The 57,671-nt window shown below is 33.7% G+C and carries 59 protein-coding genes (2 of these 59 only partly in view); 7 read left to right on the forward strand and 52 right to left on the reverse strand.

The genetic code is table 11. The features are described from left to right. The 6 genes from J0383_RS17725 to J0383_RS17750 form a co-directional block, all read right to left on the reverse strand. Nucleotides 1-528 carry the 5' portion of a hypothetical protein gene (locus tag J0383_RS17725; protein WP_207295303.1) on the reverse strand. The gene continues 267 nt to the left of window position 1, outside the view, so the window shows 528 of its 795 coding nt (coding positions 1-528); its start codon is at nt 526-528; the stop codon falls past the left edge of the window. Nucleotides 529-651: 123 nt separating this feature from the next. Further along, the gene (locus tag J0383_RS17730; protein WP_207295304.1) at nt 652-1,980 is read right to left on the reverse strand and encodes an aldehyde dehydrogenase; all 1,329 of its coding nucleotides are present in this window, start codon (nt 1,978-1,980) and stop codon (nt 652-654) included. A 77-nt stretch (nt 1,981-2,057) separates the two neighbouring features. After that, complete coding sequence (locus tag J0383_RS17735) at nt 2,058-2,747, reverse strand: RluA family pseudouridine synthase (protein WP_207295305.1); 690 nt, start codon at nt 2,745-2,747, stop codon at nt 2,058-2,060. A 181-nt stretch (nt 2,748-2,928) separates the two neighbouring features. Next, entirely contained in the window at nt 2,929-3,747 is an 819-nt protein-coding gene (panB, locus tag J0383_RS17740; RefSeq protein ID WP_207295306.1) for a 3-methyl-2-oxobutanoate hydroxymethyltransferase, read from the reverse strand. A gap of 50 nt (nt 3,748-3,797) precedes the next feature. Beyond that, on the reverse strand, nt 3,798-4,991 hold the full coding sequence (locus J0383_RS17745; protein ID WP_207295307.1) for an SH3 domain-containing protein: 1,194 nt from the start codon (nt 4,989-4,991) through the stop codon (nt 3,798-3,800). A gap of 107 nt (nt 4,992-5,098) precedes the next feature. Next, nucleotides 5,099-6,526 (reverse strand): L-serine ammonia-lyase, encoded by a 1,428-nt coding sequence (locus J0383_RS17750; protein ID WP_207295308.1) that lies wholly within the window; start codon nt 6,524-6,526, stop codon nt 5,099-5,101. A 282-nt stretch (nt 6,527-6,808) separates the two neighbouring features. Here J0383_RS17750 and J0383_RS17755 point away from each other — a divergent pair, with 282 nt between their 5' ends. The 3 genes from J0383_RS17755 (at nt 6,809) to J0383_RS17765 (ending at nt 10,105) form a co-directional block, all read left to right on the forward strand. Further along, a complete protein-coding gene (locus J0383_RS17755) occupies nt 6,809-8,956 on the forward strand; it encodes a cation:proton antiporter (RefSeq protein ID WP_207295309.1) in 2,148 nt (715 codons plus the stop codon). An 84-nt stretch (nt 8,957-9,040) separates the two neighbouring features. Continuing rightward, nucleotides 9,041-9,718 (forward strand): DUF2625 domain-containing protein, encoded by a 678-nt coding sequence (locus tag J0383_RS17760; RefSeq protein ID WP_239023093.1) that lies wholly within the window; start codon nt 9,041-9,043, stop codon nt 9,716-9,718. 21 nt (nt 9,719-9,739) lie between these two features. Then, complete coding sequence (locus tag J0383_RS17765; protein WP_207295311.1) at nt 9,740-10,105, forward strand: VOC family protein; 366 nt, start codon at nt 9,740-9,742, stop codon at nt 10,103-10,105. Between the two features lie 60 nt (nt 10,106-10,165). Here J0383_RS17765 and J0383_RS17770 read toward each other — a convergent pair whose 3' ends face one another. From J0383_RS17770 to J0383_RS17855, 18 genes are all read right to left on the reverse strand, one after another. Beyond that, nucleotides 10,166-10,849: a 2'-5' RNA ligase family protein gene (locus tag J0383_RS17770; protein WP_207295312.1), complete on the reverse strand. Its 684-nt coding sequence runs from the start codon at nt 10,847-10,849 to the stop codon at nt 10,166-10,168. A gap of 5 nt (nt 10,850-10,854) precedes the next feature. Further along, on the reverse strand, nt 10,855-11,223 hold the full coding sequence (locus J0383_RS17775) for an iron chaperone (RefSeq protein ID WP_207295313.1): 369 nt from the start codon (nt 11,221-11,223) through the stop codon (nt 10,855-10,857). 389 nt (nt 11,224-11,612) lie between these two features. Beyond that, nucleotides 11,613-12,080 (reverse strand): SRPBCC family protein, encoded by a 468-nt coding sequence (locus J0383_RS17780; RefSeq protein WP_207295314.1) that lies wholly within the window; start codon nt 12,078-12,080, stop codon nt 11,613-11,615. 125 nt (nt 12,081-12,205) lie between these two features. Next, the gene (locus J0383_RS17785; RefSeq protein WP_207295315.1) at nt 12,206-12,787 is read right to left on the reverse strand and encodes an LOG family protein; all 582 of its coding nucleotides are present in this window, start codon (nt 12,785-12,787) and stop codon (nt 12,206-12,208) included. A gap of 51 nt (nt 12,788-12,838) precedes the next feature. Continuing rightward, nucleotides 12,839-13,969, reverse strand: coding sequence for a lactonase family protein (locus tag J0383_RS17790; protein WP_207295316.1), 1,131 nt, complete (start codon nt 13,967-13,969; stop codon nt 12,839-12,841). Nucleotides 13,970-14,049: 80 nt separating this feature from the next. Continuing rightward, the gene (locus J0383_RS17795) at nt 14,050-14,547 is read right to left on the reverse strand and encodes a hypothetical protein (RefSeq protein WP_207295317.1); all 498 of its coding nucleotides are present in this window, start codon (nt 14,545-14,547) and stop codon (nt 14,050-14,052) included. Nucleotides 14,548-14,627: 80 nt separating this feature from the next. Further along, on the reverse strand, nt 14,628-15,731 hold the full coding sequence (locus tag J0383_RS17800) for an MBL fold metallo-hydrolase (protein ID WP_207295318.1): 1,104 nt from the start codon (nt 15,729-15,731) through the stop codon (nt 14,628-14,630). 1 nt (nt 15,732) lies between these two features. Beyond that, nucleotides 15,733-16,155, reverse strand: a complete 423-nt coding sequence (locus tag J0383_RS17805) for a DUF1801 domain-containing protein (RefSeq protein WP_207295319.1) — start codon at nt 16,153-16,155, stop codon at nt 15,733-15,735. 6 nt (nt 16,156-16,161) lie between these two features. After that, on the reverse strand, nt 16,162-17,208 hold the full coding sequence (locus tag J0383_RS17810; protein ID WP_207295320.1) for a serine hydrolase domain-containing protein: 1,047 nt from the start codon (nt 17,206-17,208) through the stop codon (nt 16,162-16,164). A 56-nt stretch (nt 17,209-17,264) separates the two neighbouring features. Continuing rightward, nucleotides 17,265-17,633 carry a nuclear transport factor 2 family protein gene (locus tag J0383_RS17815; RefSeq protein WP_207295321.1) on the reverse strand — a complete coding sequence of 123 codons (369 nt, stop codon included), beginning with the start codon at nt 17,631-17,633 and terminating at the stop codon, nt 17,265-17,267. Between the two features lie 50 nt (nt 17,634-17,683). Next, on the reverse strand, nt 17,684-18,367 hold the full coding sequence (locus J0383_RS17820; protein WP_207295322.1) for a hypothetical protein: 684 nt from the start codon (nt 18,365-18,367) through the stop codon (nt 17,684-17,686). 61 nt (nt 18,368-18,428) lie between these two features. Further along, nucleotides 18,429-19,343 carry a helix-turn-helix domain-containing protein gene (locus J0383_RS17825; protein ID WP_207295323.1) on the reverse strand — a complete coding sequence of 305 codons (915 nt, stop codon included), beginning with the start codon at nt 19,341-19,343 and terminating at the stop codon, nt 18,429-18,431. A gap of 12 nt (nt 19,344-19,355) precedes the next feature. Continuing rightward, nucleotides 19,356-20,252, reverse strand: a complete 897-nt coding sequence (locus J0383_RS17830) for an SDR family oxidoreductase (RefSeq protein WP_207295324.1) — start codon at nt 20,250-20,252, stop codon at nt 19,356-19,358. 124 nt (nt 20,253-20,376) lie between these two features. Next, entirely contained in the window at nt 20,377-20,862 is a 486-nt protein-coding gene (locus J0383_RS17835; RefSeq protein ID WP_207295325.1) for an SRPBCC family protein, read from the reverse strand. A gap of 155 nt (nt 20,863-21,017) precedes the next feature. Then, complete coding sequence (locus J0383_RS17840; protein WP_207295326.1) at nt 21,018-21,431, reverse strand: 3-hydroxyacyl-ACP dehydratase FabZ family protein; 414 nt, start codon at nt 21,429-21,431, stop codon at nt 21,018-21,020. Between the two features lie 164 nt (nt 21,432-21,595). Next, nucleotides 21,596-22,045 carry an L-lactate permease gene (locus J0383_RS17845; protein WP_207295327.1) on the reverse strand — a complete coding sequence of 150 codons (450 nt, stop codon included), beginning with the start codon at nt 22,043-22,045 and terminating at the stop codon, nt 21,596-21,598. Nucleotides 22,046-22,210: 165 nt separating this feature from the next. Next, a complete protein-coding gene (locus J0383_RS17850) occupies nt 22,211-22,417 on the reverse strand; it encodes a helix-turn-helix domain-containing protein (RefSeq protein WP_053471727.1) in 207 nt (68 codons plus the stop codon). A 2-nt stretch (nt 22,418-22,419) separates the two neighbouring features. Then, the gene (locus J0383_RS17855; protein ID WP_207295328.1) at nt 22,420-22,959 is read right to left on the reverse strand and encodes a DUF2975 domain-containing protein; all 540 of its coding nucleotides are present in this window, start codon (nt 22,957-22,959) and stop codon (nt 22,420-22,422) included. Nucleotides 22,960-23,142: 183 nt separating this feature from the next. Between J0383_RS17855 and J0383_RS17860 the strand changes: the two genes are divergently transcribed. Further along, complete coding sequence (locus J0383_RS17860; protein WP_239023094.1) at nt 23,143-25,650, forward strand: M14 family zinc carboxypeptidase; 2,508 nt, start codon at nt 23,143-23,145, stop codon at nt 25,648-25,650. Between the two features lie 35 nt (nt 25,651-25,685). Here J0383_RS17860 and J0383_RS17865 read toward each other — a convergent pair whose 3' ends face one another. The 25 genes from J0383_RS17865 to truA all read right to left on the reverse strand — a co-directional run bounded on the left by J0383_RS17865 (nt 25,686) and on the right by truA (nt 52,033). Further along, a complete protein-coding gene (locus J0383_RS17865) occupies nt 25,686-26,075 on the reverse strand; it encodes a DUF1801 domain-containing protein (RefSeq protein WP_207295329.1) in 390 nt (129 codons plus the stop codon). 16 nt (nt 26,076-26,091) lie between these two features. Then, nucleotides 26,092-26,331, reverse strand: coding sequence for a GNAT family N-acetyltransferase (locus tag J0383_RS23710; protein WP_239023095.1), 240 nt, complete (start codon nt 26,329-26,331; stop codon nt 26,092-26,094). Further along, complete coding sequence (locus tag J0383_RS23715; protein WP_239023096.1) at nt 26,332-26,523, reverse strand: hypothetical protein; 192 nt, start codon at nt 26,521-26,523, stop codon at nt 26,332-26,334. A 106-nt stretch (nt 26,524-26,629) separates the two neighbouring features. Continuing rightward, nucleotides 26,630-27,532 (reverse strand): arginase family protein, encoded by a 903-nt coding sequence (locus J0383_RS17875; RefSeq protein WP_207295330.1) that lies wholly within the window; start codon nt 27,530-27,532, stop codon nt 26,630-26,632. A gap of 87 nt (nt 27,533-27,619) precedes the next feature. Further along, entirely contained in the window at nt 27,620-28,018 is a 399-nt protein-coding gene (locus tag J0383_RS17880; RefSeq protein WP_207295331.1) for a hypothetical protein, read from the reverse strand. Nucleotides 28,019-28,038: 20 nt separating this feature from the next. After that, nucleotides 28,039-28,683, reverse strand: coding sequence for a suppressor of fused domain protein (locus J0383_RS17885; protein ID WP_207295332.1), 645 nt, complete (start codon nt 28,681-28,683; stop codon nt 28,039-28,041). 25 nt (nt 28,684-28,708) lie between these two features. Further along, nucleotides 28,709-29,797 carry a hypothetical protein gene (locus tag J0383_RS17890; protein WP_207295333.1) on the reverse strand — a complete coding sequence of 363 codons (1,089 nt, stop codon included), beginning with the start codon at nt 29,795-29,797 and terminating at the stop codon, nt 28,709-28,711. A 167-nt stretch (nt 29,798-29,964) separates the two neighbouring features. Further along, nucleotides 29,965-30,474, reverse strand: a complete 510-nt coding sequence (locus J0383_RS17895; protein WP_207295334.1) for a TPM domain-containing protein — start codon at nt 30,472-30,474, stop codon at nt 29,965-29,967. A gap of 132 nt (nt 30,475-30,606) precedes the next feature. After that, on the reverse strand, nt 30,607-31,356 hold the full coding sequence (locus tag J0383_RS17900; RefSeq protein WP_207295335.1) for a DUF2314 domain-containing protein: 750 nt from the start codon (nt 31,354-31,356) through the stop codon (nt 30,607-30,609). A gap of 19 nt (nt 31,357-31,375) precedes the next feature. Next, the gene (locus J0383_RS17905) at nt 31,376-32,050 is read right to left on the reverse strand and encodes a DUF2625 domain-containing protein (protein WP_207295336.1); all 675 of its coding nucleotides are present in this window, start codon (nt 32,048-32,050) and stop codon (nt 31,376-31,378) included. A gap of 174 nt (nt 32,051-32,224) precedes the next feature. Beyond that, complete coding sequence (locus tag J0383_RS17910; protein WP_207295337.1) at nt 32,225-33,193, reverse strand: DUF6620 family protein; 969 nt, start codon at nt 33,191-33,193, stop codon at nt 32,225-32,227. A 27-nt stretch (nt 33,194-33,220) separates the two neighbouring features. Further along, entirely contained in the window at nt 33,221-34,180 is a 960-nt protein-coding gene (locus J0383_RS17915; protein WP_207295338.1) for a hypothetical protein, read from the reverse strand. Nucleotides 34,181-34,191: 11 nt separating this feature from the next. Next, a complete protein-coding gene (locus J0383_RS17920; protein ID WP_207295339.1) occupies nt 34,192-34,434 on the reverse strand; it encodes a hypothetical protein in 243 nt (80 codons plus the stop codon). Beyond that, nucleotides 34,434-35,387, reverse strand: a complete 954-nt coding sequence (locus J0383_RS17925; RefSeq protein WP_207295340.1) for an SPFH domain-containing protein — start codon at nt 35,385-35,387, stop codon at nt 34,434-34,436. The genes J0383_RS17920 and J0383_RS17925 overlap by 1 nt, the downstream gene beginning before the upstream one ends. A 328-nt stretch (nt 35,388-35,715) precedes the next feature. Next, the gene (locus J0383_RS17930; RefSeq protein WP_207295341.1) at nt 35,716-36,348 is read right to left on the reverse strand and encodes a hypothetical protein; all 633 of its coding nucleotides are present in this window, start codon (nt 36,346-36,348) and stop codon (nt 35,716-35,718) included. A 98-nt stretch (nt 36,349-36,446) separates the two neighbouring features. Further along, a complete protein-coding gene (locus J0383_RS17935) occupies nt 36,447-36,695 on the reverse strand; it encodes a hypothetical protein (protein WP_207295342.1) in 249 nt (82 codons plus the stop codon). Nucleotides 36,696-36,873: 178 nt separating this feature from the next. Beyond that, nucleotides 36,874-38,262 (reverse strand): dihydrolipoyl dehydrogenase, encoded by a 1,389-nt coding sequence (gene lpdA / locus J0383_RS17940; RefSeq protein WP_207295343.1) that lies wholly within the window; start codon nt 38,260-38,262, stop codon nt 36,874-36,876. Between the two features lie 472 nt (nt 38,263-38,734). Further along, nucleotides 38,735-39,319 carry an NUMOD4 domain-containing protein gene (locus J0383_RS17945; protein ID WP_207295344.1) on the reverse strand — a complete coding sequence of 195 codons (585 nt, stop codon included), beginning with the start codon at nt 39,317-39,319 and terminating at the stop codon, nt 38,735-38,737. Between the two features lie 224 nt (nt 39,320-39,543). Next, a complete protein-coding gene (locus J0383_RS17950; RefSeq protein WP_207295345.1) occupies nt 39,544-40,308 on the reverse strand; it encodes a LytR/AlgR family response regulator transcription factor in 765 nt (254 codons plus the stop codon). 196 nt (nt 40,309-40,504) lie between these two features. Further along, nucleotides 40,505-41,824, reverse strand: coding sequence for a RagB/SusD family nutrient uptake outer membrane protein (locus tag J0383_RS17955; protein WP_207295346.1), 1,320 nt, complete (start codon nt 41,822-41,824; stop codon nt 40,505-40,507). Nucleotides 41,825-41,835: 11 nt separating this feature from the next. Beyond that, nucleotides 41,836-45,174: a SusC/RagA family TonB-linked outer membrane protein gene (locus tag J0383_RS17960; protein WP_207295347.1), complete on the reverse strand. Its 3,339-nt coding sequence runs from the start codon at nt 45,172-45,174 to the stop codon at nt 41,836-41,838. A 15-nt stretch (nt 45,175-45,189) separates the two neighbouring features. Beyond that, the gene (locus J0383_RS17965) at nt 45,190-47,784 is read right to left on the reverse strand and encodes a zinc-dependent metalloprotease (protein WP_207295348.1); all 2,595 of its coding nucleotides are present in this window, start codon (nt 47,782-47,784) and stop codon (nt 45,190-45,192) included. Nucleotides 47,785-47,869: 85 nt separating this feature from the next. Then, a complete protein-coding gene (locus J0383_RS17970; RefSeq protein WP_207295349.1) occupies nt 47,870-49,441 on the reverse strand; it encodes a histidine kinase in 1,572 nt (523 codons plus the stop codon). 17 nt (nt 49,442-49,458) lie between these two features. Continuing rightward, nucleotides 49,459-51,213 carry an ABC transporter ATP-binding protein gene (locus J0383_RS17975; protein ID WP_207295350.1) on the reverse strand — a complete coding sequence of 585 codons (1,755 nt, stop codon included), beginning with the start codon at nt 51,211-51,213 and terminating at the stop codon, nt 49,459-49,461. Between the two features lie 85 nt (nt 51,214-51,298). Continuing rightward, entirely contained in the window at nt 51,299-52,033 is a 735-nt protein-coding gene (gene truA / locus J0383_RS17980; RefSeq protein WP_207295351.1) for a tRNA pseudouridine(38-40) synthase TruA, read from the reverse strand. A gap of 419 nt (nt 52,034-52,452) precedes the next feature. On the opposite strand from truA, the gene J0383_RS17985 reads away from it, so the two are divergent. Together J0383_RS17985 and J0383_RS17990 are read left to right on the forward strand one after the other, a co-directional pair. Further along, complete coding sequence (locus J0383_RS17985) at nt 52,453-54,369, forward strand: SPFH domain-containing protein (protein WP_207295352.1); 1,917 nt, start codon at nt 52,453-52,455, stop codon at nt 54,367-54,369. 202 nt (nt 54,370-54,571) lie between these two features. Then, entirely contained in the window at nt 54,572-55,066 is a 495-nt protein-coding gene (locus J0383_RS17990; RefSeq protein WP_207295353.1) for a metallophosphoesterase family protein, read from the forward strand. Nucleotides 55,067-55,068: 2 nt separating this feature from the next. Here J0383_RS17990 and J0383_RS17995 read toward each other — a convergent pair whose 3' ends face one another. From J0383_RS17995 to J0383_RS18005, 3 genes are all read right to left on the reverse strand, one after another. After that, entirely contained in the window at nt 55,069-55,977 is a 909-nt protein-coding gene (locus J0383_RS17995; RefSeq protein WP_207295354.1) for a sensor histidine kinase, read from the reverse strand. Nucleotides 55,978-55,998: 21 nt separating this feature from the next. Continuing rightward, nucleotides 55,999-56,661, reverse strand: a complete 663-nt coding sequence (locus J0383_RS18000; protein WP_207295355.1) for a response regulator — start codon at nt 56,659-56,661, stop codon at nt 55,999-56,001. 159 nt (nt 56,662-56,820) lie between these two features. Next, on the reverse strand, nt 56,821-57,237 hold the full coding sequence (locus tag J0383_RS18005) for a DUF4293 domain-containing protein (RefSeq protein ID WP_207295356.1): 417 nt from the start codon (nt 57,235-57,237) through the stop codon (nt 56,821-56,823). A 185-nt stretch (nt 57,238-57,422) separates the two neighbouring features. Between J0383_RS18005 and rho the strand changes: the two genes are divergently transcribed. Then, a protein-coding gene (gene rho, locus J0383_RS18010) for a transcription termination factor Rho (protein ID WP_207295357.1) crosses the window boundary here: on the forward strand, nt 57,423-57,671 show its 5' portion. Its footprint extends 1,581 nt past the window's final position; only the first 249 of its 1,830 coding nucleotides appear in the window; it begins with the start codon at nt 57,423-57,425; the stop codon falls past the right edge of the window.

Below are 57,671 nucleotides of genomic sequence, written 5' to 3' on the forward strand. Positions count from 1 at the left end.
TGTAAAAAATGTAAAATAGGAGATCATTATCGATACTCCAATTCCCACATAAGCTATTCCCAAATTATCGATAATAGTAGAAATACCATTACTTACGAGTGCCAAAATAAGCGCCGCTGAAAACAGTTGTAAAAAGTAAGGTTGTTTGTAATAGGCAAAAACACTCCCGAAATCAAATTTTTCGCCTTTGTCAGCACGATCTGCTATTTCAAGAAATCCTGCTCCTAACGGAGAAAATAAAGCTGCAAATACTGATACGAAAATAGTAGATAGTATCTGCTGGCCATAATTTAATTTTTGAAAATCTAAAACATTAGTGAAATCACTTAGTATGGCTTGTAATCCATAAAACGCGGTTGCCAATCCCATTACGGCACAAAATACGATAAAGGTAAATACGGCAATTACTAATGCTGAATAAAGTGCAATTTTCTTGTAATTTTCAAAAGCATAACCGAAAATAACAGCAAAGTCTATTGAATAACCATCTCTTTTGATGTCTTCAATCTGATCACGAGTAGATTTCATTTAAGTGTAAAGTTGTTTTATAGTATCAGGTGTTTTAATATAGTGATATCAGTCGTAAATATAATATTTTAAATTAATTCCGAGTGAAAATCTATAAAACATTACGAAATTGTTTTTCTGCTGTTACAGCCAGTCCAAAATTCGTTTTATGGAAGCTAATTTGTCTTTGTAAGGTGCGTAACGCATAGGTAAATCAAGCCAGTTTCCTTTTTTTACAATCGATTTATGATGTGAAAAAGTATCAAAACTCATTTGTCCATGATAAGCCCCGATTCCGCTTTGTCCAACACCTCCAAAAGGCAGTCTTTTATTAGAAAAATGGATTACTGTATCGTTTACGGCACCGCCTCCAAAGGAGTATTTTTGAATTAATTTCTTAGCAAACGAATTATTTTCACTGAAAATGTAAAACGCGAGAGGTTTTTCGTACTTCGTAATTATGTTATGAATATCGTTTTCAGTTTCATAGGTAAGAATTGGTAAAATAGGCCCAAAGATTTCTTCTCTCATAACAGCACTTTCCAAAGATGGTTCTTCAATTAAAGTTGGAGAAATATATAACTTATCATGATTGGTTTCTCCACCAAAAATTATTTTATCGCGTTCAATCATTTGGTCAAGCCGAACCCAGTTTTTGGTATTGATGATGCGGGCAAAATCTGGCGATTTATCGATTTTTTTGCCATATGCTTTTATGATTTCTTCGATTAAGAAAGTAATAAAATTAACCTTCATATTCTTCTGGATCAAAATATAATCGGGTGCAATGCAGGTTTGGCCTGCATTTATAAATTTTCCCCAGACAATTCGTTTGGCAGCAAGTTTTAAATCAGCAGATTCATCAACAACACAAGGGTTTTTTCCGCCTAATTCTAATGTAACCGGAGTAAGGTTTTCGGCAGCGGCTTTGGCTACAATTTTTCCAACTGAAACACTTCCGGTAAAGAAAATATAATCCCAGCGTTCTGCCAGTAATTTGTTTGAAACTTCCACTCCGCCTTCTACCACTTCAACATGGTTGATATGAAATGTTTTTTCGACAATTTTGGCAATAATGGCTGAGGTATGCGGAGTTAATTCTGATGGTTTTACAGTAACCTTATTTCCAGCGGCTACAGCAGCAATAAGCGGACATAGAGCAAGCTGAAAGGGATAATTCCACGGCGAAATAATTAAAACTCTGCCGTAAGGTTCTTTGTAAATATAATCAGTTGAAGGAAAATTTAAGAGAGAAGGGAAAACACGTTTTGGTTTTGCCCATTTGCTGATGTTTTTGATGGTATCTTTTAAATCTGAAATGACATAATTCGTTTCAGTTAAAACAGCTTCAAATTCTGGTTTTTTAAAATCATCATATAAAGCTTTAACGATTAAATCTTCGTTTTTTTGAATGTTATATAATAACTTCTTCAGCGTTTGTTTTCTGTATCCGATGTCGTTTTTATAGTCCATTTTTAAAATCAGCTTGTTTTTAGGATATGCAAGTTAATCCATAAAAACTAAAAAACGTTACATTTTAACCATAAAAGTCATATAGCATTCCAAACAGGATCATCGGGAACGGGAGCGATAATGGTAATATTTTCTTTAGAAACGGGATGCACAAAAACTAATTTTCGAGCATGCAGATGAATGCCTCCATCAGGATTGCTTCGGTCGGCGCCGTATTTTAAATCGCCTTTTATGGGTGACCCAATGGCTGATAATTGTGCACGAATTTGATGATGACGCCCTGTGTGAAGATTGATTTCTAGAGCGGTATAATTCTGAAGTTCTTTAATTATTGTGTAATCTAAACTGGCCAATTTACTATCAGGAACTTCTTTTAAATGCGCTTTTGAAGTATTGTTTTTTTCGTTTCTTTTCAGGTAATGAACCAATTTGGCAGATGCTTCTTTTGGTTTGTTTTTAACGACAGCCCAATAGGTTTTTTTAGTTTCACGATTGCTGAATAATTCATTCATTCGCGATAAAGCTTTACTGGTTCTGGCAAAAGCCACAATTCCTGTTGTGGGTCTGTCCAAACGATGAATGACGCCCAGAAAAACATCTCCAGGTTTATTGTATTTTTCTTTTATATATTCCTTTACCACATCAGATAAAGGTTTATCTCCCGTTTTATCGCCTTGTACAATATCGCCTACACGTTTGTTCACCACAATAATGTGATTGTCTTCGTGCAGGATTTGTAAATTATTTTTGTTTGAAACTATTTTCATATGAGCATTTCAATTATATGGAGAAGTTTGGCTAAAGACTTGCGAAGCCTTAAAAATAAACCTCCAGCTAAAGCTGGAGGCAATTTATTTTTTAAAACCTTGGAACCTTTGTTGCTTTGCATCTTTGAGCCTAAGAAAAAAACTTAGTATCTCAGAACCTTAGCAGCTCAGTACCTAAAAATTAATATTGTTCTCTCTCATTAGGGAAATCCTGAGATTTTACATCAGCAGCATATTGTCCGATTGCTTTTGTCATTTCTTCGTATAAATTCAAGTAACGGCGTAAGAAACGCGGACTAAATTCATTATTCATTCCTAACATATCGTGAATAACCAAAACCTGACCATCAACACCGCCTCCAGCACCAATTCCGATAACTGGTATAGAAATACTTTCGGCTACTTTTCTAGCTAATTCAGCAGGGATTTTTTCAAGAACAACAGCAAAACAGCCAATTTTTTCAAGCATTTTGGCATCTTCCATTAATTTTTCTGCTTCTTCTTCTTCTTTTGCACGAACGCTGTAAGTTCCGAATTTATAAATAGACTGAGGTGTTAAACCCAAATGGCCCATAACCGGAATTCCGGCATTTAATATTTTTCTAATTGAATCTTTAATTTCTTTTCCACCTTCTAATTTCACAGCGTGAGCACCGCTTTCTTTCATAATTCTGATAGAAGAACGAAGCGCTTCTTTTGAATCAGATTGATAACTTCCGAAAGGCAAATCAACCACAACCAAACCTCTTTCTACGGCACGCACAACCGATGATGCATGGTAAATCATTTGGTCTAAAGTAATTGGAAGAGTCGTTTCATGACCCGCCATAACATTGGAAGCAGAATCACCAACCAAAATCACATCGACTCCGGCAGTATCAACAATTTTAGCCATTGTGAAATCATACGCGGTAAGCATAGAAATTTTTTCTCCATTGCTTTTCATTTCAATTAATGACTTTGTTGTGATTCTTTTATAATCTTTTTTTGCTACTGACATTTTAATTTTTTTTGATGATGTAAAAGTATTGAATAATTGCAAATTGGGAATCAGCAATAAAAGAATATTTCGATTGCATATAGTTTACCATCTTTAAATTCGATTCTGAATTGGCTGTCTTCCAAAATGATAGAGTAGTTGTGCGGTGATTTGATCGAAGCTTCAATATAGGTTCCGTATTTTTCAATGAAAGCTTTTTCAGACAATGTGTGATCTAAAACTGCATTTGGATTGAATATAAGTTTATTGTTCTCGTTGATAAAAACCTTTACAATTTCGGCCTGATTTTTCTTTTCATCTACAGATGCTTGTAAATCTGGATAATAGTAAAATAAATCACTTAGGTAAACGCCGCATTCATCGCCAATGCTTTCTTTTTTAGTAGGTTGTCCAAATATTTTTACCAGATCTTTTTGAGTAAAATATAATGATTTGGTTTTTACACCTTTTAATGAATATTCAGCTTTTTGGGCAAATGCTGCAATTTGTTCTGGTAGTTTATGTTTGGATAAACCCTTGGCAATAGCCATATAAAGTTCAGTGTCGGCAATTAATTTAGGATCATTTATTTGCTTGACCACTTCAGAATATCTTTGATACGCCGGAATTAATTTTGAATAATCACTGTTCCAGGCTAATTCTACAATTCTTTCGCTTAGTGTTTTGCGATCTGCAAGTGCATTGACATCAAGTTTGTCAAAATCTTTGATTAAACTATCAAAATTAGGACGAAGCCCAATAAACTTTCTTAAGGTATATTTTGAATATTCCTCACTAAAATTGCCGCCAATGTTTACCCAGTCATTTTCGTTTACCGGTACATAATCAACAGGAACGGGATCACCTGTAAATAAAATTTCTTTGATTTTTGAATTTTTATCGGGTAAAGCTCTTGCTTTTAAACCTGCTGCCAGAACAAAAAAATGATTCCCGCCATAATAATTATCGCCGCCTTCTAAAATTGGATTTTCGAGATCTTTTATTTTAACGTCTTTTGCATTTAATCTTGTGGCAACAAACTTTTCCTGAACATATCCTTCATTAAAATTATCTGCTTGCACTTTGTACCAGCCATTCTGACTTTCAGATAATAAACGCACTTCGGCACCATATTTAAAATATCCTAAAAAAGAAGTGGAATTTGGGGAAGTATACAGTCGAGTATCTGAATTTAGAAAATAACGTTCCTGTGAATGCAATACAAGAGAAAGAAATAATGCAATTAGAAAGTAAAGTTTTTTCATGAAATATTTTGATTTTTTTTGCCGCGAATTTCACTAATTCCACAAATTTATGCATTTGTGTAAAAAATAAATTGTGTGAATCTGAAATTCGCGACAAAGTTTAAATGTTAGCAATCCGCCATATTAACTGCAATTGCCAGTCCGCCTTCAGAGGTTTCTTTGTATTTTGAGTTCATATCTTTTGCTGTTTCCCACATTGTGTTGATTACTTTATCAAGCGGTACTTTAGCATTTTTCGAATCGGTTTCAAGAGCAAGTTCGGCTGCGTTTATGGCTTTTATAGCTCCCATTGTATTTCTTTCGATACACGGAATCTGCACCAAACCGCCAATAGGATCGCAGGTTAAACCCAAATGATGTTCCATTGCAATCTCGGCAGCCATTAAAACCTGAGCAGGAGTTCCGCCCATTAATTCGCATAAAGCCGCAGCGGCCATAGAGGACGAAACGCCAATTTCGGCCTGACAGCCTCCCATTGCAGCAGAAATAGTAGAACCTTTCTTGAAAATACTTCCAATTTCTCCGGCAACCATCAAAAATTGTTTGATTTCTTTTTCGCCAGCATTGTGGTTTTCAATCACCATATAATACATTAAAACGGCAGGAATTACGCCGGCACTTCCGTTGGTTGGCGCTGTTACAACACGCCCTAAAGAAGCATTTACTTCATTCACGGCCAAAGCAAAACAGCTTACCCATTTTAAAATCTGGCGGAATTTAACTTCCGTTTTTCTGATTTCTTCCAGCCAGGACTGAGGATCAGTATAATTAGAAAGTCCGATAAGATTTTGGTGCATGTCAAAAGCTCTTCTTCGCACGTGTAATCCGCCTGGAAGAATGCCTTCCGAATGACAGCCAATGTACATACATTCCAACATTGTATTCCAGATACGCATCAATTCGGAATGAATTTCTGCTTCAGAACGCATTGATTTTTCATTTTCATATACAATTTCAGAAATCGATTTGTTTTCAGAAATGGTATAATTTAATAACTCCACCGCGTTTTGAACTGGAAACGGGAAAGCACATTTTATGACTTCTTTTTTCTTTGCATTTTCGCGTTCTTCTTTTACCACGAAACCACCGCCAATAGAATAAAAAGTAGATTCGTATTCCGAACCGTCATTTTTATATGCGGTAAATTTTAATCCGTTAGCATGAAAAGGAAGAAACTCTTTATTGAAAACAATGTCCTGAAGAAAATAAAACGGAATTTTATATTCATCAGCCAGATTGATTTCGTTTGTATCTTCAATTGTTTTAATAATTCCAGCGATATTTTCTACCGGAATATATTCAGGATCTTGTCCGCTTAAACCCAGCATTACTGATAAATCAGTGGCATGGCCTTTTCCGGTTAAAGAAAGTGATCCATACAAATCGACTTTTACTCTCGAAATCTGATCTAAAATAGCTTCGTTTTTCAGCTCTCCCAAAAAACGTTCTGCGGCTCTCCAAGGACCCAAAGTGTGTGAGGATGAAGGTCCAACACCAATTTTAAGCATATCAAAAACAGAGATACATTCTTCCATTGTTACAATTTTGTTATTACAAAGATAATTGAATAATGCAATGATGAATCGTTTTTGATTGTTAATGTTGCGGTTTTGTTAAAAAAGATATTAAATTTTAATAATTCGGCAACGAAATAAATTTAATTCCTTAATATGCAGATTGCGTAGAAAGTTCCCGTTTTTTCGGTATTTTTGTGAGGAAGTTGAATCTAAAAAATAACCCTTTCTGATGATGCTTTTCTTTCGTTTTAATTCTGAAAAAAGTCTTTCTACGATTATTAATACCACAAGAAGTTACCTATGATAGAATTTTTCAGACATCTATTACACGAATTCGAATTACCACTTAGCAATCCAGTATTAATTTTTTCATTGATACTTTTCATAATTCTGCTGAGTCCAATTTTACTAAAAAAGATTAATATTCCCGGAATCATAGGTTTGATACTTTCAGGAGTTGTTATTGGTCCGCATGGTTTAAATATTCTGGCAAAAAACTCAGCCGTTGATTTATTCTCTACAATCGGACTTTTGTATATCATGTTTATTGCCGGACTTGAACTCGATATGAATGAGTTTAAAGCCAATAGAAATAAATCTCTTCTATTCGGTTTTTTTACCTTTATACTGCCGCTTTCCATAGGATTTCCGGTTTGTTTTTATTTACTCAAATACGATTTTAATGCTAGTTTTTTAACCGCTAGTATGTTTGCCACGCATACTTTGGTGGCGTATCCTATTGTAAGTAAAATGGGAATTGCCAAAAATCAAGCAGTTGCCATAACGGTGGGAGGGACTATTTTGACTGATACCGCGGTTTTGATTATTCTGGCAGTTATCATGGGAAGCAGTCAGGGGAATTTAAATCAGGCATTTTGGATCAAATTAGGCATTTCGCTGGCTATTTTCTCAGCCATTATGTTTTTGGTGATTCCAAGAATTGCCAAATGGTTCTTTAAGAAGCTGGAAAGTGAAAAACATGCCCATTATATTTTTGTGCTTTCGGTAGTTTTCTTTGCGGCATTTTTGGCCGAAGTAGCAGGAGTAGAGCCTATCATTGGTGGCTTCGTGGCCGGATTGGCATTGAATCCGTTAATTCCGCATTCTTCTGCTTTAATGAACCGAATTGAATTTATAGGGAACTCATTGTTTATTCCGTTTTTCCTGATTTCTGTGGGAATGCTGGTTGATGTAAGTGTAATTTTAAGCGGACCAACTGCTTTAATTGTCGCTGGAACATTAAGTGTCGTGGCTATTTTCGGGAAATGGATTGCAGCCTTTTTTACACAAGTTGTTTTTAAATATTCGAAAACCGAAAGACAGTTGATTTTCGGATTGAGCAGTGCGCACGCTGCCGCAACTCTGGCCGTAATTCTGGTAGGTTTTAAAGCTAAAATCCTTGATGAAAACATCTTGAACGGAACCATTATTTTAATTTTAATTACTTGTATCGTAGCTTCTTTTGCCACCGAAAAAGCAGCGAAAAAAATTGCCATCTGCGAAGAAGAATTTTCACATGAAGATGCCGAAAAAGATCAAATTTTAGACGAACATATTTTAATTCCGCTGGCAAAAACGTCGGCAGCAGCCAGTTTATTAGATTTTGCGCTTTTAATTAAAGATAAAAAATCATCAAATCCTGTGACATTATTAACGATTGTTCCGAATAATAGTAAAGCCGAAGAAAACATCATGAAATACCGAAAAGCAGCGGATAAATTTGTGATTCAAGGTTCTGCTTCGGAAGTAAAAATAAATACAATTGCCCGAATCGATCATAATCCGGCAAGTGGAATTGCAAGGACTTCAAAAGAAATCATGTCGGATATTGTGATTATAGGCTGGCCGAAAAAGACTGGTTTCTTAGATAAAATTTTTGGAGAAAATGTCGATTCTATTATTAATAATGTCGATAAGAATTTGTTCATCTGCCGATTCCCTAAAAATTTTATTGAAGAAAAAAGACTCGTTTTCATATGTCCGCCTTTTTCAGAAAGAGGTGCTGGATTTCATTTATTATTGCAGAAGATTTCCAGATTATCGCAGGAATTAAGCATTCCGATTGTACTTTATGCCGATGAGAAAACAAATCAGGCCATTCAGAATATTGCAAATCATCTGCGTTTAAATGCTAAAATTGGTTTCAAAAATGTTTCGGACTGGGATAGTTTTGATTCCATTTCAAATGATATAAAACCAACAGATTTAATTGTTTTCAATTTGTCGAGAAAAGGTTCTGTATCGTATCTTTCTATTTTTGATCGATTGCCCCAAAAATTTGATAAGCTCTTCAGCGATAATAACATTCTTTTGGTTTACCCTCAAGATGAGCGAAAAGAAAGTGCCATGGATGCTTATGAAGATTTCACAGCAACACCTCTAACGAAAGGTTTGGAAGCTATCGAACAGATTAGCCGAGGCTTGGGGAATATCCTAAAAAAGAATTAAAGAATAATCCTGTAATTAATGACAAGAAAGTTTTCGTTTATCGCATTGCTATTGATAAATTTTGTTACCACAGCACAAAATAAAATGAAGAAAGTAGAAGAACTAATAGATAAAAATGATCCAGGCTGGGTACTTGTAGAAGACTGGATTAAAACAGCACAAAACAAGGTTGAAATCTTACCCGTTGATCCTGCTAAAGCAAAAGACGCTTTGTACAAAACGCAGGTTACAACCCGTTCATCAATGGGAGCAGTTGTGTACATGACTGGCGGACTTTTGGTTGATGACGGATGGATTAGAATTTTGGGTTCTGGAAATGCCAAGTTTAACCGCTCGCTTCCGGATTGGAATAAAGGAAAAGCTTTTAACGAATTTGGAGAAGCTGCGCCTTATCTGTTAATTGCCGATGATGCTATTGGCGGTTTTTATCTTTTAAATGGAGGCGGATTAGGTGCCGATACGGGAAAAATTTACTATTTCTCTCCTGACAATCTTGAATACGAACCGCTTGATATTACGTATTCGGAATTTTTAGGGTTTTGTTTTAATAATGATCTGGATAAATTTTATGAAGGAAATAGATGGAACGGCTGGAGAGATGAGGTTTCTAAAATAAAAGGCGACGAAGTTTTTAATTTTTATCCGTTTTTGTGGACAGCGGAAGGAAGTGATATCAATAAAAATTCACGAAAAGTAATTTCTATTCAAGAACAATATAGTTTGAATTTAGATTTGAGAAAACAACTTGGATTTGCTAAATAATAATTTCAAAAGACATACAAAATGAATCAGAATATAAAATCAATCAGGCCTTTTATTGGAGCGAAAAATTTTGAATTATCAAGAAGTTTTTATCGTGATTTAGGATATGAAGAAGTTGTTCTAGAATCTAATTTTTCGGTTTTTAAAAGCGGTGAAACTGCTTTTTATCTTCAAGATTATTATGCCAAAGAATGGATTGAAAACACAATGATTTTTGTAGAAGTTGATGATGTTGAACGTTATTACAGCGAACTTTTAGCTTTACATCTTCCTGAAAAATACGAAGGAGTAAAACTGACACCCATTCGATATTTAGATTGGGGAAGCGAATGTTTTCTGCACGATCCCTCTGGCGTTTTATGGCATTTTGGCGTATTTAAAAAGTAAATTTTTGTTAGCCACGAATTCACGAATTTTTCATTTTATTTCATGAAAACGAAATTCAAATTATCGTAAACAAAATTCGCCTAGAACTTTTGTATTGCTTTTGCGCTGGTACCAATCATTGTAAACCAATTCTAAACTTTTCACGTTAAATTCTCCAAAATCATAATCACGGAATTTATCTGCAATTTGAATTAATTTTGCTGGATTATGAAGTTTTTCCTGAAAACGCATTATCGTAGAATGCGCCGTTGAAATCGTGTAGCGGCTGTCGATACTTTGCTGTAAATCTGAATTTTTAAAATCTTCGCGGAGTTTATTTCGTAAATTATTCAAAGTTTCATCAGTTGGAAATCCTTGAATCATTAAAGCAGAAGGTGAGGCTGTAACTCCTTTCAATTGAATCGTGATTTTATCAACATCCACCATACTTTTACAAATCAGCTGAATGTAATCGTTTGGCGAAATCTGATTTAAGGTAAATTGTTCCGAACAAGAAATAATCGACATTACAGTAATATGAATATCAGAATCTGGATAAAAATATTGTTCCGGTTCAGCTTCTTTCAATTCCTGCATGAAAGATTGAATATTGGTTTTTATTTCCTCGTTTGGACGAATAAGCAATGTAATTCCAAATCGTGAATCGGATTCGTTTTTAATTTCAGAATCTATAGAATACTTCCCTTTTGAAATAGTTTCAGAAGATGTTTTGTAAAGCTCGTTGTAATGTTCGGTTAAATTCATTGAAGTTATTTCTTTTTCGCTTTTTCTAGATTTTCTTTCACTCTAAATTTTACGATTTTGGTAATCAAATCATAAGGCATCGGATCTTTTAAAGGAAACTGAACAGAACCTTTACCGGATTTGTATTTCGAAAGTTGCTCCTTAAATTCTTCATGTCCGCTTGGAAGTGCATAAAGTCCGATATGATTTTTAAAAGCAGCAAAATACACCACGATTCCGTTTTGTTCAAAAGCCGGCATTGAATAGCTGATTTTTTCTTTGGCATCAGGAGCCGCTTTCTGAATGGTGTTTCTGATTTTTTCTAAAATCTCCTGAACATCATTTGGAAAACTACCAATGTATTCGTCTATGTTCCCTGGTTTTTTAACTTCCATAACATTTTTTTGTTTTAAGTTTCAGGTTTCAAGTTACTTTCCTTTGCGGTTAAATTTTTTACGCAGAGTTCGCAAAGGAGTTTTGTGTAAAAAAAGCTTTGCGATCTTTTCATTTAATGATCCTCAAAAAAAGAACTTCGCGTACTTTGCGTAAACCTTTGCGTTCTTTGCGGTTAAATTTTTTACGCAGAGTTCGCTAAGATATTTTAATTGCCAACTTAAACTGTATCTATATATTGAGTTCGCAAAGGAGTTTTGTGTAAAAAAAGCTTTGCGATCTTTTCATTTAATGATTCTCAAAAAAGAACTTCGCGTACTTTGCGTAAACCTTGCGTTCTTTGCGGTTAAATTTTTATACAGAATTGACAAATCTTTTCGATTAAATAGAATTAAGCAAGTCCTTTCGGAAAACGATCTAAAACTAAATTCAATAGTAAATTGTGTTCCAAATAGGCTTTTGCACCAGCTAAAACTAATGTAAAACCTTCCGTTGAATTTCGGACTTGATCGATTATTTTATCAGTATCGCCTTGAAAACCAGAGTTCGTGATACTGACAAAAGTTTCGTTTTCATCCAGCGGACTAAAAACCCATTCTACTAAAGTTATTTCATCAGGATTTCCCCATTCAATGACGATTTTTTTATTTTCTTGTACAACCAACGTGGTAACGGAAAGCGAGAAACCGTACATTTCCCAAGTCCATTCTGTTTTTTGATTTTCCTCTAATTTCCCAGAACCTTTTGTAAACCAGAATTTACGGGTGATTTCGGGATCAATAAAAGCTTGAAAAACTTCAGAAACAGGTTTTCTAATCAGCATTTCGGCCTTTGCATATTTATTGTTTTCTGTTTTCATTGTTTTATAGGTTTGAAGTTAAGTGTTAGAAGTGAAACGTAAATATAATTCTAAATTTTTTATTTTCACATCTACTCTTTTAACACATAACACATAACACAACACATAACGCATAACTTCATAACTTATGACTTTTGCGGGTCAATCCATTTACCAACGGTTGGTGGTGTATAATTTCTCATTTTCTCCAGCAGATCGTCGATATTATCACTTACCAAAAGCATTTTTTGGTTGGCTTCTTTTAGTAAACCTTTTTCAGTCATGGTTTGCAGTAATTCGATAAGCGAATCGTAGAATCCGTTTATGTTCAATACGGCAATTGGCTTTTTATGAAGTCCTAATTGTGCCCAAGTAAGCATTTCGAAAAGTTCTTCCAAAGTACCAAAACCACCCGGAAGCGCAATTACACCATCGCATAACTCATTCATTTTAGTTTTTCGTTCGTGCATGCTCTCTACTAAAATCAACTCGGTTAAACCAAGATGTGCGATTTCTTTTGATCTTAAAAAATTTGGGAGAACACCAATTACGGTTCCTTTTTCGCTTAAAGCGCCATCGGCCACAGCACCCATTAAACCTACGTTTGCACCTCCGTAAACCAAACCTAAATTTTGTTTTGCCAGTGTTTTTCCTAGTAATGCTGCTTGTTCTCTAAAAATTTCATCGGTACCAAAACTGGAACCGCAGAAAACGGTTATATTTTTCATGTTTTTTATTTTTTGTGAATTTGTGAAAATGTCCAGATGTGAAAAAATATTTTATTTCTCAATCTTCTTAATCTGCACGCAGGAAACGTTTTCCATTTTAATTTGTTTTCCTGTTTTTTTCAGAAGCCCGGTTTTCAAATCTCTTTTAAAAACGATTACATTTCCAGTCGTAACATTTGTAGCCACTAAAAATTTCCCGCTTTCATCAATTGCAAAAATTCGAGGATGTTTTCCTAAAGTCGATTGATAACCAATATTTTTTAGCAGACCATTTTCATCAATTGAAAAAATGGCAATATTGTTTTCTTTTCCGCGGTTTGTGGCGTATAGAAATTTTCCATCCGGTGAAATATGAATATCAGAACTTTCAAAACCTTCTTCTATGTTGTCAGCATGTGTCGCAATGCGCTGAATTTTGTTTAAAATACCATTTTCGTATTTGTAAACACTTATTTGACCTGCCATTTCTTCAATACAATATCCAAATTTCTGATTGGGATGAAATGTAAAATGTCTTGGTCCAGCTTCAAGATCAGTTTTGGTGAATGGATTTTGCGTTTCCACTAAAGGTTTTTTCAGATTAGAATCGAATGCGTAACAACGAATTTTATCGGCACCTAAATCGGGTAAAAACAAAAAATCGCATTGAGGTGAAAATACAGCCGAATGCACGTGAGATCTGGTTTGTCTCTCTTTATGAGTGCTTCCATCCATGTATTGAAAATTCTGTGCAATAGAATCGATTTTGCCGTTTTCTAAAAGCGGATAAACGGAAACACTTCCTTCTGTATAATTGGCATTGGCGAGCCATTTTCCGTTTTTATGAACGCTGACATACACTGGATTTTCGCCCCCGCTTCTCTGACTGTTTAAAAAAGTCAATGTTTTATTTTCGGGATTAAATTCAAAACTGCTTACGCTTCCGGCGTTTGGTGTTTTGGTATCGGTACACGCATAAACGTATTTTCCATTTGGAGAAACGGTTAAATAAGAAGGATTAATAATGTTTTTTGCCGAAGTTACTTTCGTCAGCTTTCCATTTAAGGTATCCAACTGATAGATTTGAATGGCTTCCGCCGATTTATCACGATTATACGATCCTAAAAAGACATAAGTATTTTGAGAGAAAGCGCAAAACGAAAATAAAAGATTAAGTGTAAGAAGCAGCGTTTTTAAGTTCAATTTTTAAAGGATTAAAAAGATTATGAATTGTAATTTTTTATTTGTGTAAAGTACTACTTTTTAATCCTCAATTTTAAAATTTACTTACAAGTTTTGTCAAATTCTAAAAGAAGTTCTTTGTTAAATTTAATGGGTTTTAAAGTATCCTCAGCAACATTGTATTCGTATAGCTCTTTTTTAGAAGGGTCGAAAGTATATCTTGCAATTGTTGCAATTCGATCAGGATAAGATTCATGCAGGTTAAAATCATATGTTTTGGAAAAAGCATCTGCGTCATCTTCTTTTGGATTAGGACTTCCCTCTACAACAATTCCATAAGAGGTTCCTCCATTTTTTCTAATTGCTTCATTTAGTCCTTTCGTTTTATTTACAAAAGTTGGAGAAGTAGTTAGAATATCAAAGACAACATCAAGACACGTTTTAGATTTTTTAATTTCTTTTATTACTGCAGGTTGAGTAACTTGTTTTTTAACTTCTTTCTTACTTTTTAATTCAGGAATTTTTACAACGTCTTTTTTTTGGCAGGAAACTTCAAAAATTAAAGCAAATACAAGTAAAGCAAATATTCTATTTTTCATTTTTCTTTTTCTTGTAAAAGTAATATTTTTCTTTCTTTGCTATAAATGGTGCATACTTAAATAAATATTAAAATATATTGTTATTTAATTCCCTTCCACCATTGTTGAAATACTTGTTTATCATTTTTTAATTCAACAGCTTCACCTATCATTGGCGTGATTAATAAAATAGGGTTTTCAGATAAACTATTCAATTCAGTTACAGTTTTTAAAGGTTCGTCCCAAGCGTGAAGCGATAGGGCAAACTTAGACGAATGAACAGGAAAAGCTCTTTTGGCTTTTAAATCTTTCATGGCTTTTATCACATCTTCTGGCATATTATGAATGTATTTCCAGTTTTTGTTGTATTGCCCGTTATCGAGTAAAACAATATCAAACGGACCATATTTTTCGCCTATTTCAGCAAAATGGGTATCGTAACCGCTGTCGCCGCCCAGATACATTTTGAAATCGTTACTTTCTAAAACAAAAGATGTCCAGAGCGTGTTGCAGCGTTTAAAACTTCTGCCCGAAAAATGTCTTGAAGGCGTAGTATGCAGTGTTAGATTTTCATCTAATTCGATTGTACTGTACCAGTCTTTTTCGATGATATTTTCAGAAGGAAATCCCCAGAACTCAAAATGCGAACCTACACCCAGTGCGGTGATTATTTTTTTTGTTTTTGGTTTAAGTTTTAAAATGGTTTTATAATCCAAATGATCGTAATGATCGTGAGTGATCAATAAATAATCGATTTCCGGCAAATCATCAACCGTATAAATATCTGATCCTTTAAAAGATTTTGTGGTGCCGGGAATAGGAGAGGCGTTACCGCTGAAAACGGGATCGATTAAAAATCGTTTTCCTTCCAGCTGCATAAAATAAGACGAATGTCCAAACCAAACTAAAACATCTTGATGAAGAGGAAGTTCTTTTAAATTGGTTTTTACAGAAGGAATCAAATCGGTTGGGATTTTGCGGTCTACTTTTTTGAAAAAGAATTCAAATAAAACTTTTGAAAAACTGGCCCCTTCAGCTAAATCGGGAGTAAAAGAAAGATTTTCAAATTTTCCGTTTTTGTATTGCGGCGATTTCTGGATTAAAGTTAAACGTTCGCCATTGGGTGCTTTTCCGAATTTTGGATGTTGTAAAAAACCGTAAGTGGCAACGGCTAGTAAAAATAACAGAATTAAAAATGTGATCATTTTATTTTGAAGGATATAATTTTTGTAAATAAGAAACCGAAACTGAAATCATTTCTTTTAAGATTTCAGGATCAATATCGGCTAGTTTTTTAATGTAAATACAGCTTTTTGCAGCTTTGTATTTTCCAAATTTAGAAAGTAATTCGTCTTTGTTTTCAAAAGAAGAAGAAAGATAAAGCGAAATGGCATCTTTTCTGGGAGAAAAGCCCACTAAAGGCGCATCACCTTCATGTCCGCTGTCGTATATGTAATGATAACTTCCAAAACCAATAATGCTGGGTCCCCACATTTTGGGTTCAAAACCAGTTGTTTTTTGGATAATTTTCAGCAGTTCAAAAGCATCATTTCTTTTGGTTTCATCTGCTACAGCGTTTATAAAATCAGTAACACTGTTTTCGGTTTCGGTGGTTTTATTTTTAGCCATTTCAGATTATTTTTTTAATACTTCGCTTCCTAATAGAATGTCTTTGATTTTAGCTTCGGAAGCATAATACAAATTCGAATCTTCATTCATTTGATTTTCCAAAACAATCAAACTGATATCACTTTCAGGGAAGTATAAATTTACAGAAGAAAATCCATCTCCCAATCCCGTATGTCCAAGATATTTAACGGGTGCTTTTTCGATAATCCTGATGCCGTAACCATAACCTTCTTTTTCTTTTCCGAAGAAATTATGCTGCGATAGAATCGTGTATTTCGTCATTAGTTTGTACGATTCTGGCTTTAGGATTTTGCCTTTATGCAGATTATTATTCCAAATTGCTAAATCAGAAGCGGTTGAAATAATGCCGTCTGCTCCCAAACTTTCAGGAGTAATCTGACTTGTGGTAACGGGTTTTAATACATTTTTATCATTGAAATACCCAGTTGCGAGATTCTGGGTTTTATCTTTTGAATAACAAAAAGTATGGTTCATTTTTAGTTTCTTAAAAAGCACTGCTGTCACTTCAGAATACTTCTTTTTGGTGCTGAATTCTACAATTTTTGCGACCAGATTAAAACTTAGATTTCCATATTTATAATCCGTTCCGGGTTTAAAAGCCAATGGTTTTTGCAAATCGACAATTCCGTGCGAATGATTTAAAAGCTGGTGAACTGTAACCGAATCTGCCCAGTTTTGTGTCAATTCTGGAAGGTATTTTTTGATAGGAGAATTTAAATCGACATTGCCTTTTTCTACTTCGAGCAAAAGCATGGTGGCAGCAATCAATTTGCTGTTCGACATGATTTCAAATTGAGAATCTGTTGTTAAAGGTTTTTTAGTCTCGAAATTGGCAAATCCTTTCGCTTTAGAATATAATGTTTTTCCGTTTTTAGAAATAAGAATCACGCCATTAAAAACGGGAGAAGTACTATTTTGAATAATGCTGTCAATTTTTGAAGTATACGTATCTTTTTTTTGTGCCGAAGAATGACAACCAGAAAGAATAGATAATAGCAATAAAAGATAGGAAAATTTAAAAATTGAATTCATTTGATTATGATCGATCTAAATAATTTATAATTAACAATTCACCATTCGCAATTAAACTAAAACATTCCGTTTTCGTTAATGGTTTCAGCGGGAATTGGCTGTCCTAAATCCCAGAGTTCGACTATTTTGTTGTTTTCGAATCTGGCAATATGAACTACAGCAAAACCAAGATCATCAGAGTTTTGTTTGAGATGGGAATGAACAGAAACTAAATCTCCATCTTCTAAGATATTATGAATGGAGAAAATCTTATTTGGATTTTTTCTGGCAGATTCTTCCATTGCCAGCATTAAAGTATTGGCATCACCTTTAAAATAGGCATTATGGTGTTTGAAATTTTCTCCCGTATGCAGTCGGAAAGCCTCGTGTGAATGTCCACTGGCACAAAGATGCAGGAAGTTTTGGGTAATTTCTTTCTTAGTCATACTTTAAAAGTTTTAGAGCAAACTAAGTTATGAAATAAGTAAGTAGAAAATTAAATAATATTTAAATCATTAGATTTTAAGTATTGATTCTGGTTAATGATTTTTTTTGCTTCTGGGCTTATCCAAAAATTTGGACGGAACAACTTGGTGCTACTTTGCAATTTGGCTTTATTAGATATTGCTTTTATGTTTTTTACAAGATTGTTGAATAGATTATAAGTTGAAAAAGTATGGGCATCAATAATTTCGAAATTATCTTTTCTAAAACTAACAAATTTTGGATAAGTAAATTCTAACCCAATTGTACCTTCTTCATTCATGTAAGCAACACTTACGCTTTCTTTAATCTTAAAATAAGTGAGGTAAAGAGGTCTTATATTGATAACAGGTTCAGTTGGACTAACTAATTTGAAATCACTCGAAACAATGCCTCTCTTACTAACAATATCTTCAAACTGTATTTTACTTATATCATCAATTATAGATATTCTGATTTTACTCGCAAATGTCCATCGATCTTTATTGTTTCCTGTCAAAATATTATTAAAAAAGTCTCCGTAACTATTAAAAATAAATTTGTCATCTGATTTTTTATAATCGATTTCAACTCTTGTATTTGTTATAACAAAAGAATATTCCTGTTTTTCAAAAATAGATTCGAATTCTTCAGGTGTTATTACAAAATTAAATGTGTTCCAGCCCTTTCCAGCACCTAATCCTCCAAAATATGACATAATCTAAAAACTTAAAATAGATTACAAATCTATAGTATTTTTACTACGTTTTAAAATCTTTTTAATTAAAAGACTGCCTAAATTCTAAAGGTGAAATATTGGTTTTTGTTTTAAACAATTTGCTAAAAGACTGCTGATGTTCAAAACCCAGTTCGAAAGCAATTTCACTGATGGATAATTGAGTTGTCGAAAGTTTTTCTTTGGCTTTTTCAATTAATTTATTGTGAATGTGCTGTTGTGTACTTTGACCTGTATGGAGTTTTAATAATCCGCTTAAATAATTAGGCGAGACATTTAAATTCTCGGCAATATAGGGTACTGTAGGAAGTCCTTTTGTAATTAAAACAGTATCGTTAAAATATTCTTCCAGTAGTTTTTCAAGACGTGCAAGAATCTGGTGGCTGCTTATTTTTCTAGTAATAAATTGTCGGTTGTAGAATCGTTCAGCATAGGTAAGAAACAATTCAATTTGGGCAATAATAACGTCCTGACTGAATTTATCAATATTCGACTGGTATTCCTGCTGAATGTTTTTGATAATATCAATAAGCATATTTTCTTCTTTTTCAGAAAGATGCAACGCTTCATTGACGGCATAGCCAAAATATTCGTACTGTTTGATTTTGTGTGCCAAAGGTGTATTCCATAAAAAATCAGGATGGATCAATAATGACCATCCTGTGTGTTTCATTTCGGCATTGCCTTCTATGGAAAAAACTTGTCCCGGCGAAATAAACATTAAAACGCCTTCATTAAAATCATATTCCTGCTGGCCGTAACGCATTTTTGCATTGGCATTTCTTTTCAGCGCAATAGAATAAAAGTCAAGAATAAGGCTCTTAGGTTCTTCTTCATTCAGATATTTTAAATCTTCAAAATTATAAACGCTCACCAAAGGATGTTCAGGTTTAGGCAAATCCCGAAACTGGTGGAATTCGCTTATAGTTTTGAATCTAAGAGGTTGCTGATTTGCCATAGCTAAAGTTACTTATTTTTGATTGTAAAATGAAGCAAATTCTGTGGCATAATCCGCCAGTTTTGTTTTTCCCATTTCAGATGGTCGGTTTCGGTAATAATCTTCACCTAAAGTACCGTTGTAAAGAGCGGCATACATTTCAACCAAACCTTGTGCAATTTTAGGCTGCATTCCAGCAGAAACCAAACCTTGTAAAGTTTCTTCGTCGCTGATTAAATTCCATTTCAAATCTGGAATTCCGATTGCTTTTCCTAAGATATGGGCTGTTTGATGTCCTGTAAGTTCTTCACTTGCTACATATCGCACTTTTTTTCCGTCAAGCGGAGTGGTGATTTCATCGGCAATGGCTTCGGCAATATCGTTTGGTGAAACCCACGGAATCATTTCATCGGCTCCGTAATTGGCATTAATACTTCCTTGTGATTTTATCATGAACGTATAAGGAAGCAAGTTGTAATAAAATGAAGTTGGACGCATAAAAGTGATCGCAACATTTGAAAGCTGATTTAAAACGGCTTCAATTTCGTTGTAACGCTGGATAATTCCTGAATTCTCTTTTAAATGCGCTCCAATACTGCTTAAAAACACCACACGTTTTACTCCCGATTTTGCAATGGCTTCGGCATAATTATTCCCAATCTGACGGGTAAACGCATCCAGATCTAGATTTGGATCGAAGTAATTGGCGCGCGGAATCATGCAGTAAACCGCATCTGCTCCGGTAAAAGTTTTCGTTAAAAATTCGGCATCGTTTACAGAACCTATCGCTGCGGAAGCACCAAGAGATTCAATTTCAGATTGTCTTTCGGTACTGCTGGCAATTACAGTTACTGAATGTCCTTGCTGCACTAACTCTTTGGTTAATGGTTTGCTGATGTTCCCTAAAGAACCTGTGATTGTAATTTTCATATCGCTATTTTTTGATATTACAAAGTTGTATATCATTTAGCGACCTATTTTATCCAAATCTACGAATGGTGTAGTCTTTTTTTTTAAGATGCTAAGGTTCTGAGATACTTAGATTCTAAGTTTTTTAGCTTTTGGATAATTTTTTTTCGTTTTCGGTTTGAGGTTTTCCGGTTGCATTTGGCTCGCCTTTTCCAGTTTCAATGAGTTTTTTCAAGCTGTTTTGAATATAGTTGGTCCACGCATCTCTGCAGATATTAAAGCATTCGTAATCAGGAACCAAACCAAAATGGGTAAAACGAAGTTCGGTTTTTCCATCTTTCTCGGTGATTTCAAAAGTAGGATTGGTGTTTGTCCATTCAGTTTTGTCTTCTGTAAAATTGAAATAGTTTTGTTCGATGAGCCAAACTACTTTCTTATTAGGAATTACTTCGATGAGTTTTATTCTACAGCGATGAACCTCTTCATAATGATAATCAAACTGATCGTTTAATTGGGCTGTGTTTCCTTCGATTTCTTCTGACCACCAGCCTCGTACATTGGTAACGGCTTCAAAAACTTTCTCTGGAGATTTATCGGTTGTAAATGCTGTGGTAAAATCTAATGCATTCATTTTGATGACTTTTACGATTTGTATACACAAATTTACATTCTTAAAATCAATACGTTAGGGTGCTAAAAAGACAATTGTAAGGTGTGTTTCAGACAGATTTCTAATTTTAGATTTTTGACGTCAGACTTTTTACTTTTTTTCGTGCTTAGTCTGAATTATGATATTTTCACACACATCCAGCTTGCTTTTAAAATAGCAGTATCTTCAATGTATGCTGTTCCTTGTTGTTTGATGATTTTTTCGCTTAAGCGGAGATTTTCTACTACAAATTTTATTTTATCTCCAAATTTAGCTCCTGCAAAAAATTCGGCACTTTCAATACTTACTAAACCAAATATTCCATCGGTAACACCTAGAAGTTTTACACCTGCGCCGCCGCATTGCGCCATAGATTCTATTAGAATGGTTCCGGGAATATAATCGAGATCAGGAAAACTGCCTTTTAGCCAATAGTCGTTATCGTCAAAAGTTTTAAATCCAATAATCGTCTCTTTAGTGTATGATGCTATTTCATCTACAAATAAAAATGGAGCCCTATGGGGAATCAGGCTTTCAATATTTTGTACCATGAGTTGTAATTTTGTTTTTGCAATATAGGCAAATTATAAGGATTTTAGGGCAGAGATTGCGAAACATAAACTTGATTTAACTTTCAAATCAGGCTATTTTATTGTATTTCTTTAAATTAGAAAATCCTTCGATTGCTTTGCAAACAAAATTATTGGTTTAGGGATTATACTTTAAGTAATGAAATTATAAATACTAAAGTAAATAGAAAAACAAAAGTTGGGATAAGAGCTAGTATTGAGATTCCAATTGTTCTTGCCCAGCCAAATTCTTCCCCACCATTTTTGAGATGTTCGTTGATATCCTTTTCTTGATATTTTTTTGTAAAATACCCAGCGATCATCATATAGATTAGGGGAAAAATTATATTAGGGAAATTAATGTCTTCCGGAATTAAACTTGCAATTGTAAAAGTAATAACCGCAGTAATTATAGTAATTAACCAAGTTTTATTGACTTTGTCAAAATCATTAAAAGCTTTGAAGTTTTCGGTTAAAAAATATGCGCTGACAAAAGGACCTCCTAAAAATGTACCAACTCGTATTGCCTTCTGTGAATAAATTTTTCTATCTGGTATTTCTTGAAAATTAGATTTTTCTGCAGTTTCTGTTTCCATTTTTTAGTATTAGAATTTGAAGGCAAAAATAAATCTTTTTTAATTGCTTATAAGAATATTATTACTTTTAATCGCTCTAATTTTGAATTTGTCCCGAAATGTTGGAATAAATAAAAAAAGAGAACTTAAAAGTTCTCTTTAAAATACAAATAAAATTTAATTCGGTTATTCTTCTACAAACTCTAAAATATCGCCAGGCTGGCATTCTAGAACTTTGCAAATGGCTTCGAGCGTACTAAAACGTACTGCTTTTGCTTTTCCTGTTTTTAAAATAGAAAGGTTGGATAAGGTTAAATCTACCTTTTCAGAAAGTTCGTTTAATGACATTTTTCGTTTTGCCATCATCACGTCCAGATTTACTATAATAGGCATATTTAAATCGTTAAGTCGTTTTCTTTTTGCAGTTCGATTCCTTTCGCAAAGAGTTGTGAGATGAAATATAAAATTCCGGCAAAAAATAATAATGCACTGCCTAAACCAATATGTTCCGTTAAGTTGGGAAGCTGCACTCCCAATGTGGTAAATTTTGCCGAGTATTCTGAAGTAATATTACTTAAAATACCCGCAAAAAAAGCAAAAATGCTCATTTTCTCAATTAGTTTTCCAATCGTTTCATGAAACGGACTGATAAAATTAATCTTTAAGAAAATTTGAATAACGCAGTAAAAAACCAGCGCTTCAAAAATCGTAATCACAGTAAGGCAGAAAACCATAATCGAATAATCGATAACGTCGTATGCTTTTAAATGCGATAAATCCAGACCAAGCTGTAGATTTTTGGCACCCACTTCGTCTATAAACATACTGACTCCGTAAGATACGATAAGAGTTCCGGCTTTAATGCAAAGCCCAATAAAAGCAATCCATGAAATAACATTCAGGAGCTTCAAAATGAAATTTGGTTTTGATGACATCGTTTTTTGATTTAGAAAATTAGATTACAAATATATAAAATATTTATTGTTTATCAATAAATATTTATTTTTTATTGATTAAATTTTATTAAGTAACAAGCTGATGCATGATTATTTAGTTATGCTTTCAAATATGTAGAAGTTAATTCTTATTTTTAACCAACAGCAAACCAAAAACCTATTATGATAAAAAAACTTTACGCAGCGTTATTTCTCGTAACTTTTACAATTTCTGCTTGGGCGCAGTTAAAATCACCGTCGGAGTTTATCCCTAATTATGGAAAACAAATAAGTTATTACCATGAGGTAGAAAATTATTTTGATTATCTAACGGAGAATTCGGCTTTGATAAAAAAACAGAAGTATGGCATGACCAATGAGCAGCGCGATTTAAGTCTTTATTTTATTTCGAGTACCGAAAACTTGAAAAATTTAGAACAAATCAGGATTAACAATCTGGCTTCTATTGGACTTTCAGATTCACAACCCGCTGCTGTAAATGATAAAATAATCGTATGGCTGAGTTTCAATGTTCATGGAAATGAATTTGCAGGAACCGAAAGTGCTATGACAGTTGCGTATGAACTTTTAAATCCATCGAATGAAACCACAAAACAATGGCTTCAAAATACTATTGTAATTCTCGATCCATGTATTAATCCCGATGGATATTCGCGATATGGAAATTGGCTGAGAGAAATTTCAGGAAAGAAAACACATCCGGGTTTATATGATAGGGAACATATGGAAGTATGGCCCGGCGGAAGATACAATCATTATCTTTTCGATCTGAATCGTGATTGGGCTTGGCAGACGCAAATTGAATCCCAGCAGCGTATTAAAATGTACAATCAGTGGATGCCTCAAGTTCATACTGATGTACATGAAATGAGTTATAATTCCCCATATTTTTTTCCGCCTGCAGCTGAGCCTCTGCATGAGTTTATAGAACAGTATCAAAAAGATTTTCATAACGAATTAGGAAAAAATATTTCGCAGAAATTCGACAAACAAAACTGGATGTACAATACAAGAGAACGCTTTGATTTGTTTTACCCAAGTTATGGTGATACATATCCGACTTATAACGGCGCTGTAGGATTGACTCTAGAGCAGGGAGGAATAGGTGCCGGACGTGAAGTTACCATGGAAAATGGTGTCAACGTAACCATAAAAGACCGATTGACACATCATGCAACAGCGGTTCTGACAGTGGTAGAAAGTGCAGCAGCAAAAAGAGAGATTCTTTTAAAAGGATTTAGAGATTTTCATGTCAATTCGCGTAAAAAAGCAAAAGGAATTTACAATACGTATGTTTTAAAAAGCAATCCAAAACTGGAACAGCTTACTGAATTGCTGAAGAAAAATGATATCGAATTTAGTTATGCCGATGCTTCTGCAGGTGCTTCGGGATTTCATTATCAGAACAAGAAAAATGAGAGTTTTAAAATCGAACCGAATGATTTGATTATAAAAGCCGATCAGCCGAGATCGGTTCTGGCACAGGTTTTATTCGAACCAAATCAGAAATTAAATGATAGTTTATCGTATGATATTACGGCTTGGGCATTGCCTTTGGCTTACGGAATTGAAGGTTATGCTGTAAAAAATAATCTTTCGGTAAAAACAAAAGCGAAAATTGAAACTGCTGAAAAAACAGTTCCTGCGAGCGTGTATGCATTTTATGTTCCTTGGAATAACAGGGTTTCGGTTCAAGTACTTTCGGCACTGCATCAGGCGGATATTAAAGTTCGTTCGGCAATGAAAAAAGCTGTTTTTGGTGAACTTACCGTTGAATCAGGAGGTTTGATTATAAGCCGAGCTGATAATCCAAAACTGGCTGATTTTGAAAAAACAGTAAGCAATATTGTCAAAGTAAAAACTGATTATACATTTATCACCACTGGCTTTTCTACGAATTCTAAAGATATTGGAAGTGAAAACTTTAAGCTTTTAAAAGCTCCAAAAGTTTTAATGTTATCTGGAAAAGGAATTGTTTCGACAGAGTTTGGAGCCAATTGGTTTTATTTTGATGAAACGATCAGTTATCCTATCAGTATTGTGGAAGTGTCGAATTTGAACAGAGTAAAATTATACAATTACAATACTTTGATTCTTTCGGACGGTACTTATGATTTATCTGAAGACCAGAAAAAAGAAATCGACGGCTGGATTAAAAACGGTGGAAAAGTAATCGCTATGAGTAATGCTATATCGTTATTTGAAGATCGTGAAGGTTATGCCTTAAGTTTGTTTGCCAGCAAGGAAGACAAAGAAAAATCAGAAAAGGAACAAAAAGAACTCGAACTCAAAAAACGTTTTTTAGATTTTGAAGGGATAGAACGACGAGGTATTTCGGGTTCGATTCCGGGTGCGATAATCGAGAATAAACTGGATAAAACATATCCGCTGGCTTTTGGTTTGGGCAATTCGTATTTTAGTTTAAAAAGCAACGAGAGATCGTATTCTCTTTTAAAAAACGCTATTAATGCAGTTTATATTCCAAAAGAATATATTAGTTATGGTTTTGTGGGAAATGATATTAAAAAGAAATTAAACGAAACAGTAAGTTTTGCAGTCGAGAAACGTGGCGATGGAAATGTTATTTATATGATGGATAATCCGCTTTTTAGAGGATTCTGGGAAAACGGAATTTTGCTTTTTAGCAATTCACTTTTCTTAGTTCATTAAAAAGAAAATGCTCTTCATAATCTGAAGAGCATTTTTTATTTCAACCTAATTAAAATTCCTTTGCGCTTTACAATATTTTTATAATCCCATTGAATCTGTCTTGCTTTTTCAAGCCATCTTTTTAAATCTTCAATATTGATTTGGTCAGAATTGGTATAACTTTTTTCAGCTGCTTTAAAGCTTCCTTCGTTTTCCAGATCATTTTCTTCAAACGATTGTCCGCTCCAGAATAACAATTTGACAGCATTTTTTTGTTTGCTGTAACCGACAACAGGATTTCCATCTAGAAACCAAACCGGATGGCTGTGCCAGATTTTGCTTTCGGCTTCCTGAAGAAATTGATTAATTTCTGTGCTTAAGATATCGCATATTTTTTTGTCTTCTTGACTTTTTGAGTCGTTGTATGCTTTTATTTCTGAATTCATAACTTTTAAATGTAAACTAGGTTATTTCTCTATTTAACTGAAATAAAATATAAGTTCCGTTTGGCGATTCGCCTTTTCCCTTTTCGATAAATCCTTTTTTAAGATAAAATTCAACCGCTTTTGTATTTTGTTCAAGACATTTTAAAGTAAGCGGAAATGCTGCTTTTTCATTCGCCGCTTTCAGTAATTCAGTTCCAATGTTTTTTCCCTGATGTTCATGATCGACATACAAATGATGAATAAAATTATTCGGCATCTAGATTGAAATAAATCCAGCAGGAATATCATTTATATAAGCAGTTAAAATGAATTCTCCCTGTGTTTGTTTATCGAAATCGTCTAATTGAAATTCTGATGTATCAAGCCATGAAAAAGTTCTTTTTCGTTCTTCTAAAAATAACTTTCGTAAAGGTGCAAGATCATTTTTTCCGGCTTCGGTTATTTTCATGTATTCTTAAATTTTCCAATCAATCGGCACTTTCTCAGCTTAAACTAAATGGTATTTGTGAGTAGTAAAAGTACTTAAAAAGCTGAATAGTAATGTTATTTTATCATCAGCGGTTAAAATAATTATTGAAAGTGTTGGTAAGGTTAGAAACAAATTCTTTTGTGTATTGCCCAGTTGGGTCTAAATCGGGATCAAGAATGGTAATTTCAAGTCCGCTGAGTTTTGGACTTTGAAATAGGATAGAGGTAAGTTCGTTAAATTCTTCGTAAGTCAGTCCATCTGGAGTTCGGCTGTCAACGCACGGCATGATGGAGTCGTTTAAAACATCAACATCTATATGAAGCCAAAAACCATCGAGATTTCTGTTTTGTATCTGTAAAAGAAAGGCTTCAGCACAGTTTTTTATGCCTTGTTTACGGAGTTCAGAAAGACTGATATAAGTCGCTTGTGACTTTCTAATTTCGTTTTCGTATTCATCATCATATTCGCGATTGCCGACACACCAAAGATTTTCTTCTTTGATGTAAGGAGCTAAATTAAAAATGTTAGTTAGTTTTTCAGGTCCGTTTCCACTAACAATTGATGCAGCCATACCGCCAACGCCTCCGGTTTGGGATAAAGAAACATCCATAAAATCAGTGTGGCCGTCAAGATAAAATAGGCCGTAATTTCCTTTTTGTTTTAAAGCTATTGCCGGACCAAGCAGAATGCTGCAGTCGCCGCCCAGAATAAATGGAAATTTATTCTGGCTTAGTAAGTTATTTATGAAATAAGCTTGTTCTCTTGCGTAATCGACTAGAGAAGTGGCATTGAGTATTTGGGTTTCGGGATCTTTTTGATTGGAATATCTCGGCGGATCGACGGTAAGAATGTTTTTTGGATTGATGGATTTATGCAGATTATGTCTCGAGAGCCACTCAGGCAGACGGTTTACGCCGGGCTGTTTTCCGGGCTGAGGTTCTTTTAAACCCAGATTAGAAGGGAATTCTACAATGCATATTTCTTTCATAATCCTATTTTTTTGAATATAAAGTTATCAAAAATGAAGACTTTGAAAAGCTTTTTAACATTCAAAAAAACTGATTTTGCTGTGATATTACATATTCTGGAAAATGATAATATCGTTAAATTTTTCAATTTGTTCTATTATAAAAAGACTGTCATTGAAATAATCCATATCGAAATCAGGATCTCCCCACATTTCAAATCTCTTTTTAGAGGCTTTTAATTTTTCTTTATCATACAGATTTTCATTGAAATCTGTTTCCAAATCATCAGCAATTTCTAAGGCTTCTTGATTGACATGTTCTTCCGTTGCTAAATAAATATAAAAGTTATATTCATCATCAAAGGTTATTTTTATCTCGTTGTTGGAAAGTAAAATTTCAGGATTTTCTTCTTGATAAAAATCTTCAAGATAATCCTTTAAAACTGTAATATCTGCATTTGAAGATGGAGTTATGTAAGCTGAATAAGAATAAAACGTATTTGCCATGTTTTTCGAAATTTAAGAAACTATTTTCTATTTAAATCTGTAATTAGTAAAGGATTATTCTCTTTTAATTTGTTTACCAACTCTTCTCTTATTTCGGGATTCGCTTTGATATCTTCATATTCCTGTGTGGTTAGGCCTACTATTTGTAAAAATGAAACTTCTCCGTGCGGAGTTTGTTTTTTTTCTATTTCAGGATCATTTACAAAGACTATAGCAGTAATATCAGTGTCGGTTTCTAGACGAATAGGACCATTTGCGGGCATATAATGAAATTCTTCAAACCAGTTACCGCTTTTAAAAACATATTTAGCAATCTTTTGCAACATTGAAATTACCCAAGTCGGATTTCCATTATCAGCTTCAAATGGTTTTAATCTGAAAGTAAGTTCAAATCCCCATTTACTGAATTCTCCGTTTACTTTTTCTTCATTGTAATATAACTCAGAGAATCCGTAAGTAATAAAATGATAATGATCTTCTTGTTTTTTGCTTTCGTAATAACTTATTCCGTCAAGCGGATCCTCTCCTCCGAGCATATAGGGAAGTGGTGGAGCAAAATGTTTAGGCTCTTGATTTGGATAGAGATTATCAAATTCTTTATCTATTTCTAACCATCCAACCGCATCATCTTCTGAAAATTCTTTTTTATATTGTTCTAGTGTCATTTTGTTTGAATGTTATAATAAAAAGTTACTTTTTAATATTTAAGATTATTAATTCTTTGTTTTTATCAGGATGTTCTATTCTTGGATAAAAAATAACCGCATATTCGTTTTCAGCTGTTTTATTTATACTTGAAATAAAGAGGTCTTCATAATCCATTTCTAAAACTTTTCCAGAGAGCAAATTTTTATATCCTTTTACCCCTTTGCTATAATAAAAGTCCAAAAGGACATCGTCTTTTATGGTAAACCAGCCATTACCAAATTCGTTGTTAAATATTGTTACAAAAGTGTTTTCTGCAATATTTATTGGTTGCCATGTATTATAAAAAGGTGTGTTTAGATCTATTAAATCAATAGTTTTTCCTTTGCCTTCTTGATTTATTTTTTCAACAATAACTTTTCCTTTTGTTTCAGATAATAAATAAGAGTCTTGTTCGAATGAAAGGCTGAGAATCTGATTAAAGTATTTTTGTTTTGTCTCAATTTTACGTCTTCTTATTTCTTTTCCTAATGCATCAATTTGTCGATGAATCCATTTAGATCCTTCTTTTGCAAGTAAATGAATTTCATTATTTGAAATATAAATTTCATTTTCTCTTGGAAGTTCAATTTTTACATTGTGTTTCTTTTTGATACTATCATTTTTAAATTCTATTGCTAGAAGTTTATCTGGCTTTGTATCTGACCATGGATCAACATCATAAAAAATTGAAAATTCTTTTGAAGTTCCAATAAAATTACCAACAAAAGCTCTGTTACCTTTGGGCAGCTCTATATTTTCGCGATTAAATATTGGAATACTGATTTCTAGTTCTTTATCAGGATGATAAGGGGTAATGGAAACGTAATTTTCCTGATTAGGACTTAAAAATAATGTAGGAAGTATTCCGTCATCTTCCTGAAAACTTTCAATATTGCCTTCTGTATCAACAACAATATAAACTAAGTGATAGCTGTTTTTATTATATACATAACTTGTTATAAGACTTTTTCCAGAATATGATATACTTTGTTGAGTCGTAACTTTTATTTCTGTAGTTAATGTAGTTATGGTTCCAAAATCTGTTTTCTCTATGGTAGATTTGAATGGATTTACTTTTTGAATATCTTTCATTTGAATTGCAGGTTGGCAGTATTATAATTTTATTTTTGAATATAAAAATAAAAGTAAAATATTTACTACAAACAAAGCGCTCTAAATTGTGTTTTAAAAAATATTTAACAAAAAAATCCGATTTGAATTTCAAACCGGATTGCGTATTTATAATCGTATCAAAGCATTTAATTTGGTTGTAATTTCTTCATGAATTCATTTGAAGCCAATTCAAGTGCTTTGTAATAATCTCCCTTTTTTAATTCAGGTACTGCATACGTACTGACAATGTTTTGTGTTTCTTCGTTGTTTAACTTGTATTTGATAAAATCGACACTTAGAACCTGGATTTGTCTCAATGTTTTACTAACCATAATAAGCAGAGTAGGATCTAGCCTCGGATCTTTAGAAAGAAATTTATCGATATCCATTGCAAATTCTTCAAAGGAATTAAATGGTTTGTACGAAGGTGTTGTGATGATTACAATTTTGTATATATACTTCTTTTCAAAAGCGCTTAAAGTTGTATTTAAGGATTGAACTTCAGCTGGTGTCAAGATTTTTTCGAAGTCGTTAACACAGTCAGTTGATTTTGCAAATGTATTTTTTAAATCGGCAGCAAAATCAGTATCATTTTTAGTTTGGGCAGATAAAAGAACTGATGAAAACAGTATAAGCGTAAAGAATAATTTTTTCATTCTATGCAGAATTAGATTTGGTGGAGCAAAAGTAACATATTCTTTGTTTTAAACAGATGAAAAAAAAGGTTAGTTTTTAGTTTTGAAATAAAAAATCCGACTGCGAAAAAGTCAGTCGGATTTTTCTGTTTATTATTGAAGCAAAGGCAGTAAATGTTCCCATTTTAATTCTTTTGCATAATCGAATGCCGTTTTTCCCAAATGATTTTTGAGGGTTTTATCTGCACCAGATTGTAAAAGAATTTCTACTGAAGTGCCATTTCCGGCAATGGCTTCTTGGTGTAAAAAAGTATAACCAGACGGATCTTGTGAAGTTATTTCGTCTGGATTGTTTTTTAGAAAATCAATCAGACTTTCTTTCATGTTTTTGCTCATTGGGTGTTCAACAAGGTTTTCTGGTTTTTCTTTTTGTTCAAAAACCACCTGAATATCATCGAAATCACCAAAATCCATACCCCAAGCTTCATCATGTTCCTTTCTTTCTTCTTCGCTCATTTCAGAACGCATCGCTTGAATAGTAAAACCTCCATACGTTTTGCCATCTGTTGCAAATAACCAGTCGCTGATTTGATTGATTGGAATTTCAACTTCATCACCGTTTTGTACATTCGTAAGATCATTAGGATCGTTTACTAAAACACCGTAGATTTTTTCGCCATCAAAACCTATATCGTTAATCCACATATGTTCTACAATTGTTTCGCCGTCGATTTCCTGAGTGAAAGCCAGTTTTACGCAGGCAACATCAAGAGCTGGAATTATACGGCGGTTTTCCCAAGAAAGTTCCCTCCAGAAATATTTAAAGGTTTCTTGAGCTTTTTGATACGCTGCAATCATTTTTGGGTCTTCGCCGTCAGCAAAAAATGTTTTATTTTCTTCCATTTGTATAAATTTTATTTTTCTATTCTAGTCCAAGCTCTTTCCTGAATTCTAAATTTAAATTGTATTGCTCCTCAATAGAGATTTCTTTTCTTGATGCTTTCTCGATATCTTCTCCTTCTTCTGACCATAAAAACGGAATAAAATTGAAGACTTGATCACCATTTAATTTGGATACATCTTGTTTCCAGTTTTTCCATTTATATCCTTCATAAAATTTCTCAAGGTCATTATTAAAACAAAAAAGTAAAAAATCAGTGTAAGTTACATCTAAAGGTTCAAATTCTAAGGTATCAGGTGCAAAATAATAAACTTTCCCTAAGTCATTTCCGAGTTTGCCACCATTTAAAGCAAAGAAGCCACCAATTGCATCATCAGCAATCAATAAAAATGAAGGCTGTTCTCCAAAATCTTTAAAAGTTTTATTAAGATTCCAATTTGGAAGTGTTCTTTTTAACTTTTCGTTTCCAGAACCTAAGATTCTAATCCAGCCATTATCAATTAAAATTCCGCCAGTCATATAAATAATTGCTCCCATTGGAGAACGCGTTGTTACTTGTGTTTGGTATAAAGCTTCTTCTGCTTTTTGAACATCTGTTGGTAAAATTTCAACTTTATTTGTGGCTTCAGAAATCCATTTTTGTATATCTGCCCAGGCCGAATCTTCGTTGTTTATTAATTTGTCAATTGAGTGCATTTTATTAATATTTAAGAATTAAATTTAACTTGCAAAGTACTTCTAACTGATTATGATAAGATGCCCAATAAGTTATTTTTATAATAAAATACGCCTTATATTAAATATCTGTAATAACAAAAAATCCGATTTGTTTTTACAAATCGGATTTTTTTATAATTGAACAAAAGGAATTTAGAAATTCACATCGTCTGCAATGTTTCCGCCTTGTTCAGCAGCAAATTTTGCAGCGTATTCTTTTTGTTTTGCCTGCTGGTAATCGTGGTATTCTGTAATATCAGCAGAATTCCAGTTTTGGTTTTGTTCTGTAAGCCATTGCATTGCTACAGATTGGAAATCAGCAAGGTTGATTCCAAAGTTATCCAAAATCCACTGCGCGCCGTCAAGTCCATATTCGTAAGCAGCTTGTCTAGCTCCAGCAAGTTCTTCATAGAAGTAACGATCTGTTTTAAGTCTGTCAAGATTAGCTTGTCCTTCAGCAGAAATTTCAGCTTTTACGTTTTCTAATTGAGGAACGGTTACATTTTCAGCATAATATTGTCCAAATAAAGTAGTTACCGTAAACGAAGTATCTTCACCCATACGCTGAGGCCAGATTGTGTTTAATTCTTCCCAAATTGCAGGTTCAAATCCCATTGCTTTGCAAACTTCAAGGTAATCAACTCCTGCACTAATTTTAAGACACATAGCGGTGTATGTTCTTAAATCTACACCGTGAACCGGCTCAAGATACGGATTGTTATCGTCTACTTTTACGAAACCAGAAGTTTGAATGCCACTGTATTTTAATGAATTCGCATGTTCAAAACGAATCATTTGATCAGAATCGCAGTTGTTCCATTCTGTGTAAACTGTTCTTCTGTAGTTAAAATAAATGTTTTGAATATCTTTCTCATCTAGATTCTCACCACTGTCGCGCTCATCCTGAATCCAAGCTTCAGATCTTCTAGCAACTTCTGCATCAAAATCTTCAACGCTATAATGAGTACCGTGCAGTGTTTCTGGATCGTATTCTACTTCCTGATATCCATTATCGTAATCATCTTCTTCATAATTGTCATTTGGTGTTTCAGGCTGCTCATAGTGGTTCTGAGTTTCTTTTTTGTTGTCTCCAGTTAGAGATCCGAAAAGTTTTTTAAACATTGTTCTATTCTTAAGAGGGTTAATAAATTATAAATTATTTAATTGATTCTGATACATTTTTTCGTTGTGTTCTTTTAAATCTGGTGTGATTTTGTTCCATTCGTCATACATGGCTCTTAAGTAAACCTGATGCAGTTTTGGAGCATTTTTAATCACGAATTGTCTTTGTTCTTCGAGTTCATCCATTTTTGCCTGAATTTCACTCAGCACTTTTTTATCTGATTCGTGAATTTTACTTATACTTAATTCGTGGCGCTCGTGGTATAATTCTCTTTCTCGATTGTATTCTGTTTGGTATTCTTCATATAGATGCGCTGTACGTTGTTCTGCAAGTCCTCTGGCAATATTCTGCAGATTTCGAGCTTGTGTACTTGGTGCAAAAGTATTTTGCGTCTGGCAGTACGGACACGAAATGTAGGTTTCTATTAAAAAGATTTTATCGATGGTAAGATTACCTCCGCATTGTGTACAGCTGAATTTGTCTTTTACCGTTTCAAATTCGTCCAGAATCTTTTTGTATTCGATTTCCAGATCGCGTTCTTGAGTTTTTTCAATTTGTTTTCTCCAATAATCGTATTTGTTTTCAAACTCTTCGTGACGGTCTGAACAAGCACTTCTGAAATCTGAAATTAAATCATGGTTTTTGTCTAAAACAGAAATTCTTGCATCAAGATCGTAGTATATGCTGTCTATTTTTTCTTCGTAAGTATCTCTGGCTTTTTCTCTAATATTGTTTAGCTGCCCCATTACACCCGAATATACTCTGTGAAAGGTTCTCTTGTAAAGATCTTCGTCGTCTTGTAAAACCTGTTTTAATTCTGGAATCGCAGCGGTTGCCAGTTCTTCCATTTTGGCTTCTAGTTTTTCTGAAAAAGAAAACCATCTTTGCTGCGCTTCTTGAAGTTCAGCATACCAATCTGGAAGTGATTCCTGTTTTTGGATTTCTTTTTTTTCGTTGTTTTTTGATTTTTTGAATAGTCCGAACACGTTATAGGATTTTAAATGGAATTATCTTCTTTTTTAATATATACTCCGTCAGTAAGTTTTACATTTAAAAACTCAAATCCGCAATAGGCGCAATGTGTTAAGCCGTCTTGTTTTGCTCTTCCAGCACCACAATTTGGACAATCTTTCAGTTTCATTTGGGCGTCGTTGATTTCGGTTTCGCCGCCGTAATTCAATTGGTTTTGTGCTTTTTCTTTGAGTCTGTCAAGAAATGATGATACTTTTTTCTCTTCCATTATAATTGACTTAATAATTCTGTTTTTTTAGATTTGAATTCGTCTTCATCAATTAAACCGGCATCAAACAAGGATTTTAATTTTTGAAGTTTAGAAGTTAAATCGTCCTGAGTTTCTTGTTTAGGAGTTTCTTTTGTTTGCTGTAATTGATTTAAAAGAATTCCCATACTCAATGCATTTTGTGTAGCATCGTGAAGCGCTGTTCCTTTATCGCCAATTGCGGTTGCTGTGTTGAATTTGGTAAATTTATCCATATCGGTTACCATATTCATATTGGTGATTTTATCGTAATGTGCTGTTACTTCTTCCGGTAAAGTGACACTTGTGATTACAAATTGTGTTAATTCAATCCCGAATTGAAGAAAATATGGTTTTAAGTAAGGTTCGATTTTTTGTCCTAATTGGGTTATATTTCCAGCAACATCGGTTACGGTGATATTTTCATTGGCCAGCACTTCTCCAAATTTGGGTGCAACAAAATCTCGTAATTGGTTTTGCAATTCAAAAATGGTAAGCTGCTGGTAGGTTCCCGCGTATTGACGGAAGAATTTGGCAACATCTACAATTTTTATATCAAAACTTCCAAAGGCTCTTACTCTGATTTGTCCAAATTGTGGGTCGTTTAGCAGAATAGGAGCGGGAGTTCCCCATTTGTTATTGATAAATTGATGTGTGTTGAAAAAGTAAATATCAACTTTAAAAGGGCTTTCAAAACCGTATTTCCACCCTTTAAGTTTACTTAAAATAGGAACGTTTTCTGTAGATAAAGTATGAAGTCCCGGCGAGTATACATCTGCAAGTTGTCCTTCATTTAAAAGCATTACCTGCTGGCTTTCGCGTACGGTAAGTTTGGCTCCGTTTTTAATTTCTTTATCTTCATCATAAAACTTCCACATTAATAAATTAGGATCGCTTGTCGTGGCTTCGATTATTTCTATAAAAGGTAGTTTCATTGCTTTGCTTATTTATAAGGAATAAAAATAAGAATTTTAGCACGATGAAAAAGCTTTTTTATGTCAAGTTTTTAACAATTTATTATTTATTAAAATTTTGGTTTTACTCTCAATTGCAAATTCTTAGTTATTTATCAATTGTAATAATGAGTTTGTTTTTCTTTTCATTTACAATTAGATATGGGTCGGTTTTACATTTGCGTGAAGGATGGGAGCGACATCCTTTTATGGCGGGGTTCGCCATAAAAGATACAGCGTACAGCCTGACCCAGAGGGACACGCCATAAAAAAAATCCGATTCACTTTCGCAAATCGGATTTTTATAAATCTAATTAGATTTCCATTTTGTTAAAATTTCTAAGAAATCATTTCGCATACTTTCAAAATCATAAATGATTTTTTTCTTCTTAAGCTTCTCAATTGTTGTATTTAAAGAAAACGTAATATGCTCGGCTATAATTTGTTTTTGTTTACTATAACTCAAATCGCTTAATTCTTTTTCAAACTTTATTTCATTTGTTATTTTTCCTTTTTCAGAATTGAAATTACCATATTCGTATCGGTTTCTTAGAAAATATCCGTTCTTTTCAATTTCTTGTTTTGAAAATATTTTGAGTAATTCCGGGTAAAAATCTTTTTGTTTTAATTTCAAACTTTCATCAGCAATAATGTAATTTGTTTTACAAGAATTGTTGTCATAAAAGCTGTAAGAACATGAAAATATTATTTGATTAATAGCTGTACCATATTTTTCAGGTTTCATCTTTAAGTCTAATTCAGGTTGAAGCTCTTTATCTATGCTCTCAATAACTGATTTAGAATTTTCATAACAATTACTAATTGTACGTGTAATTAAAATAGGATTTTTAGGAATCCAATTTCGTTGATTGGCTAAAATTAAATCTTGTATATCTTCTTGAACATTATATTCATTTAGAATCGTCTTTTTTTCAGATAACATTGGACTTTCAAAATAGGATGTTCTGCCTTTTTCCATTGTAAAACCATCTTTTCTTTTTGACCATATAGCCTCTACAAATCTTGGTTCATGAAATTTGTTTATAAATAGGTTTCTGGATTTCCATTAAAAAACATTCCTTTTACAGCTTGTAATGGTTCATGTTCTCCCCATCCAATTATGGCAAGGCTTTCGCAAATTTTTACTGCATTGTTCCAATCACTTGCATTCTTATATTCTGCAAATTTTAAAAACTCATTAATTAGTTCTTCTCTTAATGATTTTTGATCTTGTTTTTCTAGATATTCTTTGAGTTCTTGAAGAGTATCTAAGCTGTATATTGAATTCATAATTAAATATAGTTTTTACAAATATATAAGTTTTGTATTACAAATTAGAAATTGATTATTAAAGATTAAGGAATTCATTTCCATAAAAAAATCCGATTCACTTTCGCAAATCGGATTTTTATAAATTGAAAATTATATATAACTCCGTAAAAACTTTCTAGTCTTTACATTGTATATTTTACAAGTGAATTACTTCGCCGTAAGCATCAGCTACAGCTTCCATAACAGCCTCGCTCATTGTTGGGTGAGGGTGGATCGATTTTAAGATTTCGTGACCAGTAGTTTCTAGTTTACGTGCTACAACTGCCTCAGCAATCATATCTGTAACACCAGCACCAATCATGTGGCATCCTAACCATTCTCCGTATTTAGCATCGAAGATTACTTTTACGAATCCGTCAGCAGCTCCAGCAGCTTTTGCTTTTCCAGAAGCTGAGAATGGGAATTTACCAATTTTTAATTCGTAACCTTTTTCTTTTGCTTGTTTTTCGGTTAAACCAACAGAAGCGATTTCTGGAGTAGCGTAAGTACAACCTGGAACGTTTCCGTAATCGATTGGCTCAACATGTAAACCTTTGATTTTTTCTACACAGTTAATTCCTTCAGCAGAAGCAACGTGAGCTAAAGCCTGACCTGGAGTAACGTCTCCAATTGCGTAGTATCCTGGAATGTTGGTTTCGTTGTAAGCGTTTACTAAGATTTTATCTCGGTCAACAGCGATTCCAACTTCTTCTAAACCAATATTTTCGATGTTTGTTTTGATTCCAACTGCCGAAAGTACAATATCAGCTTCAAGAATTTCTTCTCCTTTTGCTGTTTTTACAGTTGCTTTTACTCCGTTTCCTGTAGTGTCAATTTTTTCTACAGAAGAGTTTGTCATGATTTTTACGCCTGCTTTTTTCATAGAACGTTCCATTTGCTTAGAAATGTCTTCGTCTTCTACAGGAACGATATTTGGCATAAATTCTACAATAGTAACTTCTGTTCCCATTGAGTTGTAGAAGTGAGCGAACTCAACTCCAATTGCTCCAGAACCAACAATAATCATAGATTTTGGCTGTTCTGGTAATGTCATTGCCTGACGGTATCCGATTACTTTTTTACCGTCTTGTGGTAAGTTTGGAAGTTCGCGAGAACGAGCTCCAGTTGCGATGATAATGTGATCAGCGCTATATTCAGTAACTTTATTGTCTTTGTCTGTAACGTCAAGTTTTTTTCCTGGTTTTAGTTTTCCAAAACCTTCGATAACGTCAATTTTGTTTTTTTTCATTAAGAACTGAACTCCTTTGCTCATTCCTTCAGCTACACCGCGGCTGCGTTGAATAACTGCTGGGAAATCTTTATCGAATTCAGAAACTTTTAATCCGTAATCAGAAGCGTGTTTTAAATAATCAAAAACCTGAGCTGATTTTAATAATGCTTTTGTTGGGATACATCCCCAGTTAAGGCAAACTCCACCAAGATTTTCTTTTTCTACTACAGCTACTTTAAAGCCTAATTGAGAAGCTCTAATCGCTGTTACATATCCTCCAGGACCACTTCCTAAAACAATAACGTCGTATTTCATTTTTTTGGGTTTTAGTATTAGCTACCGAAAAATGAATTTTTTACAATTCCGAAACTCATTTTTCGATTTTATTTCTTTTGTTATTTGTGATTGCGAATTTAAGGATTTATTTTAAATGAACGCCTTTAAATTTGTTTTTACCGATACAGACTTTGGTCTTTTCACAGAAACCGAAGTAATTGTGAATTGTAAATTATGAATTGTGAAGTAATTTTTGGGATTTGGTGAGTAATTGTTGATGGTTGATGGTTGTTGGTTGATAGTTGATAGTTGATAGTTTTTGGTTGATAGTTGTTGGTTTATTGTTTATTGTTGATGGTTGATTGGGTTAGTCTTTGCTGAAAAAAAATAAGCCACAGATTATAAGGATTAAAATGATTTTAAAAATCAGTGTTAATGCTAATAATCTGTAGCTTTATGAATTGTAAGTTATAATTGGTCATCAACTATCAACCAAAAACTATCAACAAAATTAAACCTTCACGTGTCCCCAGTTTTCTCCGCTGGCAATTCTGCGGATCTGCATTTCGCTTACGCCGAATTGTTTGGCAATCATTTTCAAGCGGGTTTTTTGTTCTGGTCTTGAAAGGATTTTTTTAATAAGCATCACTTTTGTAGTGGTTAACTTTCTGCCGTCGGCTTTTAAGTTGTGTTCGATCAGGTTTTTTTTCGCCTGAATTACACGCGGACTTTTGCGGCTGTGGGCCATCATTTCTTGTTTGGTTGCCCAGCGTAAATTTTTTACGTCGTCGTTACTTCTGTTATAATCTAAATGAAGTACATAGGTTTGATCTTCAGAATCTTTTGGGATGAAATATTGGGCAACTAATTTGTAGAGAAACAAATATTTATTGATGATTTTGTCGTCTTTTTTGACTTTAAATCTAAAAGTTGGATATCCATCGCTTAAACCTCCTTTTAGGATTCGTCCGTTTTCAATTTCGTCTGTAAAACTAATTAATCGGCCTCTGTTTGAAATGGCATATTTAAGCTGCAATGATGCGTTTATTTCTATTTCTTTGAATTGTTCATCAGGATAAAATCGTGTGTGTGGCATAGCTCTTTTTCATTTGAATTTGTCTCTCAAAGATAAATAAATGGAAAATGAATATGGCTATACAGCTGCTTGTAAACCTTGAATTTTATGATTCTTATAACGCTATTTTAACGTTTTAAAGTGATTTTAATACTTTTTTGAGAGATTTTAATTCACAAATTAGGAATAATTCAGTTTTCTAATTTTAGAGAAAAAGTTAAATTTTAAGAAAAATGAACTAAAAATTACTGATCGAGCCAGTTTTTAAAATTGGTGATTTCTTTTTTACTAATGATGATTGGATCATTTTCGATTGGAGGTACTGTAAGGATCAATTCTATTTTTTGGTGAGAGTGTTTTATAACCTCTTTTATAATATGTCGGCTTACAATATATTTTCGGTTTACTTTAAAAAACAGAAAGGGATCGAGACTGTTTATAATATCGGTTAGTGTGCTGTTGTATAGAAAGCTGTTGCCCGATTTTACGTAAATAAAAAGGTGTTTTCCCGAAGCTGCAAAAAAAGTAATATCAGATTCGTTTATCGAAATGAGTTTATAGCCGTGGTTTACCAGAAAATGACGTTGAATTTTATTGGTTTCAGGGTTTTCTATTGCAACTAAAGATTGCAGGGGAGCATCGGCATTAAAGCTGTCTTTTATTTTTTTGAATTTTGTCAGGGCTTCTAATAGTTCCTGTTCTTCAAAAGGTTTTAAAAGATAATCAATTGTAAAGTGTTTGAAAACCGAAATAGCATAAGAATCATAAGCGGTAACAAAAATTACGGGACATGCTATAGTTGCTTTTTCGAAGATTTCAAGACTTTTTCCATCGCCTAGATGGATGTCCATAAAAGCTAAGTCGACATTGTTTTCGCTAAAAAAGACGACGGCTTCTTTTACAGATTTTAAAACTGTAATCTCGGCAATCTGCAAAATGTCCTGCTGTTCTAAAATCGATTTTAGATAATCTGAAGCAAGATATTCGTCTTCAATAATGGCAATTCTCATTTGCTTTTGGATAAGTTATAGGTTCATTTTTGATGTGAAACCCTATTTTCATTTTGCAAATATAATTTTCTCTGCTTTTTTTACAAGTATGTTTTTAATGTTGTTTTAATTTTTACTCTAATTCAGAATTATTTTATGGTTTACAAACAAAAAAGGCCCAGTTTTAAACTGAGCCTTTTTCAAGATTTAATAGGTATTATAGATTGGGATTGTTTAATCTCGCGTTTGCAGGATAAATAATCGTGTAACGCGGATCGTTTTGCATCAAAGTAAAATTGTCTCCATCAAATGTGTGAACGATTTGTTTTTGAGACGTTCTTCTCAAATCAAACCAACGTTGTCCTTCAACAACAAACTCACGTTGTCTTTCTGCATAGATGAAATTGGTTAAATCAGCAGCATTCATTGCGCTAACTTCAATTTCAAGCTGTACATAAGCAGCTGCCGTATATCTGTTTTTGATGAAACTTAAAACAGTTGTTTTTGCATCGGCAATGTTATTTAGTTTTAATGAAGTTTCTGCTTTTGTTAAATACAATTCTGAAGTTCTAAATGAACATTTTTGATCGTCATTTCCTCCTTTTTGAATTCTGAAACGGCTTCCGCTTGCTAAAAAGTAAAGAGGGAAACGTAAATCAGCAGTTTTGTTGTAAGCCGCAATTAATTCTGGAGAAGCATATGAAGCTCCTTTAAGTCCATTAATGTAACCATCTTCAAGTGCTAAAATAGATTCTTTTGAATCGTATTTAGTAGCAAAAACAGAAGTTGCTTTTAAGTCAACAAGTTCGCTTTTGATTGCTAAACCTTTGTTTGCCGCATCTAAAGATTTCTGCCATTGCTGTACGTGTAGGTAAACACGGCTTTCTAAACTGTATAAAGCTACTTTAGAAAAACGGTAATTAAGTCCTTTTGTTTGAGAAGCAACATTAATTAATTCTTCTGCTTTGTTAGTGTCAGAAATAATCTGGTTGTAAATTACTTCAACACTTTGTGGAACGAAAGCTTGTTCTAGATCTATTTCTAAAGCCAAAGGAACACCTTTGTCTGAACCAGCTGTTGAAGCATTGTAAGGTTTTCCGAATAGGTTAACCAAATCAAAATAAGCCATAGCTCTTAAAGCATACGCTTCTCCTACTAATTGATTTTTTTCTGGTGAATCAGCTAATTTTACTGATGCTTCATTAATGATTACGTTAGTATAAAAAATTACACTATAAAGATCTTGGTACTGAAAAGTTGCAGTAAGACGATCAGGATTGGTGTCTTTCCAAGTGTAGATGTCTTTAAAAACGGTAATTTCATCTGCAAACTCGTTCATTGTTAATTCGTCTGTACGAAGCGCAGTTAATGACTTGTGTTCAGGGTACAGATAATATCCATTTGTTAATACGGCACGATATTGATCTAAAGTTTCTGGAATAACTCGACCAACTGGCTGAATATCCAGATAATCATCGCAGCTTGTTACTGTAATTGCAGCAACAAAAAGTACTATATATTGTGAGATTTTTTTCATCTTTAATTGTATTAGAAAGTTACATTACATCCTAAAGTGAATGATTTAGGAACTGGTTGAGCATAAATATTTCCAAAAGTTTCAGGGTCAAAGTAACCTTTGTAATCAGAACTGATTACGAATAAGTTTCTTGCCTCAACATTGAATCTAATGCTGGCAATATTGATTTGGTCTGTAAAGGCTTTAGGGAATGTATATCCTAAACGAATACTGCTTAATCTCATATAACTCATTTCGCTAACCCATGTATCTAAATAATTTAGGGTAGTAATTTGATTTGCACCAGAGTACCATAAGTATGCCATGTAAGAATCTCCAGCTGATAAATCTTTACCGTTAATTGCAGGTAAGTTAGAAGATGTATTTGTTGGTGACCATGCATCTAAAATGTCTCTACTGTAGTTTTGACCTCTGTCTACTAATGTTCCGTTGTATGGAGGAGTTCTGGTTACAGTCTGCTTAATATTGAAAGAAGCAGCAATAGTTAAATCAAAATTATGAACTTTAAAAGTATTCGTAAGACCTCCTGTAAATTTAGGATCTCTGTCGCCTAAATAAGTAAACAAATCTCTAAACTCACTTGAAGTTAATTTTGATTGCGTAAGTTCTCCTGGGAAGAAGTCAGCAAAAGGATCGTATAAACCAAAGAATGTTTGTGTATTTACTGTTTCTCCTTTTTTGTTTACAAATAAAGGATATCCATTTTCATCAATTCCATTTGTTTTAAATCCAAATACAGCATTTACAGGACGACCTTCTCTGCTTGGGAAATAATCTGTGTCACGAACTGCTATACGATCAACATTACTTTTGTTGTGAGAGAAGTTAATACTTGTATTCCATTTAAAGTTTGGACGGTCAATGTTTTTTGTAGACAAAGTAATCTCATAACCTTTGTTACTTACTTGTGCCCAGTTCATGTTTGTATATTCAAAACCATTTTCTAATGGAAGAGATCTTAAACCAATTAAGTCAGTACTTTTTCTTCCGTACAAATCAGTTACAATGCTAATACGGTTGTTGAAAAGTCCAATATCAGCTCCAACGTTTGTGTTTGTAGTTTTTTCCCAACGTAATTTTTCATTAGGCGGACTGTCTACATTAATGATTGGTTCAGTTTGTCCTGGTAAAATAACAACAGATCCATTAGTACCCATTACATAAGGAGAAGTGTTTTTGTCGATATTTCCTTGTAAACCGTAAGAAGCACGAAGTCTTAAGTTAGAAAGTGTTAAATTATCTTTTAAGAAATCTTCTTCAGAAACTGCCCATGAAGCAGATGTTGACCACAATGGTAAATATTTGTATTTTGGATCTACACCAAATAAATCTGATCCGTCGTATCTAACACTACCAAAAACACTATACTTTCTGTCGTATGTATAAGAAGCTGTTGCGAAGAATGATGCAAAAGCATTTTCGTTATCGGTTTTAGTATAAGTTCTGTAATCAGGATTGTTAATATTAGTAGTATTAGGGAAAAGGATCTGCTGTGTAGTTAGATTATTTTTATCAAAACCAAATCCTTTTGTAGAAACACTTGTATTGTAATTTCTTCTTAACTCATTACCAACCATAGCTTCAACTTCATGTTTTTCATTAAACGTTTTGTTGTAATGAACCATTGTTTTTAGGTTGTACTGGAAAAAATCTGTGTTTGTATTTTGAATAATACCTCCAACAGGTAAGAAATAATTGAAAGCACCGTTACTAAAATAACGTGTTTTTTCTCTTTGTTTTCTAGTATAATACGTGTCTTTAGCAGCATATTTTTCACTAGATGTATTGTCTAACTGTAAACCTAATTGCGAAGTTACTTTTAAGTCTTTAGTTATTTTATATTCGGCATCTAATAAAGCTTTTAAAGCTCTTGTTTTTAAATCATAAGAAGTGTTTGCTCTTTCTTCTAAGAAGTTGAAAGGAACGTAACGCTCTGAGTAACCTGCGATATCCTGATCGTATTTATAACTTCCATCAGCATTGTATGGAGTTAAATATGGATTTACGTTTCTTGAATAGTTAGCAGGATTTGTAAATGCATCTGTATCTGTTAAGTAAGATGTAGTTTTGTTTTCAGAACCAAAGATACCAATACCAACCTTGAATTTATCTGTGATTTCGTAGTTGTTTTTTAATGTTAAGTTGTAACGTTTGAACCCTGTTCCAACAGTTGTTCCTTTTTCGTCGAAGTAACCTACAGAAAAGTAGTAATCTGATTTTTCACCACCGCCAGATAGACTTAAACCATGCTGTGTATTGATAGCCGTTTGGTACAATAAGTTACCCCAGTTTGTGTTATTTCCTCTTAAAGAATTGATAGATTGTTGTGTTGCAGGAGTTAAAGCAGAAAATCCGCCAGTTCTGTAAGCATCTAATTCACCAGACCCGTTTAGGATACGAGAAATGTCTCCACCAGTGTCTCTGTATGTTAATTCTGGACGACTTGCCATGTTAAGTTCTAAATCAACTTTTTCGCTTGCATTCATCAAGTTTAATTTAGAAAACTCAGGTCTTTGTGTAATAAAAGTATTGGTGTTAAAACTTACCACCATTTTACCTGCTTTACCTCTTTTAGTAGTAATTACGATTACACCATTTGCAGCACGAGCACCATAAATAGCTGTTGCAGCGGCATCTTTTAAAATTGTAATGTCTTTAATATCATCTGGGTTTAAACCAGCGATTGAATAATTAGTAAGATTATCAATGTTGTCCTTATCGTAGTTTTTTGGAACTTCATTGCTCTCTAATGGTAAACCATCTAGTACCCATAAAGGATCTTGTGTACCATTAAGAGAAGCAGTACCCCTGATTCTAATTTTAGCAGGTGCTCCAGGAGCTCCAGATGGCGTACTTACAGCAACTCCGGCAATTTGTCCTACCAATAATTGGTCAATGCTCGAAACTCCAGTCTGCTGGATTGCAGCCATGTCGATTTTTGTAACCGCAGCAGTAAGTTTTCTTTTCTCAATTTTTTGGTAACCAGTTACAACAACCTCTTGAAGTTTTGCTGTTTCAGATTTTAAGTTGACTGTATAATTTTTTTGACCGTCTAATTCAAGAGTATACGATTTGTATCCCATGAAAGTAACTCTCAAAGAAGTAATATTTTTTGCGATTTTCAGGGAAAATTTACCGTCGAAATCTGTAGTAGTTCCAATAGCTTCACTCTGAATAATACCTGCCATAGCAGTTTTGTTTGAGATCGAATTATTCTCAACGAAGATAGACGCACCCGGAATTGGCGACAAGTCTGCTTCATCTTGAATGATCCCCGTAATAGTTCGGGTTTCCTGCGAGTATCCTGCGATGGCCAGGAACAGCAGTAAGGCATGTAGAATTTTTTTCATGTTTTGGGTTATGTATTAAAAGGTTGTATTATTTAGGGCTTTATCGATTCGTTGTATTAAATCGCGGTAATGATTTTGGGTCGATTGATCTCCGGTACTTCTTTTTGTTCTTAATAACTGAAGTACTTTACTCAATTCTCCCTTTTTATCAGATGTTACTTCTGTAACTCTTTTTAAGAAAGAATTATTAATGTTTCTCGCCATATGTGCATCATCTACAGAGCATAAATGAGGCATTTGTAATGTTTCTTGTATTTGGATTGTTTTTTTAACATCCGTTTTTTCAAATAATTTATTGGTCGAAACAATTAAAACATCTACATAATTCTTTTGTGTCATACGTTCTAAAATGCTCAGCGATTTGTTTTGAATAGTTCCTGCAAATACACTTTGATGTAATTTTTGGAATAAATCATTTACGGTAAAAACCTTCTCATTGGTTTTATTTCGCTGGTATAATTCATTTTCTGTCATTCGAAGTAAACGGTCATCGCTGAATAAGCTATACATAACGTCGTATTGTAATGCTCTTGACATTGTGTATGGTGTGTATTCATAAGGCCCAAAAGGAGAATCTTTCAGCGGATTTGTTTTGTCTAAAACGTCATTAAAAAATAACCATTGCGGAATTGTAATTACATTTTTAACTAAATAATCTACCGCTCTTTTTTGCATTGCTGCAGGAACCGGAACATAACTTTGTTTGTTATCGCCATGAACCGTTGGGTTTAAGTAAACACCGCCAATATTGGTTAATACATGACCATTGTACGTTTGCCATTGTCCGATAGCTCCAATATAAAGTTTACCAGTTTGGTAGTAAGACTGATCTTTATCGTAGGACCAGTTTAAGATATTATCGACCACACGTTTTAAGTTTTTTAAACCATATTCGCTGGCTTTAACCGCATCGTTACCTAAATCTTCTGATTGAGAACGAGGATCGATTACGTTTTCCTGCTGTTCGCCATAAAAATAAATGGGGTCATTTTGATGTTTTGTGATTAAGGCGTTCAGTCTTGCAGTTTCATTTTCGTTAGGCGAATACCATCTATAACCCCATTCAATAGCATATTTATCATATTCTCCAATTTTTGGAGTAATAACCGTTACGTTATCTTCTGGCTGAGCTACATAATTGTAACGAGCGTAATCCATAATTGACGGAGCTGTTCCGCCCATTTTTGCTGTAAATTCTTTAGAACGCAATGATTCTACATCATAAGCAAAAGAAGAACCCATATTATGTTTTAGACCAAAAGTATGTCCCACTTCATGCGATGATACAAAACGGATTGCTTCTCCCATATGTTCATCACTAAATGTATTTCCTCTTGCTTTTGGGTCAATGGGTCCAGTCTGGATACGCATCCAGCTTTGTAAAGATGTCATCACATTATGCCACCAGATAATATCTGCCTCTATAATCTCGCCGCTTCTTGGGTCAACAACCGATGGGCCCATAGCATTTGATTTTGGAGATGCAGCATAAGTGATAACTGAATAACGTACGTCGTCAATGTCAAAATCCAAATCAGCTTCAGTAGGTTCTTTTGCAATAATGGCATTTTTAAAACCAGCTTTTTCAAAAGCAGCCTGCCAATCGTGTACCCCGTCAATGATGTACTTTCTCCATTGTTTTGGAGTAGATGGATCTATGTAGTAAACGATTGGTTTTTTAGGCTCTACTAATTCTCCTTTTAAATATTTTTCTTCGTCTTCTTTTTTAGGTTCTAAACGCCAGCGTGTAATCAGTTCTTTTTCAACCATTGCCTGCTGCGCGTCGGCAAAATACCAGTGTTTTTCACTGAAAAAACCAATTCGGTTATCGGCATAACGAGGTTTCATTGGCTCTTTGTCCAATAGAATAATGTTACTTGTAACACCTAGTGTAACCGATAACGTTGGCCCGCCTTCACTCACTGAAGTCGTAAGTTGTGATTTAACCACTATGTTTTTAGGGAAAGATTTTAATCCTTCTATATATGACAAATCAGATTTTACAGAACCGCCAAAACCAATGTTGCTCAAAACATCATTGAAACTTTTTTGTTTTCCGTCGAAAATCTTATTTACTTTAATAACTACTGCACTCGAATCATTATTTTTGGTTTCAATGTCAAAAACTTCAATAATAGATTCAGAGAAATTATCAATAACCGATGCTGTGATGGCATCTTCTTTAGGTGAAGAAACTTTAGGTACGTATGATTTTACCCAGACTTTCTTTGCAATTGTATCTTTGTAAAAGGAAATAACTTTATTCTCATAATTCATTCCTTTGTTTAATCCGGCTTCATTAACTTGAAAGGGAACTTGCGACAATTTGTTTACAACTAGAAATTCCCTTTTAAATAAACTATCCTGAATTTCAAAATAAACATCGGTTTTAACTTGAATGATGTTGAAAAGTCCTTTTTTAACCGTTCCCTTTTTTACAAGATCATCGTATTTTTTACCTTTTTTGGCGTCAGTAGAATCTTTTTTTACAACTTCACTTTCTGTTTCTTTTTTCTTTTTCTTTTGGGCAAGAACTGTAACAGGAATGAACAATAATAAAATTAGTAAGCAGAATAATTTTATAGTATGCAGGAATGCCTTTCCCTTCATTTTGGTGTTAAGTTTAAGTTAATTTTCGTCGAAACTATTCGATTTTGATTCAGAAAAAAAACAAAACGGAGTGAATGGCTTTTTTTTAGGAGTGAATGGATATTAATGGCAGAATACATACGAATTTGCCGTCTTTTTCTGAAATTGTTAAATTGGTTCTGGAGTAAAAATTATAAATGCTCGATAAGTACTTTAAACCAAAATTAGTTCCTGGTTCGCTCTGAGCCTTTTTTTGAAGATTGTTGCTAATAATTACTTGGTTTTCTTGAATTAGAATTCCAGTAATTAACGGATTTTCCTGAGTTGCTCTATTGTGTTTAATGGCATTTTCGACCACTATCTGGAAAGCCAGATAGGGAATGTGTTTTTCTAAAGCCGTTTCGTTTTCAATCTTTATCGAAAAGAATAATTCTTCTTTAAAGCGTGTCTGCTGTAAAAAGATGTATTTCTCAATAAATAATAATTCGTCTTTTAACGGAACGATATTTTTTTGCGGCGGATCAATTAAATAACGATAAATACGAGATAAGTTGAGTGTGAATTTCTGTGCTGTTTTTACATCACTTCCCACTAACATATACAGAGAGTTAAGCGAATTAAATAAAAAATGCGGATTAATCTGCTCCTTTAATTGCTGAAGCTGCATAAGCGCTTTTTCTTTAACGATTTTTTCATTCTCTACGAGAAGTCGGTTTTTTTCTTTAATTGCAATTCCCTTTTCTCGATAAGCACGTCTGTTGGCATACGAGAACAAATAAAAAATAAGCAGAAGCATTACCGTTGTAATCGAATAAATCCATGTCGAATACTTTTTGATCGACGTTACATTTTCATCAACAACATTTTTTGGGAAATTTACACATATAAACCAATGTGAATTCTTAAGGTCTAATTTTTTGGTAAATCGGATAACGTCCAATTTTAAATATTCAGACATCGTAACTCTTTTTACATAATCTTGCTTTTGGGTAAAGATTGTGTCGATTGAGCGGGTAGAAGAGATTTCATAAATATTTTTTCCTATAAAATTCGATTCGGGATGAAAAATACATCTTCCTGATTTATCAAAAATAAAAGCATAATTATTAGTCGATCTAATATCTAAAGTAGAAAAATAAGCAAGAAGTTTTTTTAAGCTGATGTCGTAACCATAACGTACTGTTGTGTTTTTTGAAGTGAGTTTAAAATAAATTCTCCAAACCCATTCTTTTCCCTGCGGAATAATAATGCTGATATGCTCTTGATCTTTATTTTTTTGAATAAAATCTACAGCATCTTTTTTTACAGCATCAGAAATTGAATCTGTTCCAAACTGAATTTGATTATCGTTAATCTGAAACCAATTATCAGCTACTAATAAATTTATGTTTTGTACAGAAGACAATACATGTATGTTCGAAGCGAGATCTTCTGGTCTGCTTATTTTTAAAACGTGTTTAATTCGGTTTTCCTGTTCCAGAAATTTTGAAAATTCCTGCGACATGAATTCCTGTTTTTTTACGAAGTTACGCTGTGCCGTATCTTCATTTGCTTTCTCAGTAAGATCAGTAATTAAATTACTGAGCATGTAAACAGAAGAAACTGTAATAAGAATAGAAACGATGACGTAAATTACGAAGGCACGTTGTGATGTTATTTTTTTTAATCTAAATTTCAAAAATGCGTATGTTTAATCTAATTCGCTGCCGAAAACTGCGAATCATATAAGTTTTTATAATAGCCGTCGGCTTTGGTTAATAATTCCTGATGTGTCCCTTGTTCTACAATTAAACCTTTGTCCATTACTACAATTTTATCGGCATTTACAATTGTAGCCAAACGGTGTGCAATAATGATAGATGTTCTTCCTTTGGTAATCGTTTCGGTGGCGCGCTGAATTAATTCTTCAGAATAGGTATCGATTGACGAAGTCGCTTCATCCAAAATCAAAATACTCGGATTGCTGACATACGAACGTAAAAATGCAATCAGCTGTCTTTGTCCTGACGAAAGCATAACACCGCGTTCTTTAACATCAAAATCATAATTGTCCGGAAGATTCATGATAAAATTATGAACTCCGATTTTTTTCGCAGCATCTATAACTTGTTCGCGGCTAATCTCTGGATTGTGAAGTGTGATATTATTGTAAATTGTATCGGCAAACAAAAACACATCTTGAAGAACTACCGCAATTTGTTTTCTAAGTGAAGCCAAAGTATAATTCTCGATATTGTGTCCGTCAATGCATATCGTTCCGCTGTTTATTTCATAAAAACGGTTCAATAAATTTATAATCGTAGATTTTCCTGCACCAGTCGAACCTACAATAGCAATTGTTTGTCCAGCAGAAACCGATAAATCAATTCCTTTTATAACTTCTTCTTCTGGAATGTACCCAAAACGAACATCTTTAAATTCGATGCTTCCTTCAAAATCTGGAGCTTCAATAGTTCCTGTATCTTGAATATGATCCTGCGTATCGATAATATCAAAAACACGATTGGCCGCAATCATTCCTAATTGCATCTCATTAAATTTATCAGCAATTTGGCGTAGCGGATTAAACAACATTCCAATAAACATGGTGTATGAAAATAAATCTCCGAAAGTCGTAAAATTGTCTCCGTTTAAAATTTTAAATCCTCCAAAAACAACAACCAGACCTAAAGTAATCGATGAAATAATATCGGCAATAGGGAAGAAAATAGAGTTATATAAAATCGTTTTAATCCAAGCTACACGATGTTTGTCATTAATCACTCTAAAGTTTTCGGCTTCGATTTTTTCTCGGTTAAAAAGCTGTACGATTTTCATTCCCGTTACTCGTTCCTGAACAAATGAGTTCATGTTGGCAATTTGTGTTCGCACTTCTTCAAAAGCTACCTGCATTTTGCGTTGGAAAATTCTAGTAATGTAAACCAGAATTGGCATCGCAACAACTACAATCCAGGTAAGTTTCCAGTTCATGTAAAACATAAAAATCAAAACCACGAGCATTTTCATCAAATCACTTATAATCATAAACAATCCCTGACTGAAAATACGAGCAATCGATTCAATATCCGAAACCGCTCTGGTTACCAATTGACCAACTGGAACCAAATCGAAATATTTCATTCTGAAACTCAAAATGTGTTTGAAAAGTTTGTTGCGAATATCTTTTACAATATCCTGTCCGAGCCAGTTCGCCCAATACACGAAATAAAACTGAGAGAAAACTTCCATCAGTAAAACTGCTCCCATTAAGATGATGTACATCAGCAGACCCATTTTATCATGAGTCTTGATATAGCCGTCAACCGTTTGCTTTAATAAGTAAGGGCGGAGTGCTGCAAAAATAGACAGCGATACGGCAAAAATAATGACACCGTAGTAACGCCATTTATAAGGTTTGGTATATTTTAAAATTCGTTTAAATAATCCAGTATCAAATGCTTTTGCTTTCATTTATTTTTTTTAGTGCTGTAAGTTTTAGGCAATACGTGTAACATTAATGTTAACGCCAAACTGCTTATACCGTAAAACTTACGGCTTATAAATAATCGTAATAAATATTGGTTAAATATAAACCATGCGCCGGAACCGAAAATCCGGCTTTTTCTCTGCTTTTACTGGCAATGATAGTTTCAAAATCTGCCAGCGTGATTTTGTGTAAACCTATATTAATAAGTGTTCCTACAATGGCACGAACCATATTTCGTAAAAAGCGGTTAGCCGAAATCGTAAAAACCAATTTGTTATTTTCTTGTTTCCAATATGCCTCAAAAATCGTGCAGTCAAAAGTATTGACATCCGTATTTACTTTCGAAAAACACTGAAAATCGGTATGTTTCAATAAAATCTTTGCGGCTTCATTCATCATATTGACATCCAATTTTTGGTTTACATACCAGCTCAATCCTTCTAAAAACGGATTTTTTACAGTATTAATATGATATTCATAAGTTCTTTTTGTGGCATCAAATCTACAATGTGCATCATCATGAACCGGAATAATATTAAAAACAGCAATATCCTTTGGTAAAAATGAATTGAGTTTGTGAACCAAAACCGAAATGTCTAAAGGAGTTTCAAAATCAAAATGGCCATACATTTCAGAAGCGTGAACTCCGCTATCAGTTCTTCCAGCTCCCATAACATTTATCGTTGAATTTAATAAAACAGAAAGTGCTTTATTTAAAGTTTCCTGAACAGAAGGAGCATTAGGTTGAAACTGCCAGCCGTTGTACTGCGTTCCGTTGTAAGCAAATTGAATAAAATATCTCATTTTAAGGGACAGAGGTTCTAAAGGAGCAAAGGTACAAAGGTTTTTTTTAAAAGCTGCTAAGGTTCTGAGATACTAAGGTTCTAAGTTTTTCTTTCAATTATGGTAAACAAATTATACCTATTATATATAGATGTAATATTTTGAAAATGATTTAAACCATTATAATAAAAATCCAAAAACAAAAACCGAGACCCTTAGTCTCTTAAAAGCTCCAAATAGTGTTAAAACCGATCAAAACCTAAAATACAAATCATAGTTTGTTTAGCTGAAAATGAGGTCAGAAATTGACAATTCCAACGATGTAGAATAAAACTTTTTTTAACATTTTTAGGAAGAAAATTCCAAATGTTAATTTTTAAAATATTTCATTTTAACAGTTCGTATTTCTCCTATGTTTGTACCACTAAATATCAAAAACTATGAATGAAATTACCTCTTATTGGTGGATACTGTTAATAGTATTTGCCATACTTTTTTACAAATTTATTTTACGCGTTTTCTTCGGAATGGTAATAGTTCCCGAAGATAAAATTGGTTTAGTAACCAAAAAATTCGTTTTGTTTGGTGCCGACAAATCTTTACCCGACGGCCGAATTATTGCCACAAAAGGCGAGGCTGGTTATCAGGCGAAAACACTTGCCCCAGGCTTGTATTGGGGAATGTGGATCTGGCAGTATTCAATAGATATGACCAGTTTTACATTGATTCCAGAAGGGAAAATTGGATTGGTTTTAAGTAAGGATGGAAAAGAAATTCCAACCGGACGAATTCTGGCAAGAAGAGTTGAAAGTGACAACTTTCAAGATGCTACAGCGTTTTTGGACAATGGTGGTCAAAAAGGACGTCAGACTGCTTTTATTACAACAGGATCATATCGTATTAATACATTCTTGTTTGAGATTGTAATTACAGATCAAATTAAGATTTACGAAAACATGATTGGGATTGTAACGGCGCTTGATGGAGAACCCATTCCGCAGGGACAAATTGCTGGTAAATTTGTTGAAGACCACAATAACTTTCAGGATTTTGATAAGTTCCTTGAACATGGCGGAAATCGTGGTTTGCAACCACAGGTTATGCTTGCTGGATCCTACTATATTAATACTTGGGGAATCTTGATTGAACAGAATCCAATGACAGATGTGCCAATTGGTTATGTGGGAGTTGTGATTTCTTATATTGGCGAAGATGGTCAAGATGTTACTGGAGATACTTTTAAACACGGAAATATTGTTTCAAAAGGACAGCGAGGCGTTTGGATGGAACCGTTTGGTCCTGGAAAATACGCTTTGAATAAATACACAACAAAACTAGAAGCAGTTCCTACTACTAACTTAGTTTTAAACTGGGCAAATGCAAGAAGCGAATCGCATGATTTAGATAAAAACCTGTCGACAATTACCGTTCGATCAAAAGATGGTTTCCCATTTAATCTGGATGTTGCACAGATTATTCATGTGCCAGCTGCAGAAGCACCGAAAGTAATTGCTCGATTTGGAAGCATGAACAATCTTGTTTCTCAGGTTTTAGAACCTACTATTGGTAACTATTTTAGAAACTCGGCTCAGGATAGCGATGTAATTTCGTTTTTAACAACGAGAAAAGAACGTCAGGAATCAGCAAAAAATCATATTAAACTGGTTTTGGATGAATATAACGTAAATGCAGTTGATACCTTAATTGGAGATATTGTTCCGCCAGATTCGTTAATGAAAACTTTGACCGACAGAAAACTGGCGGAAGAGGAGCAAAAAACGTATCAAACCCAAAGAATGGCACAAGAACAACGTCAGGGAATGGAAAAAGAAACGGCAATTGCAGATATGCAGAAAGAAATTGTACGTGCATCGCAAAGTGTTGAAATCGCACAGCGTACAGCAGATGCTACTGTTAAGAAAGCAGAAGGAGATGCAACCAGTTTAAAATTAAATGTAAATGCCGAAGCTGAAGCTACAAAAATGCGTGCCAATGCCGAAGCAGAAGCAACCAAAGCAAGAGCAGGAGCACAGGCAGAAGCAACAAGATTAAATGCCAGTGCAGAAGCCGAAAAAATCTCAAAAACCGGTTTGGCTGAAGCAGAGAAAATTATGGCAATTGGTAAATCAACTGCCGAAGCGTACCAATTGCAAGTTAGTGCCATGGGCGGCGACAACTTTACCCGTTATAAAGTTACCGAAGAAATTGGTAAAGGAAACATCAAAGTGATTCCAGATGTATTGATTACTGGAAACGGTGGTTCTGATGGTTCTATCAGCGGATTATTGGGATTAAAACTAATGGAAATGATGGATACCAAAGAATTAAAAGACGGTAAAAATTCTAAAAAACAATAATTATTTTTAAAGAGACCTAACAGGTTTTTAAAATCTATTAGGTTTGGGATCAGCATATTTTTAAATCCGATTTGTGAAAACAAATCGGATTTTTTTGATTTAAATTTTTCATTCAGAAAAAAAACTTTGTTACTTTGAACCTTTGTCCCTACAAAGAAAAACCTTTGTACCTTTGTCACACAAAACCTCTGCACCTTAAAAAATGACTAAGATCCTTCTCCTTTCAGATACTCACAGCCACATCGATGATACTATTTTAAAATATGTCGCTCAAGCAGATGAAGTGTGGCATGCAGGAGATATTGGAGATTTGAACGTTACCGATACCATAAAAAAGCTAAAACCATTGAGATGTGTCTATGGTAATATTGACGATGCAAAAGCCAGAATTGAATTTCCGCTTCATAACCGGTTTATGTGTGAAGATGTTTCTGTTTGGATTACCCACATTGGAGGTTATCCGGGAAAATATAATCCGGCAATACGAGAAGAAATGGCCTTGAATCCGCCGAAATTATTTATCTGCGGACATTCGCATATATTGAAAGTGATATTTGATAAAAAGAATAATCTTCTGCATATGAATCCCGGAGCAGCAGGAAAAAGTGGTTTTCATCAAATGCGAACAATGCTTCGTTTCGTAATTGAAGGTGATAAAATAAAAGATCTGGAAATTATCGAGATTGGTAAAAAATAAATTTACGAAATCGGAACTTTTATTTTGATAGAAGTACCGCTGTTTTCATCAGGTCTTGAAATAATAGAGAAAGTACCTTTTAGTTTTTTAATTCTCACTCGGATTCGGTTTAAGCCAAAACCTTCGATTTCATCTATTTTTTCGGCATTAAAACCTTTGCCGTTATCATGAATAATGATGATTAATTTATTATGATGTTCGTGCAGTGAAATTTGCGCTTTCTGGGCACCGCTGTGTCTGATAATATTACTGCACAATTCTGAAATAATAAAATACAGTTTCATTTCAAATTTTTCGGAATAACGTGTTTCTGTAGAAAGCGAACTTGAAAATCGAAACTGGATATCTGAATTTGAATTCTTTTCGCATAAATCTTCTAATGCGTAAATTAGCCCAAAACGCACCAAAAGAGTAGGAATCAGATCGTGGGAAATGTCACGTAAAAGATCGTGCGCTTCCTGTAAAATTGCTTTGGCTTTTTGAATTTCTTCGGATTGAATATTATTCTTAGCTGTAAAGACATTCAAATGCAGTCCAGCAGAAGACAAAAGCGAATTAACATTGTCATGAAGGAATGAAGCTATTTTTTTCTGTTCGGTTTCCTGACTGTCAATTCCTGCATCAATAACATTTAAGAGTATTTTTTGCTTGGTATCTTTCCGCTTTATTTTTTGTTTCAGTTTATTGTTTTGATACACATAATAGAAAAGAAAAAATAATAGAATAATCAGTATGATAGATAAACTTACCACTTTTTTATTTCGAAGCTGTTCCAGTTTTTGATTTTTAGAAACAGTTGTTTTTTCTACATTTTGCTGTGCCACATAATTTGGATCAGCCGAAGAAAGCTGCGCGGCCTTTGTCCCGTTGAAAGTAAAAAAGAGAAATAAAATGAAAATTCTAATAAACATAAACTGAATTTTTTATCGAATTTATGGGTTAATCAAATTGTTTTTTAAAGCATATTTTACCAGTCCGATAGTGTTTTTGATATTCAGCTTTTTCATAATGTTTTTGCGGTGAGTTTCCACGGTGTTTTGACTTATAAAAAGCTGTTCACTAATTTCTTTCCCGCTATATTCCAAGCAAATTAAAGTCACGATTTCCATTTCCCGCGGACTTAAAACAGGATTTTCGATTAAAACATTTTTATTTAGTTTGGGATTGTTCTTTGAAAAGATGCTGAAGATTTTTTCCCTCACAGCATCCGAAAAATATTCCTGTCCTTGATTGACAGCAATAATGGCTTCAATGATATTTTCGCCGGCACATTTTTTAGTCAGATATCCTTTTGCACCTAATTTCATTACTTCTTTTATGATTTTCAAATCATCATAACTCGATAAAATAATGACTTTACAGGGAAACTCTTTCTGAGTAAATTCTTTTAATACTTCGATACCATCTTTTTGAGGCATACTAATGTCAAGAATTAAAATATCGGCTTCATCTTTAACCACATCATCATATATAGATAAACCATTCAATGAACTGCCCACAACTTCAAAATTTGGAACGGTTTGAAGTAAGTTGCTCAATCCATCAATAAGTACTTGATGATCATCAGCAAGATGTATTTTAATTTTATCTGACATAATTGTTTTTGGTACAAAAATGCAAATTTATGAAAAAATTATCTTACAAAATGGTTTTGCGGCTGATTTTAATGAGACTTGAAAAAGAAGAGTTTATTCCATAAAAAAACCCGAATAAAAATTCGGGTTTTCGTCGCACAAAAAATTAAGTTTATAGGTTTATCTCAAACGATCTACAGATTTTACAAGATCTTCATCCTTCTTGATGGCCTTATTAGCTAAAACTAATAACACGATAGAAACAATCGGCATGAACATCCCAATACCTTTCTCAGAAACAGCGTTAACCGTTTCTCCAGATAAATTTAGAGAGCGATATAGAAATAATCCTAACAAAATTAAGTTTAATATTATGTTCAGTCTGTTCATCACAAACTGATTTTGTCTTTTTTTGAATGATATAATACTAACGATTGTAAGCATTGTGCTTAATGCTAGCAATACTGAGTAAACCTGGTCTTGCATGAAGTAAAAAGGCTTACCTGTATTTAATGTCCAAAGAGGCATAAAAAACAGTAAAACCCCAGTAACTACAAAGGCAAGAATTAAATATACGGTCTGAATTCGCTGTAACATAACTTGAAATTGTTTTACAAAAATATATTTTCTTTTTTTAAAATACTATTGTATGATTAAATTTTATTCGTATTATTGCATCAAAATACCGTAAGCACTTCATACTCTGCGGTCAATTGAAAAAAAATATCTACCTATTCTTTTTACAGTATTTCCTTTAAAATAATTAAACTCATAGAACATTCATGTTTGATATTTCTGCATTAAAAGAAATGAAGCTTTCTGAGCTTCAAGAAATAGCTAAGCTAGCTAAAACTATAAAGATTAATGGCGTTAAAAAAGATACCCTGATTACTCAGATTTTAGCGCATCAGGAGGCGACTACAGCACCACCGGCAGCTACTATTGCAGAAAAAGAAGTTACTGAAGTAAATGCTGAAAAACCAAAAAGAGCCAGAATTGCTCCAGTTAAAAAAACAGCTGCCAAAAACGCA

The organism is Flavobacterium endoglycinae (assembly GCF_017352115.1).
GTDB classification, from domain to species: Bacteria; Bacteroidota; Bacteroidia; order Flavobacteriales; family Flavobacteriaceae; genus Flavobacterium; species Flavobacterium endoglycinae.

Coding starts and splice junctions, on each gene's coding strand:
- J0383_RS17945 (WP_207295344.1), bottom strand. CDS start 39,319: ATGCCACACACACGATTTTATCCTGATGAACAATTCAAAGAAATAGAA.
- J0383_RS17815 (WP_207295321.1), bottom strand. CDS start 17,633: ATGACTAAGAAAGAAATTACCCAAAACTTCCTGCATCTTTGTGCCAGT.
- J0383_RS17965 (WP_207295348.1), bottom strand. CDS start 47,784: ATGAAGGGAAAGGCATTCCTGCATACTATAAAATTATTCTGCTTACTA.
- J0383_RS17895 (WP_207295334.1), bottom strand. CDS start 30,474: ATGAAAAAATTATTCTTTACGCTTATACTGTTTTCATCAGTTCTTTTA.
- J0383_RS17995 (WP_207295354.1), bottom strand. CDS start 55,977: ATGTTTATTAGAATTTTCATTTTATTTCTCTTTTTTACTTTCAACGGG.
- J0383_RS17930 (WP_207295341.1), bottom strand. CDS start 36,348: ATGTTATCTGAAAAAAAGACGATTCTAAATGAATATAATGTTCAAGAA.
- J0383_RS17840 (WP_207295326.1), bottom strand. CDS start 21,431: ATGGTACAAAATATTGAAAGCCTGATTCCCCATAGGGCTCCATTTTTA.
- J0383_RS17780 (WP_207295314.1), bottom strand. CDS start 12,080: ATGAAAACAGAAAACAATAAATATGCAAAGGCCGAAATGCTGATTAGA.
- J0383_RS17960 (WP_207295347.1), bottom strand. CDS start 45,174: ATGAAAAAAATTCTACATGCCTTACTGCTGTTCCTGGCCATCGCAGGA.
- J0383_RS17750 (WP_207295308.1), bottom strand. CDS start 6,526: ATGGAAGAATGTATCTCTGTTTTTGATATGCTTAAAATTGGTGTTGGA.
- J0383_RS17990 (WP_207295353.1), top strand. CDS start 54,572: ATGACTAAGATCCTTCTCCTTTCAGATACTCACAGCCACATCGATGAT.
- J0383_RS17860 (WP_239023094.1), top strand. CDS start 23,143: ATGATAAAAAAACTTTACGCAGCGTTATTTCTCGTAACTTTTACAATT.
- J0383_RS17835 (WP_207295325.1), bottom strand. CDS start 20,862: ATGAATGCATTAGATTTTACCACAGCATTTACAACCGATAAATCTCCA.
- J0383_RS17730 (WP_207295304.1), bottom strand. CDS start 1,980: ATGGACTATAAAAACGACATCGGATACAGAAAACAAACGCTGAAGAAG.
- J0383_RS17810 (WP_207295320.1), bottom strand. CDS start 17,208: ATGAATTCAATTTTTAAATTTTCCTATCTTTTATTGCTATTATCTATT.
- J0383_RS17985 (WP_207295352.1), top strand. CDS start 52,453: ATGAATGAAATTACCTCTTATTGGTGGATACTGTTAATAGTATTTGCC.
- J0383_RS17955 (WP_207295346.1), bottom strand. CDS start 41,824: ATGAAAAAAATCTCACAATATATAGTACTTTTTGTTGCTGCAATTACA.
- J0383_RS17880 (WP_207295331.1), bottom strand. CDS start 28,018: ATGGCAAATACGTTTTATTCTTATTCAGCTTACATAACTCCATCTTCA.
- J0383_RS17890 (WP_207295333.1), bottom strand. CDS start 29,797: ATGAAAGATATTCAAAAAGTAAATCCATTCAAATCTACCATAGAGAAA.
- J0383_RS17745 (WP_207295307.1), bottom strand. CDS start 4,991: ATGAAAAAACTTTACTTTCTAATTGCATTATTTCTTTCTCTTGTATTG.
- J0383_RS17845 (WP_207295327.1), bottom strand. CDS start 22,045: ATGGAAACAGAAACTGCAGAAAAATCTAATTTTCAAGAAATACCAGAT.
- J0383_RS17830 (WP_207295324.1), bottom strand. CDS start 20,252: ATGAAAATTACAATCACAGGTTCTTTAGGGAACATCAGCAAACCATTA.
- J0383_RS17950 (WP_207295345.1), bottom strand. CDS start 40,308: ATGAGAATTGCCATTATTGAAGACGAATATCTTGCTTCAGATTATCTA.
- J0383_RS17820 (WP_207295322.1), bottom strand. CDS start 18,367: ATGTCATATTTTGGAGGATTAGGTGCTGGAAAGGGCTGGAACACATTT.
- J0383_RS17905 (WP_207295336.1), bottom strand. CDS start 32,050: ATGCACTCAATTGACAAATTAATAAACAACGAAGATTCGGCCTGGGCA.
- J0383_RS17805 (WP_207295319.1), bottom strand. CDS start 16,155: ATGGCTAAAAATAAAACCACCGAAACCGAAAACAGTGTTACTGATTTT.
- J0383_RS17825 (WP_207295323.1), bottom strand. CDS start 19,343: ATGGCAAATCAGCAACCTCTTAGATTCAAAACTATAAGCGAATTCCAC.
- J0383_RS17770 (WP_207295312.1), bottom strand. CDS start 10,849: ATGAATTTAACCGAACATTACAACGAGCTTTACAAAACATCTTCTGAA.
- J0383_RS17935 (WP_207295342.1), bottom strand. CDS start 36,695: ATGAATTCAATATACAGCTTAGATACTCTTCAAGAACTCAAAGAATAT.
- lpdA (WP_207295343.1), bottom strand. CDS start 38,262: ATGAAATACGACGTTATTGTTTTAGGAAGTGGTCCTGGAGGATATGTA.
- J0383_RS18005 (WP_207295356.1), bottom strand. CDS start 57,237: ATGTTACAGCGAATTCAGACCGTATATTTAATTCTTGCCTTTGTAGTT.
- J0383_RS17800 (WP_207295318.1), bottom strand. CDS start 15,731: ATGATCACATTTTTAATTCTGTTATTTTTACTAGCCGTTGCCACTTAC.
- J0383_RS17910 (WP_207295337.1), bottom strand. CDS start 33,193: ATGTTTAAAAAACTTTTCGGATCTCTAACTGGAGACAACAAAAAAGAA.
- J0383_RS17795 (WP_207295317.1), bottom strand. CDS start 14,547: ATGAAAAATAGAATATTTGCTTTACTTGTATTTGCTTTAATTTTTGAA.
- J0383_RS17875 (WP_207295330.1), bottom strand. CDS start 27,532: ATGAAAGAAATATGCATTGTAGAATTCCCTTCTAATCTGGGTTTAAAA.
- panB (WP_207295306.1), bottom strand. CDS start 3,747: ATGTCAGTAGCAAAAAAAGATTATAAAAGAATCACAACAAAGTCATTA.
- truA (WP_207295351.1), bottom strand. CDS start 52,033: ATGAGATATTTTATTCAATTTGCTTACAACGGAACGCAGTACAACGGC.
- J0383_RS17975 (WP_207295350.1), bottom strand. CDS start 51,213: ATGAAAGCAAAAGCATTTGATACTGGATTATTTAAACGAATTTTAAAA.
- J0383_RS23710 (WP_239023095.1), bottom strand. CDS start 26,331: ATGCCGAATAATTTTATTCATCATTTGTATGTCGATCATGAACATCAG.
- J0383_RS17925 (WP_207295340.1), bottom strand. CDS start 35,387: ATGAAACTACCTTTTATAGAAATAATCGAAGCCACGACAAGCGATCCT.
- J0383_RS17900 (WP_207295335.1), bottom strand. CDS start 31,356: ATGGAAGAAAATAAAACATTTTTTGCTGACGGCGAAGACCCAAAAATG.
- J0383_RS23715 (WP_239023096.1), bottom strand. CDS start 26,523: ATGAAAATAACCGAAGCCGGAAAAAATGATCTTGCACCTTTACGAAAG.
- J0383_RS17855 (WP_207295328.1), bottom strand. CDS start 22,959: ATGTCATCAAAACCAAATTTCATTTTGAAGCTCCTGAATGTTATTTCA.
- J0383_RS17850 (WP_053471727.1), bottom strand. CDS start 22,417: ATGCCTATTATAGTAAATCTGGACGTGATGATGGCAAAACGAAAAATG.
- J0383_RS18000 (WP_207295355.1), bottom strand. CDS start 56,661: ATGTCAGATAAAATTAAAATACATCTTGCTGATGATCATCAAGTACTT.
- J0383_RS17785 (WP_207295315.1), bottom strand. CDS start 12,787: ATGAAAAATATAACCGTTTTCTGCGGTTCCAGTTTTGGTACCGATGAA.
- J0383_RS17885 (WP_207295332.1), bottom strand. CDS start 28,683: ATGACACTAGAACAATATAAAAAAGAATTTTCAGAAGATGATGCGGTT.
- J0383_RS17765 (WP_207295311.1), top strand. CDS start 9,740: ATGAATCAGAATATAAAATCAATCAGGCCTTTTATTGGAGCGAAAAAT.
- J0383_RS17920 (WP_207295339.1), bottom strand. CDS start 34,434: ATGGAAGAGAAAAAAGTATCATCATTTCTTGACAGACTCAAAGAAAAA.
- J0383_RS17865 (WP_207295329.1), bottom strand. CDS start 26,075: ATGAATTCAGAAATAAAAGCATACAACGACTCAAAAAGTCAAGAAGAC.
- J0383_RS17775 (WP_207295313.1), bottom strand. CDS start 11,223: ATGGAAGTTAAAAAACCAGGGAACATAGACGAATACATTGGTAGTTTT.
- J0383_RS17755 (WP_207295309.1), top strand. CDS start 6,809: ATGATAGAATTTTTCAGACATCTATTACACGAATTCGAATTACCACTT.
- J0383_RS17735 (WP_207295305.1), bottom strand. CDS start 2,747: ATGAAAATAGTTTCAAACAAAAATAATTTACAAATCCTGCACGAAGAC.
- J0383_RS17760 (WP_239023093.1), top strand. CDS start 9,041: ATGAAGAAAGTAGAAGAACTAATAGATAAAAATGATCCAGGCTGGGTA.